The sequence below is a fragment of the Spiroplasma endosymbiont of Monopis laevigella genome, from assembly GCF_964019975.1.
In the GTDB taxonomy this organism is placed as follows: domain Bacteria; phylum Bacillota_I; class Bacilli_A; order Mycoplasmatales; family VBWQ01; genus Spiroplasma_E; species Spiroplasma_E ixodetis_A.
This window is the reverse complement of the sequence record NZ_OZ026473.1, coordinates 865,071-922,741: the sequence shown is the minus strand read 5'-3', so window position 1 is coordinate 922,741 and position 57,671 is coordinate 865,071. Positions and strand designations below refer to the sequence as shown.

Sequence of the window (57,671 nt, the reverse complement as noted above, 5' to 3'; positions counted from 1 at the left end):
ATTGTTTGTAAATCAACAGTATATGGTTTTAAATAAGTAATGATAATATTAGCATTTAAAGCAATTGCTAATACTTCTGCAACTTGTGCCTCAGTTTTAATATTTACCAATAAACGATTTTCATTAACATCTACTGAAAATTTTTTATCTATTAATAACTTCATTAATTTATTATTATCATTATTAGAACTTATTTCATATAATGAATCAGTTTTATTAACCAATCCTGTATAAACAACTTTACTATAATTTAAAACAGTAACTTCATCAGCTAAATTTTGTAATTCAGATAAAATATGTGATGAAATAAAAACAGTTTTACCTTGCTCACGAAGTTTTCTTAAATCATTAAACAATTCTGTTCTCGCTGTTGGATCAAGATTAGCGGCTGGTTCATCTAAAATTAAGACATCTGGATTATTTAATAGTGATTGTGCTAATAACACCTTTTTCTTCATACCCGAAGAATAAGCATTAGGGTTACGTTTTTTAAACTTTCATAAATCTAATTCCTTTAAAATCATTTCTGTCTTTTCCTTAGCAACTTTATATTTCAAACCGCTAATTTGTCCCATTGAAATTAAATAATCATAAGTAGTAATTCGTTTAGGAAATCTTGCAGCTTCTGGAATATAACCAACTTGTTTTTTTGCTTCAACTGTTCATGAACGCTTACCATGAATAATTAAATCACCGTGTGTTTCAACCATAGCGCTAATTAAACATTTAATAGTAGTGGTTTTGCCTGATCCATTTGGACCAATAAAACCATGAATAGTACCTTTTTTAACTTTAATAATAGCATTATCAACAGCTTTAAATTTTTTAAACTGTTTAGTAAAATCACGAATTAAAATTGCATATTGAGCATCTTCAGGATTAACTATTACATTACGGTTATAATGATTACGTCAGTTTTTAAAATATGATTTAATAAAATTTAGAAATTTATGTTTTTCTTTTGATTTAGCATTAACATCATCTTCAACTAAAGAACTATTAATAACTGGTTTTAATAGTTCTTGTTTTTTCATACTCATTCTCCTAACTACTTAAATATAATAATTACTATATGATTAATATGCTTAATACTGATATATTATATATTAATTTATAATTCAAAAATAAAAAAATTAATAATATTAAAGATATTGACATTGAATAACAATTACTAAAAACCTATCACTAATTAAAATATCTGATTAATGATAGGTTTTTATTATAACTTTTTATATCCTTAATAAATCAATTGATTTATATCTTTATTATAATTTCAATTTGATTTAAATAATAAAAAAAATAAACAAAACTGTTTATTTCATAATTTCACATATAATGGTGGGACTAAATGGACTTGAACCATCGACCTCACGCTTATCAAGCGTGCGCTCTAACCAGCTGAGCTATAGTCCCAAAAAGAGCAACAGAGATATTATATATTTGTTCAAGCACGATTGCAATATATAATAACAATATTTTATTTAATTTTTATTTAATATTCTTATAATAAAAATTTATATTTTTAAAAGTAAAAAAAATTTTTTGTATAATTTATTCATACAAGGTTTTTTATTAAGAGGGGATTGAGAATGACAAAGATTAAAATACATATCTTAAAAATTGAAAAATGAAATCAAAATTTAGGAAAAGAAGCAACACTAAATGATGATGATATAAAAGATATAAATGAGAATGAGAATATAGAAAAAATTAATGATGATATTATTGCAAAATCACCTACGTTTTCATAATCATATTTTTATTGTATATTTATTAAAATTTTTTAATAAAAAATACTAAATATGAATTAAGTAAAATGATATAATTTATATATAATTTACTTGTTAAATTATATAAGTTTGAGAGGTAAAAAAATGAATGGCAATAAAAATGAAATGAAAATAAAACTCAAAGAAATTTATTTATTAAAATATAAAACAAATCAAAGTGATGACATAAAATATAAAGCATTTGAAACATTAGAATTAGCAACACTATTTCATCTAAGTTTTAAAGAAATAGTAACAAAATTTGGATACCCTAATCGCGAAATTATTCACTATGAAATTATTGTAATACCATTTAATTTAGATGCAAGTAGAATATTGAATCAAATTAATAAATCAAAATAATATTAAGAAAATATTCAAATATTTTCTTAATATTATTCATTTATATAATTAATTAAAACTTTGCTTATACAATCAATAATTGTAAAAACAATATAAATTTGTTATCATTTTTACATAAAATAATATAGTTTTTAACTTATTATTTTTATTATCTAAAAATGTTTTTTTTATATTTAAAGAGGTATCAAAATGAAAAAAGTTAAAATATTACATTTAACAACTATAATATTATTTGCAATCACGGTTTTAATTATAATTACTGGTCTATACTTAATTTAATTTAGTAACTTTTATTTTAAATTCAATAATAATGAACAATGCCATTCAAATTTTAAAGATGGATATACAATGTTAAAACATTTTGGTTTAAGTTATACTATTAGCACTTAAGCAAGTTCTTTCTGTAATTTAAGTCATTTTCCTGATAATTACTATCTTTGAATTCAATTACAAATTGGAGTTATTTTTTGTATAATTATCACTCCAATCTTACTATATACAGTATTTCTATTCATAGTAATTATTTTTGTTTTTAAAATAAGAGAAAAAAATAATAATTTTTGAGATGCAATCGAAAATTGTGAAATAATTAATAATTACTATGTTCATTAATTTTTATTAATATACTTTATCTTATTAATATTTTAAAAATGAAACTTAATTTTGCTAAGGTTTGTTTTAACTAAATATTCTATAAACATTATAATATTTTTATTATAATGTTTTTTATTTTTTTAATAATTTTATTTTATTCTTTTAAAAAATAACTTCCCTTGATAATTTTGATTAGTTTTATCATTATAATTTTTGCTTCCAATATATAAATTATTATCTACAGGTAATAAACTCACTACAACACCATAATCTTTATTTCAACCAAATACTTCAGTAAAAGTAATACCACCATCAGATGACTTATATAATCCACCTTTAAAAAATTTATTATCAATAACTTGAACTCTACTTCCAACATATAAATTATTATTAACAACAGCTAAACTTCAAATCTCACCATAATTTTTGGATGGGTTACACTTTATTGGACACTAATTACATAGACAAGTGAACAAATTAGTTAAAAGAAAGGAATTATAATTATGGTCACTATTAACTCATATTCAGATGAATTTAAAAAACAAATAGTAGCTTTATATCAAAGTGGCAAATCAGTATCTTGCCTTGTTAAAGAATACAATGTTACAAGAGCAGCTACTTACAATTGAATTAAGCAATTTACTAATTCAGGTAGTTTTAAAACTAAAGATAATCTTTCAGATTTAGAAAAACAATTAATTCAAGCAAATAAAGAATTAAAACAGTTACGAATGGAAATTGATATTTTAAAGCAAGCAGCACTAATAATAGGCAGAAAGTAGAGATTATTGCAAATAATAAATCTAAATATAAAATTCGCACAATGTGTCATTTTTTAAAACTCTCTAAATCAACATATTATTTTAATTTAAAGAAAAAAAATAAAATTCAAAATAATATTTATGAACAAGCTGTTATTAGTGCTTTTAAAGAAAATAAAGAAGTTTATGGTACTAGAAGATTAAAAGTCATACTAGCAAACCAAGAAATTTATTTATCACGCAGAAAAATTAAAGAAATTATGAATAAGCATAATTTAATATCAAAATACACTAAATTATCATTCAAAAATTATCATAATAAAGTCAATGATAGTCAAATAACCAATCTTGTTAATAGAAACTTTAATAATAGAATTAAAAATGAAGTTATTGTTAGTGATTTAACTTATGTTCAAGTTAATGGTAAATGAAACTATATTTGCCTATTAATCGACCTATTTAACCGCGAAATTATTGGACATAGTGTTGGAGTTAAAAAAGATGCATCATTAGTATATCAAGCATTTATGCAATCAAATCACTGTTTAAAAGATATTGAAATATTTCATACTGATCGCGGTAATGAATTCAATAATAAAACTATTGATAAACTTTTATTAGCTTTCAACATAACTCGATCTTTAAGCAAAAAAGGATGTCCTTATGACAATGCTGTTGCTGAAGCAACTTTTAAAACTTTCAAAATTGAATTTATTAATGATAAAAATTTTACATCATTAATCCAATTAAAATTAGAATTATTTGATTACATCAATTGATATAACAACATAAGAATTCACAGTACTCTAAACTACCTAACTCCAGTTAGTTATCAAAAACAAATGTCTACCAAAAAATAGTCCTAAAAAGGGTTGCCATTCCAAACTTACCATAACAATCAGAAGTTCTTGTTCCAACATATACATTATTGCACATAACTACTAAACTATAAACTTCTCCTATTATTTCTGATATTTGTGTCAAAATATTTTGTTCAGGAGAATATCTAAAAAGTCCATTAGCAAAAGTTGCTACATAAACAGTTCCATCATTAGTAACAACTAAACTAGAAATATAACCATTAATACCAGTAATTGGTGTTATTATTTTATCTTTTGTATTACTTGCATTATCTTTAATTTTATATACACCATTACTAGTTCCGACATATAAATCATTTTTTATATTTAATAAAGTTGATATTGCACCATAAGATTCAGGTCAATTAAAAATATTTAATTTTTCTTGATATACCCCCTCATTTTGAACTAATATTTCAGAAATTGCTATAATACCCCCGATTAATCCACCAGCCAAAACTGTCCCACCAACCATTCCTACAATAAATTTTCTTTTTCTTCTAATTTCTTTTGGCATAAATTAAAATCTCTCCTTAATTTTATTAAATTTTTGTAAATTAATTTTACATTATTCTTAAAACAAATTATTGATATGCTTATTTTACACATATATAGTGTTTATAATAAAAACACCTCCAATTTATCTAAAGAAATACAAATTAAAAAAAGAAAGTTATTTAAATAAAAAAATAAATTATAAGCAAAAATAATATATAAAATTCTAGTAATACTATAAAAATAATAAAAAAAGAGTCTCAGACTCTTTTTTTATTATATTAACGTTTTGAAAATTGTGGTGCTTTTCTGGCTGCTTTTAAACCATATTTTTTACGTTCTTTCTTACGTGCATCACGAGTTAATAATCCAAATTGTCTTAATAATGTTCGATAATCTTCTGACACCTTAACTAAAACATTAGATAAAGCTAAACGTGCTGCACCAGCTTGACCAGTTCTTCCGCCACCTTCAACTTTGATATTAATTTCAAAGTTTTCTAACGTATTAGTTACTTTTAAAGGTAATAACATATCTTGAACTAAGATTTCTTGTTCTAAATATTTTAAAGGCTCAAAACCATTAATTAATATTTTTGATTGACCAGTATTTTTTAAATGAACACGGGCAGTTGACGTTTTACGTCCGCCTGAACTTGAATAAGTTACGGGTTTATTAGATGTTGTCATAAAAGTCTACTCCTCTTGGCCTAATATTAAAACTTCGGGGTTTTGGGCTTGATGTTGATGTTGATCATGGTTATAAACATGAAGATGTGTAAATTGCTTACGACCTAAGGTAGTATTTGGTAGCATACCTTTAATCGCTATCTCTACTAATTCAGAAGCATCTTTAGCAATCATACTTTGTGCATTACGTACACGTAATCCACCAGGATATTGTGAATGGTTATAATACTTCTTATCTTGTAATTTATTACCTGTTAATTTAATTTTGTTTGCATTAATAATAATGATATAATCTCCACAATCTAAATGTGGTGTAAATGAAGGTTTATTTTTACCACGCAATATCATTGCAACTTTAGTTGCAAGACGTCCTAAAATTAAACCACTGGCATCAATAACATATCACTTTTTTTCAATGTTACTGAAATTCATTGTTGTTTGACGCATTTTTTTCTCCTTACAGTGTAATTTTACCGGGACTACATTGCTTAAAGCATTAATAATTATATAGAAACTTATTTAAAAAAACAAGTATTATCAAAGATTTAATAATTATTTTTACACAAAATTATCGATTACAAAATAAATAATTAAAAGTTATAACTAACTCTTATAAAAATATTTATTTTTTAAAAATAATTACATTAAACATTTTTTTATTATATATTATTTTTTTCAATTATAAACTTAAATTAAAAAATATATACCAAAATATATCATTATTTAAACAATAAATTAAAAACTAAAAATAAATTAAAAGGAGAATAAATAACTATGAAAAATTTAATAAAACTAATGACAACATGTTCTTTATTAATGACAAACATAATCTCAACATTAAGTAATGCAAATCATAATACAAGTAATTTTCAAAATAATTTTTATACTTTAGGAGACAGTTTATCAGATGTAGGGGCATTGGTTGGTGCAGGAAGTCAATTTTTTCAAAATATTCCCCTCCCAGAGGAACTTATGAAATCTCATGATGTACAATTAAAACCTCCTTATTATCAAAATCGATCTTGATGTAATGGCCCTGTTGCAACCGAATTAATTAGTAAAAAATTAAAACAAAAAGTTACAGCTGGATGAGACTTTATAGCATTAAATGGTCAACATTTTTCACAAATAGGTACTAACTACGCTGTTGGTGGAACATTTATAGAAAAAGTTTATGGTCTTGAAGGTTTATTTTTAAATAAATTGGATGGGTTACACTTTATTGGACACTAATTACATAGACAAGTGAACAAATTAGTTAAAAGAAAGGAATTATAATTATGGTCACTATTAACTCATATTCAGATGAATTTAAAAAACAAATAGTAGCTTTATATCAAAGTGGCAAATCAGTATCTTGCCTTGTTAAAGAATACAATGTTACAAGAGCAGCTACTTACAATTGAATTAAGCAATTTACTAATTCAGGTAGTTTTAAAACTAAAGATAATCTTTCAGATTTAGAAAAACAATTAATTCAAGCAAATAAAGAATTAAAACAGTTACGAATGGAAATTGATATTTTAAAGCAAGCAGCACTAATAATAGGCAGAAAGTAGAGATTATTGCAAATAATAAATCTAAATATAAAATTCGCACAATGTGTCATTTTTTAAAACTCTCTAAATCAACATATTATTTTAATTTAAAGAAAAAAAATAAAATTCAAAATAATATTTATGAACAAGCTGTTATTAGTGCTTTTAAAGAAAATAAAGAAGTTTATGGTACTAGAAGATTAAAAGTCATACTAGCAAACCAAGAAATTTATTTATCACGCAGAAAAATTAAAGAAATTATGAATAAGCATAATTTAATATCAAAATACACTAAATTATCATTCAAAAATTATCATAATAAAGTCAATGATAGTCAAATAACCAATCTTGTTAATAGCAACTTTAATAATAGAATTAAAAATGAAGTTATTGTTAGTGATTTAACTTATGTTCAAGTTAATGGTAAATGAAACTATATTTGCCTATTAATCGACCTATTTAACCGCGAAATTATTGGACATAGTGTTGGAGTTAAAAAAGATGCATCATTAGTATATCAAGCATTTATGCAATCAAATCACTGTTTAAAAGATATTGAAATATTTCATACTGATCGCGGTAATGAATTCAATAATAAAACTATTGATAAACTTTTATTAGCTTTCAACATAACTCGATCTTTAAGCAAAAAAGGATGTCCTTATGACAATGCTGTTGCTGAAGCAACTTTTAAAACTTTCAAAATTGAATTTATTAATGATAAAAATTTTACATCATTAATCCAATTAAAATTAGAATTATTTGATTACATCAATTGATATAACAACATAAGAATTCACAGTACTCTAAACTACCTAACTCCAATTAGTTATCAAAAACAAATGTCTACCAAAAAATAGTCCTAAAAAGGGTTGCCATTCCAATACTTCTAATGTAAAAGATATGAATTTTATGTTCTATGATGCAAAAAAATTTAATCAAGATCTTTCGGTTTGAAAAGTAGAAAAAGTAATAGAATATATTGATTTTTTCTGGAATTCAGGAGTAACTGATATCAAAAAAATGCCAAAATTCAATAACTAACTTTTTAAGTTAAATCCTAAATTTTATTATATAAATTTAAATTATTTTTTAAAAAAAATAATAACTAAAATTTAATGATATTTAATTGTAAAAATAATATTTGACAAATAACATTACTTATCCTATAATTAACAAGCATTCACGAAAGCAGCAAATAAGTATTATTAAGTTGCAAATAGTTTACCCTCAAAGATTATTCTTTTTATTAGTAGAATTTTCTATTAATCTTAATAGTAACCAGTGCTGTTCTGGCGAATTGTAAACTATCTTAATGAGAACTTATTAAAGTCTCTTTGTGTTTGTATACATTCCAAGGAGGTTTTTATTATGTCAAGATATACTGGTCCAGTTTTTAGAAAATCAAGAAGATTAAACTTCTCAATTCTTGAATCTGGTAAAGAATTTGCAAAAGGAAAAAAGCGAACATTTGCTCCTGGACAACACGGTCAAAAAAGAATTAAACTTTCTAACTATGGATTACAATTACAAGAAAAACAAAAAATTCGTTTCACTTATGGTTTAAATGCTCGTCAAATGAAAAATTTATTTGATGAATCAAAAAAAACTCATGGTGTTACTGGTACTAACTTGTTGGTATTCTTAGAATCAAGATTAGATAATATTGTTTTTCGTTTAGGTTTATCTTTAACAAGAAAAGGTGCTCGTCAATTAGTAAATCATGGTCATGTTTTAGTTAATGCTAAAAAAGTTAATATTCCTTCATATCGTGTTAAAATAGGAGATAAAATTACTATTACTGAAAAAGCACAAAAAAATGCAAAAATTATTGAAGCATTAAGCGCTAATGCTTCAACATTACCATTTATTGAATTCAATAAAAAAACATTTATTGGTACATATGTACGTCATCCACTACGTGACGAACTAAATACTGATATTAATGAAGCATTAGTTGTTGAATCATATGGACGTGCTTAAAATTAATAATTAATTTAAAATCTGTTATCAATTGATAACAGATTTATTTTTTAGATGGTAAATGTCAATAAAAGCATTTATCATTTTTTTGTTTTTGAAAAAATAAAATATAAATTAATTATCTATCAATCAATTTCCTTAAACAAAACTAACAATTAATTTTTCTCCTACTACTATGTCAATTAAATTAAATGATATAATGTTAATTAGAGATGAGGAAAGGAAAAATAAAAATGATTAAAAATGAAATTTCTGAAAAAATAGTTAGTATTACTTTTGTAATAGCTGTTATGATAACAGCTATTGGTTGATTAGGAATTAATAAAAATAAAAAGAAATATTTAATTTTATGAATAGCTATAATTCCTTTAATTTTTAGTAGCGTATTTTCATTTTTTACTAAAAATTATTATGACAATATTTTACTAATATCAGTACTAACGATATCTTATTTAATTTATATAGGTTTTTTAATCGTTAGTACTTATCGATTTATTAAGATAAAAGACAAAAAAGAAATTAATAATAAACAAGTAGAAAATACTATTGATTTAATAAAAAATAAAATATTGTAAAAGTTACCCTTTGGGGTAACTTTTAAATGTTCTCTATAAATAATGATCTTAATATAAGTTCATATTATATAGCATTAAGAAAACTATTTGAACCACTACTATTATTAGGAATATGTTCTTGATTTGCTGCATCGATAAAATTTTGTTGTCTTATTGGACCATTTTCTAAAATTTGATTAATTCTTGTTTGCAAATCAGGATTATTAGGTTCTTTATATTTATTAGCGTTTTTCCAAATGCCAGAATTATTTTCTTCAATTCTATTTCTTATTTCTAATATACTTTTCTCTATATTTCTTAATTTCATAATTTTTCTACTTTCATCTTCATCTTTAATAGCCGTTGATGCTGCAGAAATTAGCTTAGTAATATCACTATAAGTCGACATATAAAAAAGAGTACCAGCAATAATATAACCTGCATTTTTTTCTGCATTATAAATTTTCTCTTCAACTTTTAAATAATTAATGATAATATTAATATTTTCGTTGATACTTTCTTCTTTTGCATTTGGACCATTTTCTAAAATTTGATTAATTCTTGTTTGCAAATCAGGATTATTAGGTTCTTTATATTTATTAGCGTTTTTTCATCTTGAATTTAGTGCTTCAATTTCTTCTTTTCTAGTAACTAATTCTTTATATATTTCTTCTAATTTTTTAAACTTTTCTAATTCATCAACATTATTAAGAGCATTTACTATTTCTTTTTCTTTTAATAGTTGGATATTAATTCGATGTTGAAGTGACATATAAAAAGGAGTATAGGAAACAGAATATCCTGCTTTACTTTCTGCATTATAAATTTTCTCTTCAACTTCTATATAGTCATTAATATTATTAATTAATTTACCTATATTTATTCTGAAATTATCAATCATATTTTTCTTATATTCTTTAGGTGTGTTTTCTAATGTTTTTCTTAATAAATCATCTAACATATTCTTTATCTTCCTTTGCTTATTAAAATTAACTTAATAAAAATCCTAATATAGAAAATATCTATATTAGGAAATAACATTTATTAAATTACTAAGTAATAATATCATATTTTTTTTAAAACACAAAGAAAAAATACTACTCCAGTTATAAATAAAATTAAATGCCTCAACTATTTTTTTATAAAAATATTGAAATAGAAAAAAATATTTTTTTATTTTTTTTAAAACGGATTATAAATATTTTTTAAATTTTGAATAATATGTTCTCTCACTATTACATCTTTAATTGAATTAGTAAAAGCAGAAATTTTAGGCTTTAAAAGATTATAACGACCCATATTTTGTGGAAGTGTAGTATCTATTATTGGCATATCTTTTAAATTATCATCGAATATTTGTACTACTTCCGAATATAAATTAAGTATATTAGCATAAGCATTAAAAACTGATACCATATAATTAACATCTAAAAAATTATCAACTCCATGTTGTTGCAAGAGATCTATAATTATTTTTTTATTAGCAATGATATCACCTGTTGATTCCATCTCTTTTAGAGCATTAGCAATTTTATCAGTTTCATCTACTCTTAATATACCTATCATTTTTAACTTTTCAACAGTACTGTAACATTCCTCATAAGTTGTATTATTTTTTAATTCATTTATACTTTGTTTTAACGTTTCACTATTTTGATATAAATCAATAACATTGTTAATGTCTGCTACATTAACATTTAAAAAAGGAAGATTATTATCAATACTAGTAAATATTTTATGAGTAACAGAAGTTGTCGGTATTTCATTTTTAATAACACCATAACTTAATGATTTATTACCGAAAACACTAGTACCCATCATAATAATTACGATACTACCTAAAATACTCATTCTAATAAAATTAATTAAAATTCCAGCTGTAGCATTTATTGCTTTGTGTTCAATTTTATTTTTATTAAAAAGTACAAAATATAAAATAATATAGTGGATGGGTTACACTTTATTGGACACTAATTACATAGACAAGTGAACAAATTAGTTAAAAGAAAGGAATTATAATTATGGTCACTATTAACTCATATTCAGATGAATTTAAAAAACAAATAGTAGCTTTATATCAAAGTGGCAAATCAGTATCTTGCCTTGTTAAAGAATACAATGTTACAAGAGCAGCTACTTACAATTGAATTAAGCAATTTACTAATTCAGGTAGTTTTAAAACTAAAGATAATCTTTCAGATTTAGAAAAACAATTAATTCAAGCAAATAAAGAATTAAAACAGTTACGAATGGAAATTGATATTTTAAAGCAAGCAGCACTAATAATAGGCAGAAAGTAGAGATTATTGCAAATAATAAATCTAAATATAAAATTCGCACAATGTGTCATTTTTTAAAACTCTCTAAATCAACATATTATTTTAATTTAAAGAAAAAAAATAAAATTCAAAATAATATTTATGAACAAGCTGTTATTAGTGCTTTTAAAGAAAATAAAGAAGTTTATGGTACTAGAAGATTAAAAGTCATACTAGCAAACCAAGAAATTTATTTATCACGCAGAAAAATTAAAGAAATTATGAATAAGCATAATTTAATATCAAAATACACTAAATTATCATTCAAAAATTATCATAATAAAGTCAATGATAGTCAAATAACCAATCTTGTTAATAGAAACTTTAATAATAGAATTAAAAATGAAGTTATTGTTAGTGATTTAACTTATGTTCAAGTTAATGGTAAATGAAACTATATTTGCCTATTAATCGACCTATTTAACCGCGAAATTATTGGACATAGTGTTGGAGTTAAAAAAGATGCATCATTAGTATATCAAGCATTTATGCAATCAAATCACTGTTTAAAAGATATTGAAATATTTCATACTGATCGCGGTAATGAATTCAATAATAAAACTATTGATAAACTTTTATTAGCTTTCAACATAACTCGATCTTTAAGCAAAAAAGGATGTCCTTATGACAATGCTGTTGCTGAAGCAACTTTTAAAACTTTCAAAATTGAATTTATTAATGATAAAAATTTTACATCATTAATCCAATTAAAATTAGAATTATTTGATTACATCAATTGATATAACAACATAAGAATTCACAGTACTCTAAACTACCTAACTCCAATTAGTTATCAAAAACAAATGTCTACCAAAAAATAGTCCTAAAAAGGGTTGCCATTCCATAGATTATTCAAAATAAAATATTAATGCCAATAATTCAAACAATAGCATATATCAAAAATCCAATATTATCAGTTAATAAATTCTTAAATGAAGCAAAACTACCACTAAGGTCACTAAACCATGGTGATACCATATTTTTAAAAGAATTTATTAACATTGGTTTAAATGCCAACATTAAACCAATACTAAGTAAATTACCAGCACTAATAAATATTAATGCTCTTCCCCCAATAAAAAAACCAGTAACAATACCAAAAATAATAATATCCCATAATAATGGAGAAACATTAATAAATATCATATTTAAATACCCTTCCTTATTTATGAACAACTATAAAATGATGACGCTTACCTTTTTTTATAACTGTTACTTGATTATTAATTGCGTTTTTTTTACTAATAAGAAAATTTATATTGGTAATTCTTTCACCATTAACAACAATTGAACCTTGCATAATTAGTTCTCTTGCTATTCTTTTTGAATTACAAATTTGATTATTAACTAAAAAATCAATTATTTGTTCATTATGATTAAGATTAAAATGTGGTACATCTTTTAAAACCTGTAAAATCTCAGATGATTTCATTTGATGAATCCGATCGTGGAAAAAAGCATTAGTAATATTAATAGCACTAAAATATCCATTTAATTTATGAATAAATACTGTTAATAAAGCTGCTAAAATCTTTTGTCCATAATGTTGCTTAACATCACTATTATGAATTACTAAAATTTTTGCTATTTGTTCTTCACTAAATAAAGTTAAAGAATTAAAAAAAGTAGGCAAATCTTTATCTTCTTGATTAAATAAAAATTGATATAACTCATAAGGTGAAGTTTTTTCACTATTTAAAAATATAGCACCTTTTTCGCTTTTACCAAATTTTTCACCATTAGATTTAGTTAATAAATTAATAGTAATACCAGCAGCATGATGTTCATAACCTTTTTGTTTTCTAATTAAATCTAAACCGGCAGTAATATTTCCTCATTGATCACTACCACCAGATTGAATATAACATTGCTCTTTTTCATATAAATGATAAAAATCATACGCTTGTAATACCATATAAGAAAATTCAGTATAAGAAATTCCAGAATTTAAACGATTAGCAATCATTTCTTTGCCTAACATTTGATTAACATTAAAATGCTTACCAATATCACGCAAAAAAGTTGTAATTGTTAGTGGACCTAATCATGTTTGATTATTAATAATTTTAATTGGCTTAATTTTATTGTTTAATGTTCCCAATGGTAATTTTAAAAATGTAATTCAAGTTTCTACATAACTATCACAATAATTTAACAATTGTTTAAAAGAAAGATTATTTAAATCACTTTTCATAGTAACTCACTTTTGATCAAAATTACAAATTTCATATAAAGTTTTTAATAATGATGCTGATAATCCTAATTCTTCTCAAGGTAAGGGCAATGTTTTTAAAATACTACTTAAAGTCTGTTGATATTGATTATTTGGATTAATACTTTTAATAATCATTTCTAATGTTTCATATTCTTTATCATTTAATAAATTACATGTTTTAATTAATTCTAATGATGTTAAATTATCAATATTTTCATAACTTAATAATGTCACTAACTGCTCTTTTATTTTTCTAACATTAGTTTGTAACACATTTTCATCTAATAAATTACGTTCTTTATTTTTACCACTTGGATCACCGATCATTGCCGTTGTACCACCAATAACAGCAATTGGTTGAAAACCAAATATAGCAAAACGATGCAATAAAATAATTTGTAGTAAATTACCTAAATGTAATGAATCATTACTTGGATCAAAACCACAATATATTCCTTTTCCTAATTTTCCTGCATTAATTACTTTATCTATGCTACTAATATCTTTTAAGATATTACGTCATTTTAATTCGTCAATAATATTGGATTTTATTATATTATTCATAGCATCTCCTATTTATTTTCATCTAAAATATCATCAACTAACAAATCAATAGTTGTAATAACTGTATCGTTATTATTACTTGCATTATTGTAATTAATAGATGTAGTTTCTTTAAATATTTTATCGCGAAATTCTAGATAGCGCGATGGTAAACTATCATATATTTGTTGTTGTTCTCTATTTTTTTTAATTTGTGCAATTCTAGTATTATCAAGATTACTAGAATTATTATACGCTACTTCTTTTTCACGAAAAATATTTTCTTTAGTTTTTTTATCAACATATTGCTCAATAGTGCTAGAACTGCTATCGGATTTTTTAATATTAATTGGAATCGTAGTTATTTTTTGATGATTAAGACCAAATATAGGTGAAATAATACTACTTAATTGATAAGGTTCTTTTTTAGCGTTATCAACATTAGTAGTAACATTTTCAATTTCAACTTCTGTATTTTCTATTGTCATAATAACTCCTTAATGATAATCAATAATTAAATTATAACATTTTAATGATTAATTATTCCTAATATAAGGTGAATAAATTTCATAATCTTCATTAAGATAAAATAATTACTAGTGAATATCAATTAATTTTATAAAAAGTACTAATAACTTTTCTCAAATTTATTTTTAATAAAAAATAAAATAATAAAAAAGTAGTACTTGTTTATAAAGTACTACTAAAAGTGTATTAAATTGATTTTATTCAACACTAAATGTGTCATATAAATTTGAAGTATCAATATTATCAAACCCTACAGCAAAAAACTCACTAATAGATGAATCCAACCCATTAATTATTTTTAAGATTGCAACTAAAGATACGTTTCTTGTTCCTCTTTCAGCATCAGAAATATAATTACGATGTAGGCCGCTTGCTTCTCCAAGTTTCTCTTGTGAAAATTTTCTACCTTTTTGATTACGTAAAGTTTTCATTCGTTTTCCAAAAGCATTCAATAAATCTTGACGACCTTTGCTTAAAATTTCTTTCTTTTTCATTGTATGGCCTCCTCTTATACTTTTATTATTAACTTACAATGTTTCTTGATACTTTTTCTTAATTTCGCGAATTAAATGATTAACCCCAGACTTAGTAATGACAAAACCAGTTTCTTGATAGTAAAGTTCACCCAATTCTGAAAGTGATGCTTCAGGATTTTTTAATCTTAAATTTGAAATAATTTGAGCTTTTAATGACAACGCTTTGAAAAGTTTTTTATCTTTTAAAACAGAAATCATTATAACTTGCTGGTCTCCAGCATTTAAAATTTTTTGTTGATTAGAAATATCAATATTATTAAAACGATTAATATTATTAAATAATTCTCGTGAAATGCGTTTATCTTCAAAAGCGAAAACTGCTTGTGGACAATCAATTATTTTTAAAAAGTCAGAAATTACATTAGATTTTTTTAGATAAAGCACCGTTTTATTACGACGTTTTATTGTTTTAAAGTTTAATTTAAAAGTTTGTAATAAAATATTTTTAATTTTTTTAGCCAACATATCATTATGAAATTGTAATTCCAAATGGTAGTTAGGTGTTGAAGGAGAATTGATACTGCCAACTACAAGGAAGATTCCTGCGATATACGCTCTTATACAATGCTCTTTTATTATATGCTGGTGCATAGCTTCTTTCTCAATAAAAAGATATTTATCTTGAAGCATTAAATCATTAATAATAAAATCAATTTTATTATTAATACGAATATTATACACCTTTGGACGCTCAAATTTATTTAAAACATCCACCATAACTATCAATTTTACGTCTTTATATTGATTTTTTAAAAATTTATATATTAACCTAGTGGTTTTGTTATGAAAACTATGAATAATAATCTCATTATTTATTTTATCTGAATTTGTAATCTTACCATTAATAAGCGAATATGCTGATAGCAAAGATTTCTGACAACAATTTTTAAAACTTTTTTGACAGATTTCATCTTTTACACTTGTTGTAAATGATATCATTACTATCACCTCAATTGTACACTTTATTCATTAAAATTATCAATAAAATTTATTAAATATTGTGCTGCAATCGCTCCATCGTTAACAGCAGTTACTATTTGTCTTAAATTTTTAGCAATTACATCACCAGCTGCATATAATCCCGGGATTTTAGTTTGACACTTATCATTAACTATAATATAACCATTGCTATCGCAAATATCTAAATCTTTAACAAATTTTGTAACAGGATCAGAACCAATATAAGGAAATAAGGCATCAGTAGTAATTTCACTAATTTCCTTAGTCTTAATATTTTGAATTTCTAATTTACCTACTTTTTTCTTATCCTCAGTACCTAATACTTTTAATACAACATGATCAGTTATTAAATTAATATTTTCATTATTTTTAACTTTATTAACGGTTTTATCATCAGCACGAAATTGATCACGACGATGAATAAGATTAACTTTATTAGTAAATCTTGTTAAATATAAAGATTCTTCACAAGCAGCATAACCACCGCCAACTACACTAATAATTTTATTCTTAAATAAAGCACCATCACAAACAGCACAATAAGAAACACCACGATTAGCATATTCCTCTTCACCAGGAACACCAATTTTACGTTCTAATGAACCAGTAGCTATAATTACTCCTTTAGCAATAAGAACATCACCACTACTTAAAAGGACTGTTTTAATTTTATGATTTTCACTATCTGTAATTTTAATAACTTCATCAGTAACAAGTTCAACTTGTAGTTTCTCAACTTGCTTTTGCATTTTTTCTGATAATTCAGGCCCTAAAATATAATAATAACCTGGATAATTTTCAATTTCAGAAGTTTTAATCATTTTTCCACCAACAATATATTTTTCAATAATCACAGTTTTAAGATTTGCTCTTTGTGCATAAATAGCAGCTGTCATTCCTGCTGGACCACCACCAATAACTACTAAATCATAATCATATTTATTTTCTTTATTAGTATGATTTTTCATATAATCATTCTCCTTTACGAAATCTTGATGGTGCAATAATTTGTGCAAATATTACTAAAATAACACCTAAAATAATTCACATTCCAGAAACTATCATTGAAGTTGAAACATTGGCTATTTTCATAATGTCTCTATTATCACGAAGTGGTTCTAAAATCATTCTAATAATACCATAAAAGACAAAGTATAAACTACCTGATACTCCTGCATATGTTACTCGATAATTATTAGGATTATACATAGTATTTAAAGATTTAGAATGTGGTTGCATATTATATTTAATCTTTAAATATCATTTTTTTATCTTTGATTTAACTTTTGAATGTTTTTTAACATCTTTTCAAGGTATTTTTTCAACACTTTTAACACTATTCTTATTGGGTGTAAAATCAAAATATGCTTGTTTTCAACTTTCATATTTAAATTTACGATATCCATGAATTTTTTTAATAACTGTTCAAGGTTTTAAAAAATCTTTTACAACAATTGGATTAGTCTTTAAAGGCGAAATAAATTGCGAAGAATCTAATTTTCATGGTTTTTTACTAAATATTTGTCCTGTTTTTGGTACAAAAAACGTTAAAAAGAATCAACCAAATAATGAAGATAATGACTCATATAAAAATAAAGGTTGACGATAAACAGCAACAGGATGTGGTTTATCACTATTAAAACCATAATGTAAATGATTATTTATTCATGTTGGTAATCAACTGAAAGGATGACCAACATCAGTTCCTAGTAATTCTTGATTAAAAAAATTACCTCATCTACCAATTGCTTGACCTAATAAAATATTTGGAACAATACAATCAATAAAAACTCACATTGAAATTTGTAACTGCTTTGAAGTACGATAAAAAATAAAGAATCCTACTATCATTCCAACTGTAACACCTCCTTCAATTGCCATACCACCTCTTCAAACGGCAACTACATCAAGTGCATTTTCAATTGTGCTAGTATTATTAAGAACATATCATGCTCTTGCTCCTATTAATCCTGCTAATGCAATAACTAATGTTCCTCATTCTAAAGTTTTAGTTGGAATATTACGACGATATAATTTTATTCATGAAGCAATGACAGCAGTTAAAAACCCTACTGCCATTAATACCGAATAAATATGAATTCCCGTTCCCGGAATATCGGTAATTAAACTATTGTATCCATCATCATTAATCATATTTTTTTCCTTTTTGATAATTTAATAATTAAATTATTTCTTTTTTGTTAAATTTCTAATTATTTGTTTTTGAAAACTAGCAGTAGCGTCTTGACCTTCATCTTTTAATTTTAAACTAATAACTGCTGCTTCAATTAAATCAGCTAAATTTCTTCCTGGACTAACAGGAATAATTATTTTAGGCACTTTAATTTCAAAAAAAACATCAAAGTTATTATGATCACCAAGTCGATCAACTTTAGTTCAACCATCATTTTCAATTCTAATTAAATTAATAATTAAATTTACTTGACTCTCATGCATTATAACATGATATCCATACATTTTGGTAATATCTAGGATACCTATTCCTCTAATTTCAATTAAATTTTTAATAATCGGATTAACTTTTCCTACAATTTTATTATTGACTTTTAAAATATCAATACTATCATCACCAACAAATAAGTGCCCATTACGTAATAAATCTAATGTTGTTTCTGATTTACCAATACCACTTTCACCTGTAATTAGGACACCATAACCAAAAATATTTACTAAAATACCATGTAAACGTTTAGATTCAGATAAACGTTCAACAATATACGTAGAAACTGTTGCTGCAAATTCAGAAGTAAAAAATAATACTTCAATAATTGGAACTGTTGAATTAATTGATTTAGCACAGTCACATAATTCTTTTTTAAATTTAAAATTAGGTGTTACAAAAATAGCAGGAATATGATCTTCTAAAATATTACTAAAATGGTTCTTAAATTCTGTTTTTGGTAAAGAGGAAATATATTCGCTTTCTTTACTGCTTAATAAAATTATACGACGACTACGTGAGATTTGTTTAGTTTTAAATCCTGTTAACTCTAAACCACCACGATTAGTACCAATATTAGTAATAATTCTTTTTTCAATTGGAATTTTGGGATTAATATATAAAATTGTTAAATTAAATTTTGTTACTATTTCGCCAACACTAAGGTTTTCCATACTTAATTTCCTGCCTTTTATAATTAAAATTTTTGATTAATTTTAAACATAATATAATTATATATAATATATCAACAGAAAGTTTATTATTAACAAAAATATACATAAGTTTCTAAAAACATTAAAAAAACTATTGAATAATATAATAAAAAATTACTAAAAATTTCATTATCAAATAAAAATTATTATGATATAATTATTTAAAAATTGTTAAAAATTAAAATATTGAGGCTTTTTAATAATCTGTGTATCTTTGTTTTACAAAGTTACTAATTTAGATTAATTCTGTCTTCAAATTTTATCATAAAATGAGCAATTGCTGTATTTCAATTTTGAATAGGCAATGTTCATTTTTTTGTTATATTTTCAATTGCCAAGTAAAATATTTTGAAAACTGCCATATCATTAGGAAAAACTTTTTTATTTCTGATGATTTTTCGTAATTGACTATTAACAGATTCAATAGCATTTGTAGTATAAATCACTCTTTTGATTTCTACTGGATAACTAATAAAAACCATTAAATTATCTCAATTTTTATATCAAGATTTAGTAATTTGAGGATATTGTTTATTTCATTTACTTTCAAACGATTCTAAAGCTTGCATTGCTTGTTCTTCACTACATGCACTATAAATTGGTTTTAAATCTGCAACTAGACCTTTTCGATGTTTGTATGAAACATATTTTAAACTATTTCTAATTTGATGAACAATGCATAATTGATGTTCTGTTTTAGGATAAACTGATTGTATTGCTTCTGACATGCCTGTTAAATTATCACTACAAGCAATAAGAATATCATTTAAGCCACGATTTTTCATTTCTGTGAAATTAGATAATCAAAACTTAGAACCTTCATTTTCACTAATTCATAATCCTAAAACATCTTTTTTGCCTTCTAAATCAACTCCTAATGCTATATAAACTGATTTGTTAATAATCCGTTTATCTTGTCGTACTTTAACTACTATACAATCAAAATAAACAATAGGATAAATACTTTCTAATGGTCGATTTTGTCATGCTTTAACATCATCAATAACATCATCAGTAATTTGACTAATAACACTTTCACTAATATCAGCACCATGATATAACTCTTGTAATTGCATTCTAATGTCAGATAATGTCATTCCTTTTGCATACAAGGAAAGAACTTGTTGATCAAAACCATCAAATCTTCTTTGCCTTTTAGGAACTATTACAGGAGTAAAATTACTATTGCGATCTCTTGGTACATCAATTTCAATTTTACCTTGTTGAGTTATTAATTTTTTTGAACTTGTACCATTACGAGCATTTTCAGTAGTACTATGTTGATTTTTTTCATATCCTAAATAATTTTGCATTTCAGAATTCAACATTTTTTCAACTAATCTTTTTGTTAATTCTTTATATAAACCGCCAGGTTTAAAAACTGTTGTTAAATCTTCAGTATTTTCTAGTAATAAATCTACTGCTTTTGATATTGGATCATTATTATTAAAGTTATCTTTTTTAGCCATCTGTAACTCACTCTTTCTAGTCATTTAATTATATTTACTAGAATTAATTAAACATAGTTATTTTTGTAAGTTACACAGATTACTAAACATTTCCAATCTAAATTTTAATTTTCAAGAAGTATTTTTATAAAGGTTATATTTTCATTTATATTTCATAATTGTCGTTAAACATGTTAATCATCATTTATGATAGAATTTAATATATGAGATTTTAGAGTTGTGAGGTTTTAGTATGGAAGTGTCAGCAGAGAATTATAGAAACATTAATTCTCATAATCGTTGAGGAATTATTGTTAGTTCGGGGTTAATGGCAATAACTTTGATTATAAGTTGAGTATTATGACTTATACTTTATCGTACTAATGCTAATGAGATTTTAGTAATTTTAACTGAAGTAATTAATAGTAAAGGCATTACATTTACTCTTACTTTTCAGATTTTAACAATTTTTACTTTAATTTTTTCGGTTATTACTCTAGTGTTTATTACAATTCCATTTATTTTTTTAAATAAATATGGAGTAATAACTTTAGTATGAGCATTAATAGTAGTAGTAATTTCGCTTGTCTTACTTATTGGTTCAGGATTATTAATAAGTTATGGTTATAAAAAAATTTATAGTTATGTTATGGACAAAAAAATTATTAATGTTTTATTTTTTATTTTGCCTTGAGGCTTTGCATTAATTTGTAGTTTCTTTTTAGTACTTTTTTCTTTATGATTAATAATGGCTAATCTAAGAAATAAATCAAAAAAAGCATTATCATTGACAAATAATAATGCTTTATCAGCAACAGAAATATCCGCGAGTGTTGAACAAAATTCTCTTTTTGGTGAACAAACTATTGGACCATCATTTACAGATCGATTTTTTAATGAACACGATAAATCAACACAAGGTATAAATATAGTTATTAATAATACTGGTGGAGGTGCACTTCCACAATCAAAATTACTTGATTATCAAGTAACTAGTAATCCGAATCCTGTTCAAACTAATAACAGTAGTAATGTTGTTAATAGCGAAGTAACTTGAACACCACAACAAATTGAAGAAGTATGAAATAAAGGAGAAATTATTGATGATTATAATCCACATTTATATCGAAAAGACTATGCAGGTGCGCTAATGTTTAGGAATAACTTTATTAGTAATGTTAAACTTGATGATGATCCTAAAAGTTATAATTGAACTATTATACATCAACGACCTTTATTTCATGGAGGCACTTCTGATATTAGTAATTTACAACCAATGAATAATACTAATGCTATTACTAAAGGTAATAATTATCCACGTTGAAAAACAGCTATTGCTTTTAATGGAAAACAAAATTTTTTAAAACAAAAATCATGAAAAGATAAAAAATAGAGTATTAATCATTAATTTAATTGAAGATTATATTGAGCATATTATAAATATAATTGGTATTTTGCTTAGTTGTTAATAATTTAAATTTAATTACACTATTATCTTTTAAAATTTATTTGTTTATGGGAAAATGTATATAATAATTAAAAGATAGGAGCAATTAATCATGCAAGTTATTGTCCATGGAAAAAATATTAATATTACTTATGAAATTAAAAATGCTGTTGATAAAAATTTTAATTATTTACAAGAAAAGTATTCTAAATATATTAAAAAAGATATGATTGCTAAAGTTGGTATTGAAAGAAATAGTAATCATACATATAATATTTCCGTTCATATTCAGTTATTAAATAATAATTTTTTACAGTGTTTAGTAGAAAATCACGATCTTTATGTTGGCATTAATAAAACATTGGTTCCGTTGGAAAAACAATTAAGTCGTTTAAAAACTGTTGCTGATAAAACTGTTGCTGAAAGCGTTGGTCAATTTATAACTAAAGAAATTCTTGATGATAATAGTGAAGTTATTATTGACGTAACAGAAAATAAAGATTAAAGAAAACGTTTATGAAAGTATACAATTATTAGCATTAGTTTTTTTATTTAAATATGATGCATCATATTTTTCATTTTCTGCATCTTGTGCTTTTTTTTGTAAATTTTCTTCTGGTGTTATTTTTAAATTTCGCTTATAAATATTTGTATCCATTTTGTTTATTATTAAAATGGCATATTCAAGACTTTTTTTATTTCTTTAATTAATTGTATATTTAAATTATCTTGATAGTTTTTTGTTGAAATATGTTTCTTTTTTTTGTTATCTTTAATTCTAAAATGTTTGATATAGTTATAGTAATAAAAAATATAATAGAGATTTTTAAAAGTATTAATAATTTTTTTTGTATATTTTTCAATAAAAAAATCACTAATATCACTATTAGTTGCGTTATCTTTTATACAAATTTTATAAAAAATTATAGTTAAAGTAGTTGTATTATTAAATACTTCACTTACTTCTTTTTCAATTTCTTTTGTTAATTTTTTATTTATTGTTATTAGTGGAATTTTAATTTTATGATATACATCACAAAATTCTTTTATTAATGTTTCTAAATCCATATTTTTTGTTTTATTAAATTCATTAGCAATTTTTTCATTAGTCAAAAATGTAATAAATTTTTGATCTAGAAACCCATTGACTGTTGTATAAAAATATATTATTTTTTCTATTAAAGTTTTGAATATATATTCACAAAAAACTTTAGCATATTCAGTGGGATCTGGTAAATAATTAGTAGATATTTTTAACATATTTATTGTTCCTTTCAAAATTATTAAATTTTATGTATATAAAATTTCAATATTTATTATAGTTAACACTTTTGAATGTTAACAATTCAATATTATTTTATATAATATAAAATTACAATGGTTAATAAGTAGTTGAACGTTAAATTTAGTTATTAAGAAGTTAATATATTTTCATTATCATTAAATTAATTTTTATTTTAAAAAATGATAATCTTTTTATATAAAATAGGAGGTAATTTATTGAAATATGTAATTATTATTATGAAAATTGTATTTGCAATTTTTGCAAAAAATAAGATTACGATTAAAAACGCAAAAATGCCTAAAATTTATATAGTAAATTTTTGAAGTATAGTTTAATTATTAATTATACTTTTGGTTAGATAGTATTTTATATATTTTAAATTTTATTATTTTCTATTATATAATCTTTAAGTATAAAAATAAGACAGTTAAGAATAAGTAATTATTTAATTATTATTGTATTAATATTAATTTTTAAAATTATAGATAGTATTTTATATTTAATAATTAGGTAGTTTAGTTTTTCTTAATTATGTTTTTATATAGAAAAAACCATTATCAATATATAATATCTTTATCTTTAAGATTATTATTGTCTTGATATATTATATTAGGTATAATGTAAGAGACTATAAAAATTATAAGAGATTTTATTTTATATAAATTTAATTTATTATTAATATAATAGGGGTGATTATTTGGAAAAAGATAAAGATATTATGAACATTATTAAAAAAGCATTATCAGAAAGTATTTTATCTATACCAGGTGTTGCCAATATTTATGAAAAAGATAATAATTATGGAATTAAAGTTAACAAGTCTGATTTAGGTTGAATTATTGATATTAATATAGTTTGTTTTTTTAATAATAATATTTGAAATATTATGAATCAAACTCAGAAAAATTTAAAATATATTGTTGAAAAGATTATTAAATATCAAGACTATATAGTACTTAACATTTTTGTTCATGATTTAATTGAAGAATAAAAGAAAATATAAGGTGAAATTAAATGAAAAAAATTAATATTAAAACCTTAAAAGTTATGCTTATTAGCGGTGCTAATAATCTTTATAATCATCATTTTGAAGTTGATAAATTAAATGTTTTCCCCGTACCTGATGGTGATACTGGAACAAATATGAATTTAACAATGATGAATGGTATAAAAGAATTAAATGGCAAAGAATATGATAGTTTAAAAACATTTGCTACTACTTTTTCTCGTGGTTTAATGATGGGTGCGCGTGGTAATTCTGGAGTTATTTTATCTCAAATTTTTCGTGGTTTTTTTCAAACTATAAAAACAAAAGATTTAAAAAATGATTTCATTAGTAATGAGGATTTATTAAAATCTTGAAAAAGTGCACAAGATTATGCATATCGTGCAGTTATGAAACCAGTAGAAGGTACTATTCTTACTATTATTAAAGATGGTGCTAGTTATATTAATGAATTAGAAATAACAGGCAAAGATTCGCTTTATATTTTTGAAAAATTACTAGAAGGAATGAATGAATCGTTAAAAAGAACACCTGATTTATTGCCAATTTTAAAAAAAGTAGGACTTGTTGATTCGGGTGGTGCTGGTTTAGTTTATATTGTTGAAGGTATGGTGTATGGTTTAAAGCATGGTAAAGCTATTTCACCAAAGAAAAAATTAGAACAACAAGATACAGCAAAATTAGAAATGGTTTTAAATCAAGAAAACTTTGGTTATTGTTCAGAAGTTATTGTAAAACTAAATAAAGTTAGTAAGTTAGATTTTAATTTAAGCAAAACACGAACTGATTTAGAAACAATGGATGGTCAATCAATAGTTTTAGTAGATGATGAAGATTTAATTAAAGTTCATGTTCATACTTTAAAACCGGGTCAAATTTTAAATTATTTTCAGAAATTTGGTGAAATTTTAAAAGTAAAAATTGAAAATATGACGGAACAGGCAAAAGCACATACACAAACTATTAAACCAATTCGTAAATTAAATAATAAATTTGCTTTAATTGCTGCTGTTCCCGGTAGAGGAATTGAAACCTTTTTTAGAGATGAATTAAAGGTTAATAATATTATTATGTATTCAAAAAGAATTAATCCATCAACAGATGACTTTTTAAAGGCAATTGAAATTGTCGATGCAAAAAATGTTTTTATTTTACCAAATGATAGTAATTTATTTTTAGCAGCAGAACAAGCAAGAAAATTAGAAAAAAAATCAAAAGTTTTTGTATTACCTGCTAAAAATATTGCTCAAGGTATGCGTGCTGCTTTAAATTTTAATCCTGAATTAAGTGCAAAAGAAAATAATAAAAATATGTGAAGTGAAATTAAATATGCTGCTTTTGGTTATATAACAGTTGCTGATCGTGATGTTGAAATAGATGGTATTAAAATTGGAAAAAAACACTTTTTTTCTGCTGTTAGTTTTCGTAATAAAGATGGTAAAGAAAAAATTATTGCTTCAAATAAAAATTTATTTAATGTAATTAAAGTATTGTTTACTAAATTAATTTGAGATGGTGCAGAAATAATTACTATTTTTAAAGGTAAAGGTTATTCAAAAGATCAAATTAATTTTATGAAAAAAATTTTAGATGAAGATTATGATATTGAATATGAAATTGTTGATGGTGATCAAGAAGTTTATAACTTTCTTTTCGTGGTGGAATAATACTATGTTATAATATTGTAGACTCTATTCAAATAGTTAGAAAGGAGAAGATTATGACTAATTTATTATTATCCTCAGTTAATCCAAATGATCCAAAGACTTGATCAACTAGTTTAATTGTTTTAGCAAGCTTAGTGGCTATTGTTGGTATAATTTTGTTTGTTGTTACTATGATTTGATTTTTCACTTGAATTAAGTATTCTTGATTCCATCGTGAAAATAGTGCTAATTTAACTGGTGGCGAGTTATCTCAAAAATATTTAAAAACATACGGTATTAATGCAAAAAGAATAAAATTTAAGGGATTTGGTAATATTAATAGTATTACTGTTGAATCTAGGTTTTTTTATTTAAGGCCATATTTATTTAATAATGGTAATTTTACTTTAAGATTATTACCATGAACTTATCACCGTCGTTCTATTTATACTTTAGCAATGGCAATGGAAAGTACTTGGGCAGTAAGTAGTTCAAATAGTAGTCGTTTTAATACTTTTTGATGAGATTTTTCTCGTAAAATAACATTATTTTTTGTTTTAATTCCTTTTGCACTTGCTATTCTATTTGCTCTTTCACCTGCTAATTCTTGAATTACTTTATCAGCAGCGAGCGTCAATATACTTTCAATTGTTTTATCAATTTTAGGTAGTATTTTATTAATTCTTTTTTCTTCAATGCAAATGATTTTTTATGCTAAATCAAGAAAAGAAATTTGTCAAAATCTTGTTGGTATTTTAAATGAAAAAGAAATACGTGCTATTAGTTGAATTTTCCAAATTAAGTTTATTTATTACTTGATTCGTATGATTTATGAAATATTACAACTTATTTTACGTATTGTGATGTATACACAGCAAAATGAGAAATAATAAAAATTTGTACCTATAATTTAGGTACAAATTTTAAATTTAAAATTATATTAAGTTTTATTGATAAAACATTATTTTCAAAACTTTTATAAAATATTCTATTTTAGTAAGTTTTAAAGTTTTGTTTTTTTAATTTTACATTTAATTACTAAACCAATATTTTTCATTTTCATTTATTATTGTATATTTAAAATTTTATTTTGATAGTTTTAAATTTTAAATATACAATAAAATACACTTATTAATTTAATATATATATATATATATATTCATTAGTAATTTTTTGTATATGTATTGCAAAAATATAAAAAAAGGTTTTAAATGTTAACTATGAGAGAGAAAAAAAAGAATATTTTAAGTTAAGGAGAATACTGAATGCAAAGTAAGTCTGCTATTAATATATATTCAAAAATTAATAAATTAAAAATAGTTTTATTACTTGCTAAAATTTTTATCAGAAATGGTATTGGAGTATTTTATATTAAAAAGTTTGTTGTAACGAGTATTATCCAAGATAAAAAAATATGTTCTTACTTAATCAATCAAATTTTGAAAGAATGGAATTCTAAAAAAGAATATATTATTTCACTAGAAAAATATTTAAAACAACTTTCAGTTCAACAATTTATTAACAAAATAATTACTTGCTGTTAATAAATTTGAGTTAAAAATTAAATATAATAATACATATCCATGTTTATGAAATTACTAATTCTGAATTGTCATGTGGCCAGAGTGTTGCCCATATTGTATATCAATGTTAAATTAAATAAAGATATTAGGAACTGAAAGGAAGAAAACATATCATGGCTATTAATTTAAAAGGCAGAAATTTTATTTGTTTATTAGATTTTACTTCAGAAGAAATTTATTACTTATTAGAATTAGCTGCTACTTTAAAAATTGCAAAACAAAAAGGAATAGAAAAACAGCCGTTAAAAGGCTATAGTGTTGCTTTATCATATCGAAAAGATTCATTACGAACAAGAAGCGCGTTTGAAGTTGCTGCTTGTGATTTAGGAATGCATTCAACATATTTTGATCCAACTAGTAGTAAATTAGGAATTAAAGAATCAATTGTTGATACCGCTAAATTTCTTGGTAGAATTTATAATGGTATTCAATTTCGTGGATATAAACAAACTGATGTTGAAGAATTAGCTGAAAATGCCGGTGTTCCAATATGAAATGGCTTAACTGATTTATATCATCCAACACAAATGCTAGCCGATATTATGACAATTCAAGAGTGTAAAAAAAATAAAGATGTTAAAGGTATTAAATTTGTTTATTTTGGAGATGCTCGTTTTAATATGGCTAATAGTTATATGATTATTAGTGCAAAATTAGGAATGAATTTAGTAATCTGTGCTAATAAAAATTTATGACCATATCCTCAACTATTAAAACAATGTCAAGAAATTACTCAAGAAACGGGTGGCTCTATTATTTTAACAGAAGATTATAAAACAGCAAGTAAAGATGCTGACGTAGTTGCTACTGATGTTTGAACATCTGTATCTGAAGATAAAGTTTTATTAAAACAACGAATTAAAGAATTAATGCCATATCAAGTTAATAATGAAAAAATGAAAATTGCAAAATCAGATGTTATATTTTTACATTCTTTACCAAGTTTTCATGATGGTAATACACAAATTACTCAAGATATTGTTAAACAATATGGTGGAACAGGTGAATTAGAAGTTACTGATGAAGTATTTCGATCTTCTGCATCAAAGGTATTTCAACAATCAGAAAATTGTTTACATACTATTAAAGCTGTAATGTTAGCAACTTTGAAAGGATAGTATATGAGATTATATTAAAAATGAAAAGAAGTTTTAATTATTTTATTATTTAATAAACTTATTTCCATTAATTAGTTTTTATTATTTTTATTTTAGAATATTAAATATATTAATTAATTGTTTATTAAAATATTAATGTTAGTTTTTATGTTAAGATATTAGTAATTAATTTTATTAACTCAAATTAAAAAATAGGAGTAAATTATGATAAGACAAGAAAGAATATCAGAAGATAGTAGACAACAATTAATATATAATTATCAAGGATTAAATATATGAAAAAAAGTGAGTATTATTGGTAGTGGGTTTTTGCTTAGTACAATACCAGGAATTGGTATAACATATTTATGTAATGAAAAAATTGTTAAAGCACTTGGTAGTAATGAAAATTTATTTTCATTACCAATTCGAATGCTAATGGGTGCTGTTACTAGTTCATTATTAGTATTATTTACTATGGGACCATTTGTACACAAAAAATTATTTCCTGAATGATATGAGAAGAGAGCAGAAGCAAGGTATATAAATAAAACTATTAGTGAAATTGAAAATTTAAGAAATGATTTTGTAAATATAAATAATAACTGAAATGAAAATAGTACAGTTAGCTTAATAGAAATATTAACAAAATTGAATAATAAAAAAGAAGAATTACAAAATAAAGAAAAACCATTAATGTTTCAATGAGAATTGGAAAGAATGGTAGATAACTTAATTATTGATGTTAATAATCAATTAATTAGATTTGATCCTATTTCAATTAGAGCAATTAATGATATGTTGGATAATTGAGATAATAATTCAGAATTGAATGATAGTAGTCAATCTTTAATTTATTATTAAAAATGTTATTCTTTTCTTAATTTAAAAGAATAACATTAGTTAATTTATTTAAAAGTTTTTATATGTTATATACTACTTTTTGTGCTAGTTTATTTTTTACTATTTGTGAGTTTTCAGAATTAAGAAACTCATATTTTTTTTCATCTTTTATTTCTTCAGGACTTTGTTCTTTAGTGTTTGTACTAGTATCAATAATAAAAGAACTTAAATTTTGTTGTGATTGGGTTGGTGTGCTATCATAGTAAATATAAGAAAGTAGCGTGAACGTGTCTGCTTGTTGATCTTCAAATTCTAAAAGACTTGTAGTATCACTTTTTTGATTATTTATTATGAAAAGACTTGTATATATATTTTCGATTTGTTCAGTTAATTTAATTTTTATTAAAACATTATTGTTATTTTTTAATGATACTGTGTGGATGGGTTACACTTTATTGGACACTAATTACATAGACAAGTGAACAAATTAGTTAAAAGAAAGGAATTATAATTATGGTCACTATTAACTCATATTCAGATGAATTTAAAAAACAAATAGTAGCTTTATATCAAAGTGGCAAATCAGTATCTTGCCTTGTTAAAGAATACAATGTTACAAGAGCAGCTACTTACAATTGAATTAAGCAATTTACTAATTCAGGTAGTTTTAAAACTAAAGATAATCTTTCAGATTTAGAAAAACAATTAATTCAAGCAAATAAAGAATTAAAACAGTTACGAATGGAAATTGATATTTTAAAGCAAGCAGCACTAATAATAGGCAGAAAGTAGAGATTATTGCAAATAATAAATCTAAATATAAAATTCGCACAATGTGTCATTTTTTAAAACTCTCTAAATCAACATATTATTTTAATTTAAAGAAAAAAAATAAAATTCAAAATAATATTTATGAACAAGCTGTTATTAGTGCTTTTAAAGAAAATAAAGAAGTTTATGGTACTAGAAGATTAAAAGTCATACTAGCAAACCAAGAAATTTATTTATCACGCAGAAAAATTAAAGAAATTATGAATAAGCATAATTTAATATCAAAATACACTAAATTATCATTCAAAAATTATCATAATAAAGTCAATGATAGTCAAATAACCAATCTTGTTAATAGAAACTTTAATAATAGAATTAAAAATGAAGTTATTGTTAGTGATTTAACTTATGTTCAAGTTAATGGTAAATGAAACTATATTTGCCTATTAATCGACCTATTTAACCGCGAAATTATTGGACATAGTGTTGGAGTTAAAAAAGATGCATCATTAGTATATCAAGCATTTATGCAATCAAATAACTGTTTAAAAGATATTGAAATATTTCATACTGATCGCGGTAATGAATTCAATAATAAAACTATTGATAAACTTTTATTAGCTTTCAACATAACTCGATCTTTAAGCAAAAAAGGATGTCCTTATGACAATGCTGTTGCTGAAGCAACTTTTAAAACTTTCAAAATTGAATTTATTAATGATAAAAATTTTACATCATTAATCCAATTAAAATTAGAATTATTTGATTACATCAATTGATATAACAACATAAGAATTCACAGTACTCTAAAATACCTAACTCCAGTTAGTTATCAAAAACAAATGTCTACCAAAAAATAGTCCTAAAAAGGGTTGCCATTCCAGTGCTTATTAAGTCTGTTCCTTTTAATAGTGCTTGTTCTTGATTAAGTTGCAAACCATTTAATAATGGTATTGATTTTCCATATTTTTCTTTAGTTTTTGTTATTCGTTGCTCATAGATTTTCTTATATTTTTTCAAAAATATTATTGTTTCATTTTTTGTTTTAAAATAATATTTATTAGAATTATTTTCAAGATTATGTTGTGAGAGATAGTAAGAAGTTAAGTCTATATCTTGTGCATATATTGTAATTTCAATAAAATTAAGAGGCTTTTTAATAATCTGTGTATCTTTGTTTTACAAAGTTACTAATTTAGATTAATTCTGTCTTCAAATTTTATCATAAAATGAGCAATTGCTGTATTTCAATTTTGAATAGGCAATGTTCATTTTTTTGTTATATTTTCAATTGCCAAGTAAAATATTTTGAAAACTGCCATATCATTAGGAAAAACTTTTTTATTTCTGATGATTTTTCGTAATTGACTATTAACAGATTCAATAGCATTTGTAGTATAAATCACTCTTTTGATTTCTACTGGATAACTAATAAAAACCATTAAATTATCTCAATTTTTATATCAAGATTTAGTAATTTGAGGATATTGTTTATTTCATTTACTTTCAAACGATTCTAAAGCTTGCATTGCTTGTTCTTCACTACATGCACTATAAATTGGTTTTAAATCTGCAACTAGACCTTTTCGATGTTTGTATGAAACATATTTTAAACTATTTCTAATTTGATGAACAATGCATAATTGATGTTCTGTTTTAGGATAAACTGATTGTATTGCTTCTGACATGCCTGTTAAATTATCACTACAAGCAATAAGAATATCATTTAAGCCACGATTTTTCATTTCTGTGAAATTAGATAATCAAAACTTAGAACCTTCATTTTCACTAATTCATAATCCTAAAACATCTTTTTTGCCTTCTAAATCAACTCCTAATGCTATATAAACTGATTTGTTAATAATCCGTTTATCTTGTCGTACTTTAACTACTATACAATCAAAATAAACAATAGGATAAATACTTTCTAATGGTCGATTTTGTCATGCTTTAACATCATCAATAACATCATCAGTAATTTGACTAATAACACTTTCACTAATATCAGCACCATGATATAACTCTTGCAACTGCATTCTAATGTCAGATAATGTCATTCCTTTTGCATACAAGGAAAGAACTTGTTGATCAAAACCATCAAATCTTCTTTGCCTTTTAGGAACTATTACAGGAGTAAAATTACTATTGCGATCTCTTGGTACATCAATTTCAATTTTACCTTGTTGAGTTATTAATTTTTTTGAACTTGTACCATTACGAGCATTTTCAGTAGTACTATGTTGATTTTTTTCATATCCTAAATAATTTTGCATTTCAGAATTCAACATTTTTTCAACTAATCTTTTTGTTAATTCTTTATATAAACCGCCAGATTTAAAAACTGTTGTTAAATCTTCAGTATTTTCTAGTAATAAATCTACTGCTTTTGATATTGGATCATTATTATTAAAGTTATCTTTTTTAGCCATCTGTAACTCACTCTTTCTAGTCATTTAATTATATTTACTAGAATTAATTAAACATAGTTATTTTTGTAAGTTACACAGATTACTAAACATTTCCTTTTGTTCCTAAAAAATATCCGAAAATTCTACTAGCTTATTTAAAATATCTATTTTCCCTTGAAAGTGACTATTACTTTTTGCTATTAAAGAAATATTTTTATTATCTTGATTAATTAGTACATCTAAATCATTATTAGAAAACTTAGTACCATTCATAATATTAATTGCTTCTAAAATTAAATCTTTATCAACTATTCCGTTTTTTTCAAAACTTTTACTATAAGGCAATGCTTTTTTAGTTATTATTTGACTAATATCATTACTTAGTCAAAGCAAATTAACCTCTTTAACTAAAAAAGGTAAATCTGTTGTATCTGGCATATAACGAATAATAGCCTTTGTCATTCCATCTAACATATCAACATCAATATTATCAGTATTCATTTTTTCTTTTCCTAATTCACTTTTCAAACTAAATGAATTAGGAATTATAGTATAAGTTTCTTTAATACTATTATTTATTTTGCTTAGATTCGTACTTAATACATTTCCAAAAGTTCCTACAGTTGTTCCAAATGTTAAAAAACTTAATGTTGCTAATAATAACTTCATAAATTAAAACCCCTTTATATTGATAATGTAATTCTACATGATTTCTATGTTTACTTCTTTCTAATTATTTTTACCATTAATAGTATTCATTATTACAAATAATACTTAAGTTATTATTATATTTAATTTAAAAAATGATTAATAAAGCATATACATTGCCGTAATCAAGAAAAAAATAAAAAAAACTTTATTAGTTATTGCAAATTATACTTTTCTTCAATATAATAATTAAGGTTTAGTAAATGCCCGGTTAGCTCAGCGGCAGAGCATTCGACTGTTAATCGAAGTGTCATAGGTTCAAATCCTATACTGGGCGCCATTATTCTAAACTCTTGTTTTCTACGGCTCGTTGGTGAATTGGTAAACACATAGGATTTTCATTCCTACATTACGGGTTCGATCCCCGTACGAGTCACCATTAATTAATATTTAGACTGCAAGTATTATAATTACTTGTTTTTTATTCCCCTAGATGTCTCGTTAGCTCAATTGGCAGAGCATCAGACTCTTAATCTGAGGGTTGTAGGTTCGAGGCCTATACGGGACACCAAAATGCGGAATTGGCGAAACTGGCAGACGCACCAGATTTAGGCTCTGGCGCCGAAAGGCATGAGGGTTCAAGTCCCTTGTTCCGCACCATACATTATTTTGTTAACCTTTATGTTTTTCATTAAAGGTTTTTTTCTTTTTTAACATTTTTATATAATAAAAAATTAAAATATAATATTTTATTTTAATTTAAGAAATTTTATTCTATGGAAATATATAGTATTTTATTATTTTATCTTTATAATATTAATAAAATAATAGAAAAAAAGAAAGCAGGAAATGATTGATGGTAAAAATAATTTTTACTGATGTAGATGGTACTTTATTTGATAGTGGCAGTGCCTTAAGTGAAATTAATCTTAATGCTTGTTTAAAAGCTCAAAAAAATAATATTAAAGTTGTAATTAATACAGGTAGATATGGTGAAAATGCTATTCGTGTTGGTAAAATGATTAATGCTGAAAAATATGATGGTTATATTATTGGTAATGATGGTGCTGAAATTTGATCATATACTAAACAAAAATGAATTTATTTACAACAATTAAATTCAGAAATAACAATTAAACTTTATGAATGATTAACCAAATATAATAAACAAATGATTTTACATTTTAATAGTATTGATACTTTGTATGTTAACCATGCGGCTAATAGTTGAAGTACATGAGTTGAAAATCTGCAAATTAAAATTATTAAGTTAACTAATAGTACTGATATTAAAATGCCAATCTCAAAAGTAATGGTTATTTTAGAAAAATATTGAAAGGCTAATGAAATTACAAAATTCATTAATAGTTTTGAAACTAACTTTCCAGATTTAACAATTGTTCAATATCATACAAATGTTTTTTCAATTGGTAATAAAAACATTAATAAAGGTTCGGCACTACAATGATTATGTAATCATTTAAATATTGACACTAAAGATGCATTAACGATTGGTGATGAATTTAATGATTTACCAATGTTTGAAGTATCTGGTCATCCAATAGTAATGGAAAATGCTAATATTGCTTTAAAACCATATGGTAAAACTATTGCTCCAAATAATGATGAGCATGGAGTTGGATACATTATTAATAATTATGTTTTTAAAAAATAAAAACTTAATATTTTTAAAAATATACTCTTATAGTTTATTAACACACTAATAATTAAAATACATTATAATAATAATATAAGAAAAGTGAAAGGAGAAGGAAAATATGGCAGCAAAAAAACCTACTGTTTTTAATATTTTTATGAAAACTACATTGCCAAAGGTTAAAGCAGAACACCCAGAATTAAAACACACTGAGGCTTTTGGAAAAGCAGCAGCATTATGAGCTAATGCTGAAGAAAATCCCAAAAACAAATAGATAGACAGATAATTGCTTAAAAGAGTCAGATTTAAAATCTGACTCTTTTAAATATAAAAAAATATTGAAATTTTAAAAAAACACTAAAATTGCTATACAAATCAACAATGATAAAGTATAATCAAAATACTTACCTAGTAGGGTTATAGAGAAAGGTAACTTTTTTTATATTTTTGATAAACTTCATTTATTTTGACTTGTAGATGGTTTATCAATATCTTCTAAATTAATTGTTTCTCAATCATTATTTTCTCTTTCTTTTACTAATAGAGAAAGTTTGTTCTTATAATCATCAATTATCAGTTGATTAATTCTAATCAACTTTTCATCAGGCTTTGGTTCAACATTATTTTTTTTCTTCTATAATACCTATCATTTTTTGTAAAATAGATATCTTTTGATCAAGCTCTGCTTTTTTTTCTTGATTTTGTCTAGCCATTTAAATTCCCCCTTTTAAAAAATTAAAGTACTTTTTTATTTATTATTAATTTATATATTATCTAATATTTATATTTTCTTCATTTAAAAATTAATGAATTTCCAACAACAGTTATATCAGAAAGAGCCATTGCAATTGCAGCCAACGGTGGAATAATAAATCCGGCAGCAGCTAATGGAATAATGATAATATTATAACTAAATGCTCAAATAAAATTCATTCAAATATTATTTTTAGTTTTTTTAGTTAAAACAATAGCCTTATAAACAATACTAATATCATTATCAAGAATAGTAATATCACCAATTTTTTTAGCAATATCACTACCAGAGCCCATTGCAATTGCTAAATCAGATTGTTCTAAGGCAATAACATCATTAATACCATCACCAACAAACGCTACTTTTTTACCTTTTGCTTGTAAATCAGCAACAATTTGTGATTTACCTTGTGGTGTAACATTAGCAAAGGATGTTTCTATCCCAACACGATTAGCAATAGCAAGTGTTTGTGATTCATTATCACCACTAATTAAAATAACCTCAATTCCTTGTTTTTTAACTTTTTCAATTGTTAATAATGCATTTGTTTGTAATTCATCTTCTAAAATAAAAATATTAGTAACAACTTTATTAATTGCCAATGCCAATACTTTCTGGCTAGGAGTAACTGTTTCAAAGTCAAATGTTTTTAGAAATGGACTAAATGGCATTTTTGCTTTTTGTAAATTTTCAAGTGATGAAATTTGTAATTCTTCAGTTTGATATTTTGCTTTAATACCAAAACCAATTTGTTCTTTAACCTCGGTAATTGTCAATGATTGTCCAACATTATTAGTATTAGAATATAAAGAAAACGCTAAAGCCAAAGGATGTGTTGAATGCTTTTCCATAGCAATTGCCTTATTAACATGTTTTTCTTGACCATAAATTTTAGTAATAACCAAATTACCAGTAGTTAATGTTCCTGTTTTATCAAAACAAATGGTATCAATCTTAGTAATTTTTTCAAAAGCACTAGCCTTATTATAAATGATTCCTATTTTTGCTGCTTTATTAATTCCAACAGCAACTGCTAATGGTGTTGCAATTCCTAATGCACAAGGACAAGCAATTATTAAAGTTGCAATTGCAATTTCTAATGATTCTTGCACACCATTACCTACTGCAAAATAACGAATAAGAAAAACTAAAATGGCAATTAAAATAACAGTTGGTGTAAATCACCCAGAGATTTTATCAGCCAATTTTTGTAATTTTGGTTTCTGATATTGTGCATCTTCAACTGCCTTAATAATACTTGCTAATACTGTGTCTTTACCAATTTTAGTTGCTTTCATCCTAAAACTATCACCAACATTATTAGTTCCACCAATTAAATTTTGGTTAACTTGTTTCGTAATAACTTGCAATTCACCAGTTAACATTGATTCATTAATAAATGCTTCTTCACTAATTAATTGACCATCAGTAGGAATATTTTCACCTTTTCGAATAATTAAAATATCATTTAATTGTACATCTTCAATATTAATAAAAGTTTCTGTTTTGGTATTATAATCATATTTTAAGATTGATTTTGGCTTTAATGACATTAAACTTTCTAAGCCACTAGTAGCCCTTTTCTGTGCAACATCACTAATTAAATCACCAAGTAAAACAATCATAATAATTGAAGCACTAACTTCAAAATATAAGTGTTTGTTTTTATTAATTATCATTAAATAAATAGAAAAAATAAATGCCGTTGTTGTTCCTAGTGCTACTAAAGTATGCATACCAGGTCATTTTTGTTTAATTAATTCTCGATAAATACCAATATAAAATTTACGACCAAAATAAAATTGAATTGGAATTGCTAGTGCAAATTGAACATAAGGATTACGTAAACTATCAAAAAATGAAGTATTAGGTATCATAATTAATAATAATGGTAGTAACAATATTCAACCAATAATAAGTTCAATTAAATCACGTAATTTAACATTATGTTGATGATTATGATGTTGTTCTGACATATGAGATTGATGTTGTTCACTACTATGACTATGACTACTATGATGACTATGACTACTATGATCATCTGTAATATCTTTCATATCAACTTGGTGACTCGTTTTTATATCTTTAATCTCAGTTTCAAACTTACAAATTTCATATCCTAAATGATGCATTGCTTTTTTAATTTTTTTTTCATTTCAAAACTTAGGATCATAACTAAATTGTGCTTTTTTAGTAGCAAAATTGATACTAACAGTAATACCATCTTCTTTAGTAAAATGTCTTTCGATAACACTAGCACAAGAGGTACATGAAACATCTGACAGTACTGCTCTACTAATAACAAAATTATCATTTATATCACTTGTATTATTCATATTAACTTCATCTCCTCAAATTTTAATATTTTAATCTTTTTTATTATTTTTTAACACACAATATATACAAAAATAAATTATACACATTTTAATGTTAAAAAATATTAAAAACACTAAATCCCCAATCATGTTATTGGGGATTTATTACCTTAAAAAGTAATATATTTATATTATAACATAGACTACCTTAAATCTAAAATTTCATTATAAACTGGCCATTTTCTTTGATTCTATTTTTACTTCAATTTGTGAATCTATATTATTTATAGCGGTTTTTTTATCTGCAAACTTATCATTGTCAACTTCAATTTGTCTTCTTTGTTTTTCATCAAATTTTTTTGCTGCATCTATGCCAAAAATAATAGCACCACCAACAGCAGCAATACCAGCACCAACAGGAATAAAAACAGGTGTTATTACAGCATTGGCAATCCCACCAATAGCAGCAGCACTAGTAGCAGCAGTTATAATATCAGTTTCTAATTGTTCTTCAGAACGGTTACTAACAGCACTGACACCACCCGCAACAGTAGCAGCAACTAAACCGCTCATTTGAGCAATAGGATTAATATACAAAGCACCAACAGCAGCACCAGTAGCAACACCTTTAGTCACTTTTATAATTTTTGCGGTTGTTCGATGTTTTGTTTTAAATTCTTTTCATTTTTTATAGGCATTTCTTTTAATCTTCCTTTCAAATAAAAACTCATTTATTTTTATCAAAATAATGAGTTAAAAACTTATATTAAGTTTAATTATTATTATATTCTATTCTATACTGAATATTGATATTTTTAATAAATATATACATATTAAACAACTTTTATATTTTTTTATAGCAACAAATATTATACTATTAAGTTTCTACTTCAACTTCATTAGTATTAACATCATCTGCTAATTTACTAATTACTAAATCAATTCCTTGTTTACTAATACTAGAAAATAAAATAATAGGAGTATTAGTGCTAAGTTTTAAAGTTGATAATATTAATTTTTTATTTTTTACTAATTGACTATTTTTCACTTTATCAACTTTAGTAGCAATTAAATGAATTTTTAAATGATAATGTTGTAAATATTCCAACATATCAATATCATCTTTACTGGGTGCATGTCTTAAATCTAATAATAAAAAAACTGCTTTTAAATTTTTTCGTGACTGAAAATATTCATCCATCATTGTCGCAAATTGGATTTTTTTTTCATTTGATACTTTAGCAAAACCATAGCCAGGAACATCAACAAAGCGACAAATATTATTATTAATTGTAAAAAAATTTAGCATTTGTGTTTTACCAGGTGTTTGTGAAACTCTAGCTAACTTACCATTATTACAAATTGTATTTAAAAATGTTGATTTACCAACATTACTGCGACCAACAAAACAAAATTCAGGAATTTCATCCTGCGGCCATTGTTCTTCTTTAATAGCACTAGTTAAAAATTGTGCTTGCTTAATTCGTTCCATTTTTTACCTCTTATTCAAAAATATATTATAGTTAATAGTTAATATTTAAACTAATTATTATTTATTATTTTAATTTTTATTAATATTAATAAAATTAGTAAAATGAATATTATCTAATGGCCATATACCAAAACCAAAAAATAATGCAGCCAAAATGATACCACCAACAATAATACAAATAGCAAGTCATTTTATAATTTTAAATAATAACATAAAACTAATAATAGCAATAGCTATTATAATAATACCAACTATTACAAATGTATTCATGTTTACCTCCTATTATTTTAATTATTAAAGTAACACGTAACATTAATTAATAATAACATAAAATAAATTCGAATATTTTATAGTAATCATCTTTTTCTTAAAATTATATAAATTAAAAAAAGTTATCTTTTTAAAGAGAAACATGTTAAAATGTCAAAGGATAAAGGAGAGTGATATCATGACTGACAGCGATTCCGTTTATAATAAGAAAAATAATACTAATTTAAAAATTAGTAATTTTAAAAGTGTACTTTTAAATAAAGATTCAGTTAAATATTCTCCTGGTATTTTTACTAAAAAAATATTTTTTTAGCGTGTTAATAAATTTCTAAATCCTTATTTAAAAGTCTTAAAATAAGAAAAATAAGGAGGTAAAGAAATTATGAAGATTTTTTTAAACAAAATTTATTTTAAATTACAATTTAGTTTTAAAAAACCATTAGTTTACACAAATGGTGATTATATTAAACAAATTGCACATTTTAACCAAAAACAATTACTAAAAAATTTAGATTTACATAATTTTGGTCTTAAAACAGACCAAATTGAAATAAGAAGAAAAAAATATGGTATTAATACTTTAAAAAATACAAAATTTAATTGAATTTTAGAATTTTTAAAAGCATATTTTGGACCATTCAATATAATTTTAGCAATTATTACTATCTATAATTTATTCTCATATTTTACAACAAATGATACTTCAATTTATTCATTGGTTGCCGCTATTATTGTTGGAACTATGATTTTATTAAGTGGAACCCTAATTTACATTCAATCAATACGAGCTTTTTTTATTACTAAACATTTAACAATTTTGGTCAAAAATACAACTACTGTTATTCGTAATATAAACATTAATCAAATTACTAAAGAAAACTCAATTAAAATAATTAAACAAGCACAAGAAATAAATGTTAATGAATTATTACCAGGTGATTTAATTTATTTATCAGCGGGTGATTTAATTCCTGCTGATTTAAAAATTTTATTAAGCAATGATTTATTTATTAATCAATCATCATTAACAGGAGAATCACTACCTGCTGAAAAACACGCTATTAACGATCCTACATATCAAAACTTATTTGATTTACAAAATATTTGTTTTATGGGAACAAGTGTTGTCTCTGGAAGTGCAATTGCTATTGTTATAGCAACAGCTACTAACACCTACTTCGCTACTATTGCTGATACAATAAATAAACAACGTCCATTAAGCAGTTTTTCCAAAGGAATTAAACGCGTTACTTTAATGTTAATTTGCTTTATGCTAGTAATGGTACCCATTGTGTTAATTATCAATGGTCTTTTAAAAAACAATTGACCTGCAGCATTTATTTTTTCAATTTCGGTTGCTGTTGGTTTGACTCCTGAAATGCTACCAATGATTGTTACCTCTAATCTAGCGCGAGGTGCTAGTAAAATGAGTAAACAAAAAGTAGTTGTTAAACAACTAGCTGCTATTCAAAATTTAGGTGCAATTGATATTTTATGTACTGATAAAACAGGAACTTTAACTAATGATAATATTGAAGTAGTCAACCATATAACATTGGATAATAAAACAAATAATGACTTAATTAAGTTTATTTATTTAAATAGTTATTTTCAAACAGGAATAAAAAATCCAATGGATAATTCAATACTTGAATTTGGAAAAAAAAACAAATTAAAAAATATAAGTAATTATTATCAAAAAATTGATGAAATTCCTTTTGATTTTAATCGTCGTAAATTAACAGTTGTTTTAGAAGATAAATTAAATAATAAAAAATTAATTTGTAAAGGTGCAATTGAAGAAGTTATTAATACATGTAATCGTATAGTTTATCAAGATAAAGTAATACCATTAAATTCTGATTTAATGAAAATGGTTAATAAAAAAATAACAAAATTAAATGAACAAGGATTACGTGTCTTAGGTGTCTCATATGAAGATACAAATCTTACTAATAATAAATATAATGAAACAAACGAAAAAAATTTAATTTTTCTTGGTTTTGTAACTTTTCTTGATACACCAAAACCTACAGCAACAAAAATGATCAAATTGCTAAAAACACATGGTGTTGATCTTAAAATATTAACTGGTGATAATGAATTAGTAACAAGAGCAATTTGTAATCGTGTTAATCTAGAAATTAAAGGATTAATTTCTGGTGAACAATTAACTGGCCTAACTGAATATGAATTAAAAAGAATTGTTGAAAATAATAATATTTTTGTTAAACTAAACCCATTACAAAAGGCAAAGATTATTCAAACTTTCAAAAGTAATGATCACGTCGTTGGTTTCATGGGTGATGGTATTAATGATGCTTTAGTATTAAGAAATGCTGATGTTGGAATTTCTGTTGATAATGCTACTGATATTGCAAAAGAAGCATCAGATATCATTTTATTAGAAAAATCATTATTAGTTTTAGAAAAAGGTATTATTGAAGGTCGTCGCATTTTTGGTAATATTTTAAAATATATTAAAATCACGATTGCTTCTAACTTTGGTAATGTCTTTAGTGTGCTAGTAGCATCAGCATGATTTGCTTTTGCACCAATGTCACCAGTACAATTATTATTTCAAAATTTATTATATGATATTTCACAATTTACAATTGCCTTTGATCGTGTTGATCCATCATTTTTATTAAAACCACAACGCTGAAATCCAAAAGGAATGTTACCATTTGCTTTTATTAATGGACCTATAAGTAGCATTTTTGATATCTCTACTTTTGCAATTTTAGGATTTGGATTTGGTGTCTTTGGTAATCCTTCTGCAGAAAATATTAATATGTTCAACTCAGGATGATTTATTGAAGGTTTATTAACACAAACATTAATAGTACAAATGTTTAGAACTGAAAAAATTCCTTTTATTCAAAGTCGTGGTACTTGACCGGTGAATATAATGGCAATTGTTATTTGTACCATTGGATTAGGTTTACCTTATACTTACATTGGTCATCAAATGAATATGATAGGACCACCGCCAGTCTATATTCCAATTGTTTTAGGAATAATCATGACTTATTGTGTGCTAAGTCAATTAATAAAAATGGGATACATTAAAGTATTTAAAAAATGATTATAACGGCTAATTAATATTAAAGTTTGCAATTTTAAATAGCAATTATCTATATTTACTATAGAAATAAATCTTATGATATAATTTTTTCAAACTTAATATAAGTTTTTAACCTATTTATTTTAGTTTTAAAATAAATAGGTTTTTTAATTTGATAGGAGAAAAAAATGTCTAATTTAAAAGAAATATCTAAATTAAATACAACTATAAAAATTAATAAAAATGAAAAATTAATTAAAGCCGCTAAACATGATGATTTAGAATTGACCCAAACTTTACTAAAAAATAATGCTGATGTTAATTATGTAGATGAACATTATAATAGTCCATTAACAATAGCTGCTGAACATGGTAATTTAAAAATTGTTCAAATTTTATTAAAAAATAACGTTAATATTAACCATATAAATGATTTTGGTGATGATGCTTTAAGAATGGCTGCTAAAAAGGGACACACAGAAGTAGTTAACGCTTTATTAGCAACAAATAGTAAGATTATTAATCACAAAAATTGAATTGGTGATAGCGCTCTAATATCAGCAGCACAAAATGGGCATGTAAATACAATTAAAACTTTATTAAAAAGTGGTGCTTATATTAATGATACAAATATATTTGGTGATACTGCTCTAATATGAGCTACTGAAAACGGACACACAGAAACAGTTAAAGTTTTAATAACAAAAGATAATGACATTAATAATCATGTAAACAACCTTGGTGACTCTGCTTTAATAATAGCCGCCAGAAAAGGTTATTTGGAAATAGTTGATACTTTAATTAAAATAAACTCTGATGTAATTCTACATAGAACTAAATTTAATAATACTGCTTTAATAATAGCGGCTAAAAATGGACACTTAGATATAGTAAAAATTTTAATAAAGAATGATATTAATATTAATCGCGAAAATAATGTTGGTGAAAATGCCTTAATATGAGCTGCCAGAAACGGACACACAGAAGTAATTAACGCTTTATTAACAAAAAATAGTGATATTATTAATCATAAAACAAAATATGGTAATAATGCTCTAATATGAGCAGCCAAAGAAGGACACCTAGATGTAGTTAACACTTTAATAAAAAGTGGAATTGACCTTAATCATATTAATTATTTTGGTGATAATGCTCTAATATGAGCAGCCAAAGAAGGACACCTAGATGTAGTTAACACTTTAATAAAAATGATATAGATATTACTCATTTAGATGCTAATGGTGATAGTGCTTTAACATGAGCTACTAGAAATGGACATTTAGAAATACAAAATATAATTAATGAATCAAATTATTGAAAAGAACAAATAAATTCTATAGATTTACAAAATCATAATTTACAGAACAAATGTGATAAATCAAATTCTTTAAAAATATAATTTTTAAAAAAAGAAATAAAAAAAATTAAAAGATAATAATATTTTTTTGGATTTTTTCATGATAAAATCTTAAATAACATAAAGTAAATCTAAAAGAAAAAAGGACATAACTATGAATAAAAAAACAATATACTATAGTTTATTAATAATTCCTATTTCTTTATTTGTATTATTACTTACTTTATTTTTAACAAATATTTGAAAACCCTCAATTGTTGCTATTATTTTTATTACTATTTTGTTAATAATAGTAGCAATTTTTACATGATATCTTATAAAAAATAGTTATTCACAATTTGATGAAGAACATATCCATAATTTTGAAGATAATTTTAAACAACGATTTTGAAAACTAGGAATAATTGGTTTTATTGCTGATTTTTGTGACACAATTGGTATTGGTTCATTTGCAGTAAGTATTATTTTATTAAAATTAACAAAACAAGTACGTAATGATAAAAAAATTTTAGGAATTATGAATGTTGGTCATAGTATTCCTACTTGCTTAGAAGCAATTATTTTTATTGCTTTAATTCAAGTAGCATGACCAACACTAGTTTCATTAATTTCTGCTGCAACATTAGGTGCCTATTTAGGCGCCATTATCGCAAATAAAATTAAACTTAGTTGATCACAACTATTTATTGGTATTCTATTATTTATTGTTTCAATTATCATGCTTTTAGGTCAAAAACAAATTGGAATTATGCCAACAGCGGGTAATAATAATAGTCTTGATATTTGATGAAAATATTTGGTTGGTATTAGTATATTCTTTATCCTTGGTGCTTTCATGGCATTAGGCATTGGTATTTATGCTCCAGCAATGTCAACTACTTATTTATTAGGTCTTAACGCTGAATGTGCTTTTCCAATTATGATGGGATCTGCAGCTTTTTTAATGCCAGTTGCTGGCACACGTTTTATTAAAGATAAAAACTATGAAATTAAACCAGCAATTACTTTCACACTATGTGGATCAATTGGTGTTATTTGTGCTTACTTAAGTGTATTCTTATTATTACAAAATGGTCTTGGCTTAAATAAAGAACAATTTATTAATATCCTACTATGATTAATTATCGTAATAATTTGATATACATCTTCTTCACTAATAATTACATCAGTAAAAAATTTACGTAATTATAAAAAACAAAAATCACATCAGAAATTAATTATTGACTCTTAAACATCATAAAAGGTTGTTAATTAACAACCTTTTATTATTACTACTTAAATTTTATTATTGCTAAAATCATCAATTCCTTTTTTAATAATATTAAATACTTGCTTTGATAATACATCAGTAGATAATTTAATAAATTCACTTGGCTCAATTAGCTTATGAAAAATAAGATGAATATCTTTTTTGCCTTTATATTTTCGATCAAAAATTTGATAAGAATTAATAATAGTAACAGGAATAATTGGTACATAAGATTGATATGCCATATTAAAAGCACCTGCTTTAAATTCTTGCATTTCTTGTTGATGACTTCTTGTTCCTTCTGGAAAAATCATCATTGTACGCGGAATTCTAATTAATTCCTTTGCTTCTTGAAAAGCCGTAACGGCTGTTCGTGGATTATTACGATCAATAAATAAAACATCAATTAAAAAAATAAATCTTCGTGCCAAATGGCTTTTTTTTAATTCTTCTTTTGCAATAAAACCTAAAGGTGCATATAAACTATAATCATTTACCGATAATACTAATAATGGATCAAAATTTGATTGATGATTGGCAACCATTACACAACCTTTTCTTTTTGGTCAATTCTCAATGTTATGAACGGTTAATTTAATATTATATAATCATTTAATATAACGCACACGTTTTTTCAATCAAATATATCGTTTTGCTTCAGAAACTAAACTTGGGTCTTTTAATACCTTTCTTGTCATTGAACCTGATTTACTATAAGTTTGTAATAAATAAGGTCATGTTAAAATTGCTTTTCAAATGTTCATTATTATTTTTTTTCCTTTCTTTGATACACATTCGCCACAAATTCTGCAAATTCTGTTGTTTTGATTAATTTAAAATCAGAAAAATTACTAATAGGAAATAAAAGATCACCATTATATAAATTTTTAATGACTGAAACATATAAATAATCAGCATAATCTCATGCCTGCTTATAAATTTCAGCACCACCAATAATACAAATATCTGTTTTTTTATTACCTTGATATTGTTTTAAATATGAAATAATATCATTTGTGAAAGTAATATTATTATCATTTAGAAATTGTTGATAACGTTCTTGATGATTAGTAACAACTATATTGTAACGATTTTTTAATGGTTTGCCAATACTTTCAAAAGTTTTTGAACCCATTAATACATTTTTATTTAAAGTAATGCTCTGAAAATATTGCATTTCTTCTTTAATTTTTCAGGGCAATTTATTATTAAAACCAATTACCTTTTCTTTGGTCATTGCTCAAACTAAAATTACCATTATACTGCAACCTGACCTCTAATCAACGGATATGGATCATATTGTTCTAATTTAAAATCTTCAAATTTAAAATTAAATAAATTAGTAATATTTTTATTAATAACTAAAATTGGTAATGATTTTGGTTTTCTACTTAATTGTTCATTAATTTGTGAAAAATGATTACTATAAATATGAGCATCACCTAAAGTGTGAATAAATTCTCCTAACTGATAGCCACATATTTGTGCTAACATTATTGTTAATAATGCATAAGAAGCAATATTAAAGGGAACTCCTAAAAAAATATCTGCACTACGTTGATATAATTGACAAGATAATTTTTTATCATCAGAAACGTAAAATTGAATTAAAGTATGACATGGTGGTAGTGCCATATTTTTAATTTCTGCAGGATTTCATGCTGATAAAATGTGTCTTCGTGAAAAAGGATTGTTTTTTAAATTTTCTATTAACTCCTGCAACTGATCAACACCATTAAAATTACGTCATTGTCTACCATAAATAGGTCCTAAATCACCAAATTCAAGAGCGAATTGATGATCAGTTTTAATTTTTTCAACAAATTCTTCTAAAGTTTCATTTTGATATTTTTTACTTTCCATAAATTTCTTATAAGGTCACTCATTTCAAATTCTAATATTATTTTTAACTAAATATTCAATATTAGTATCACCAGCAATAAATCATAATAACTCATGAACAATAGAAGCAAAATGAACTTTTTTTGTAGTTAATATAGGAAAACCTTTTTGTAAATCAAAACGCATTTGATAACCAAAAGTAGAAACAGTACCAGTGCCTGTTCTATCAGCTTTTTTATATCCTTTTTCTAAAACATATTGACATAAATCTAAATATTGTTTCATAATCATTACCTCTTTCATAAATCAAATTAAATCAATTATATTTTAACAAAAAATATTTTTTTATCTAAGTTTTAATTTTATTATTTATTTTATATACATATTCAAAAATTTGTAAAATACACTTAATAAATATTTAATTTTTATTATGTCTATGTATAATTAAAATAAAATATCAACATCATATTTCATGTTATTTGAAAGGAAAATTAAATTGAGTCAAAATCAAGTATTTAGTTGAATAGGTGTTATTTCTGGTTCTAGCTTACTTATTTCTTTTATATTACTTTTAATGTTTTTACTAATAAAATTTTTATTAAATTATAAACAAAAAAACAAAGTTAAAAGAATACTTTCTTCAAATGATTTTAGTCAAATCATAGAAACGAAAAAAGAATTAAAAATAAAATTAAGAAAATATTTTAAAGAAATATTTATTAGAGATGTTGATATAAATTTATTTAAAAAATTCCTAAAATCAGAAAGTGGAGTTAATAAAAAACCAACAAAAATTGCCTGAAATTTTTTTATAATTTTGACAAGTTCAATATTAGTAAATAAATCCGAAGGAAGAGTTTCTGAAGCAATCAAAAGTATTAAAAATACTTTTGATGAAAGTAAACAAATATTATTAACTTCTGATAAAAATAACTTAGTAACAGATGTAATTTTAAAAATTATGAATTTAAAAATCAGACCAATCTTAATTGCTAGTAGATCACTAACAAAAATAGATACTAATGGTAATTTTATCATTAATGATGAAAATTTAAGCAAAGAAGAAATCGAAAATTTTTTAAAACAAATTGATAAAGTTAGAAAAGATTTAATAGAAAACAAATACTTATATTTTATTTCAATACTTTCACTTTCAACTGCAACTAATGAACAAATCAAAAAATTATTAAACTACACAGATCAGTATAAAATACATAAAAAAGAAACATTATAAAAATAATTTTTTTAAAAAAATTCTTATATTATGTTGCTTTTTAATAGATTTTTTAAATTATATATGTATATAATTAAAATGGAATATTATTATTAATATCATAATAATTTTCAATAAATATTAATAAGAAACTAAAATAAAATTAATAACTAACACAAAACAAGTAACTATTTAATTAAAAAATTATAATACTAAATTTTTTTATTTTTTTTAAACTAATACCCCAAATTATAAATATAAAAGTTATATATTTTTTTCTCGTATTATGTTTAACATTTTATGGATAAAACTAAGGAAAAGCAGATTGACTACAACTAAAATATTTAATTGAATAGCTTATATTTCAAGTATTGCTTTACTTATTTCTTTTATATTACTTTTAATGTTTTTACTAATAAAATTTTTATTAAATTATAAACAAAAAAACAAAGTTAAAAGAATACTTTCTTCAAATGATTTTAGTCAAATCATAGAAACGAAAAAAGAATTAAAAATAAAATTAAGAAAATATTTTAAAGAAATATTTATTAGAGATGTTGATATAAATTTATTTAAAAAATTCCTAAAATCAGAAAGTGGAGTTAATAAAAAACCAACAAAAATTGCCTGAAATTTTTTTATAATTTTGACAAGTTCAATATTAGTAAATAAATCCGAAGGAAGAGTTTCTGAAGCAATCAAAAGTATTAAAAATACTTTTGATGAAAGTAAACAAATATTATTAACTTCTGATAAAAATAACTTAGTAACAGATGTAATTTTAAAAATTATGAATTTAAAAATCAGACCAATCTTAATTGCTAGTAGATCACTAACAAAAATAGATACTAATGGTAATTTTATCATTAATGATGAAAATTTAAGCAAAGAAGAAATCGAAAATTTTTTAAAACAAATTGATAAAGTTAGAAAAGATTTAATAGAAAACAAATACTTATATTTTATTTCAATACTTTCACTTTCAACTGCAACTAATGAACAAATCAAAAAATTATTAAACTACACAGATTAAAATATTAAATGTTTAAATAAAATATAAGTAAAAAACAAATTTAAATTTTTAAAACAATATCTTTAAAATTACCTATTAAGACTTATGTTTTATAATCAAAAAAATTATAAAACATAATTTTTAATAATGTTAAAAAAGGAGTTAAACAGTGAGAAAAATTTTTATTTCATATCATCATCTAAGAGAACAAGAAGAAAAAGACCAATTAGCAGAGTTAATTAAAAAGTATGCTAATTATTTAAATATAAAAGACATGTCTGTAGAAATAGGGGATATTGATACCACATGATCAAATAATGAAATCGCTAAAACTATTAGACAAAATCATTTAAAAGATACAACTATTACTATTCTTATTCTAGGAATACATACAAAATGTAGACAACATATTGACTGAGAAATTGAAGCTTCATTAAATAAATATGGAAGTTTAAATAGAAGAAAGAAGATAAATAGTTTTATAATACTTTTAACTGCTGATTTTATTAAAAAAGCAAAAATAAATTGTAATTTTAATAACACTTGTGATTATTCTTCTTTAATCACCCAAGAAAATGCTGGTCAAAGAATATATGAAACCGTAATAAATAAACATGCAATTATTGCTACTTATGATGAAATCTTTTCAGATATAATAATTCTTAAAAATTTACTTGATAAAGTTCAATCTAATCATAAAAAAGAAGAAATGTTTTATCAAAATGTTATCAGCCCTAGTTTTTTAAAACCAACTGTTTTAAAAGATAATACTAAAGATACTGTTTTTAATGAAAAAAAAGAAATAGATAATGCAATATTATCTTCAAATAAAGATAATGGTTTTAAAGAAGAAGATAGTGATATTGAAATACTTTCTGAATCAGACGAAGAAATAGAAAATGCAAAATTATCTTCAAATAAAGATAATGGTGTTAACAAAGAAAATGATGATAATGATAGTGTAGTACCTTCTAAATCAGAGGAAAAAATAAATAATGAAAAATTAACTTCAAGTCAAGATAGTGGTTTTAACGAAGATGATGATAGTAATATTGTAGTACCTTTTAAATTAGAGGAAAAAATAGATAATGTAATATTAACTTCAATTCAAGATAGTGAAATTAATAATCAATTACTACAAGAAACTACAACCAACTTTACTAAAGATGATAATAAAAGTAATCTTTTAAGAAAATTATCTTTAAAACATAATAGTAAAGATAGTGGAATTGGTAGTGAACTACAAAAAATAAGTATAATGAAAGATGAAAATTTTAAAAGAATACATCTCCATAAAAAAGGTAATTCAGAAGAATGTGAAGCAAAAGAAAAAGAAGAAAAAACAATGCAAGAGTTTACTAAAAAAACAAAAAAATTTATAAATTCTGGTAAAACTAATTATACACAAGAATGTCCAGAAATATATTTATCCTATCTTTAAAACATACAACTAGTAAAATTAAACATTAGAAAATAAAATATAAATATTTAAAAAGGGAAATGTTTAGTAATCTGTGTAACTTACAAAAATAACTATGTTTAATTAATTCTAGTAAATATAATTAAATGACTAGAAAGAGTGAGTTACAGATGGCTAAAAAAGATAACTTTAATAATAATGATCCAATATCAAAAGCAGTAGATTTATTACTAGAAAATACTGAAGATTTAACAACAGTTTTTAAACCTGGCGGTTTATATAAAGAATTAACAAAAAGATTAGTTGAAAAAATGTTGAATTCTGAAATGCAAAATTATTTAGGATATGAAAAAAATCAACATAGTACTACTGAAAATGCTCGTAATTGTACAAGTTCAAAAAAATTAATAACTCAACAAGGTAAAATTGAAATTGATGTACCAAGAGATCGCAATAGTAATTTTACTCCTGTAATAGTTCCTAAAAGGCAAAGAAGATTTGATGGTTTTGATCAACAAGTTCTTTCCTTGTATGCAAAAGGAATGACATTATCTGACATTAGAATGCAGTTGCAAGAGTTATATCATGGTGCTGATATTAGTGAAAGTGTTATTAGTCAAATTACTGATGATGTTATTGATGATGTTAAAGCATGACAAAATCGACCATTAGAAAGTATTTATCCTATTGTTTATTTTGATTGTATAGTAGTTAAAGTACGACAAGATAAACGGATTATTAACAAATCAGTTTATATAGCATTAGGAGTTGATTTAGAAGGCAAAAAAGATGTTTTAGGATTATGAATTAGTGAAAATGAAGGTTCTAAGTTTTGATTATCTAATTTCACAGAAATGAAAAATCGTGGCTTAAATGATATTCTTATTGCTTGTAGTGATAATTTAACAGGCATGTCAGAAGCAATACAATCAGTTTATCCTAAAACAGAACATCAATTATGCATTGTTCATCAAATTAGAAATAGTTTAAAATATGTTTCATACAAACATCGAAAAGGTCTAGTTGCAGATTTAAAACCAATTTATAGTGCATGTAGTGAAGAACAAGCAATGCAAGCTTTAGAATCGTTTGAAAGTAAATGAAATAAACAATATCCTCAAATTACTAAATCTTGATATAAAAATTGAGATAATTTAATGGTTTTTATTAGTTATCCAGTAGAAATCAAAAGAGTGATTTATACTACAAATGCTATTGAATCTGTTAATAGTCAATTACGAAAAATCATCAGAAATAAAAAAGTTTTTCCTAATGATATGGCAGTTTTCAAAATATTTTACTTGGCAATTGAAAATATAACAAAAAAATGAACATTGCCTATTCAAAATTGAAATACAGCAATTGCTCATTTTATGATAAAATTTGAAGACAGAATTAATCTAAATTAGTAACTTTGTAAAACAAAGATACACAGATTATTAAAAAGCCTCTTAAAAAGTGAGAATAAAATTTTCACTTTTTATTTTTATTTTAATTTAGTATTCTTCTTCAAGTGAAGAATTACCCATACCTATTAACTTCTCAGTTGGCATTAAACCAGTACCGGCCGGTATCAAGTTTCCTAAAATAACATTTTCCTTTAAACCACGTAAATTATCTTGTTTTGACTTAATAACAGCATTAGTTAATACTCTTGTTGTATCTTGGAAAGAAGCAGCAGCCAAGAATGATTCTGATTCTAATGGTGCTTTTTTAATCCCTAAAATAATTGGATGACCAAAAGCGGGTTTTTTACCAGCAACAATAATTTTGGCATTAACATTCTTAAATTCTTTGATATCAACAATCGCTCCAGGCAATAATGGTGAATCATTACCTTCAACTACAAAAATACGATTCAACATTTGTTTTACAATAATTTCAATATACTTATCAGAAATTTCAATTCCTTGTAAACGATAAACACGTTGTACTTCTTTTAAAATATATTGTTGAACTTCAATGATTCCTGCTACTTCTAGTAATTGTGTAATATTAATTGCACCTTCAGTTAGTTTTTGGCCAATCTTAACATTATCACCAATTTTAATTCTTACCTGCGCATTATATTGAGTTTTATATTCTTTATAGTCAAGTTTTGACTTTACAGTAATTGTATAAATTCCTTGCTCTTCACGAATATCTGTTACTTTACCATCAAACTCACTAATAATAGCAACAGCACCTTTGGGATTAGTAATATCTAATAATTCTTTAATTCTTGGTAATCCTTGGGTAATATCACTACCACCAGCAACTCCTCCAGTATGGAAAGTTCTCATCGTTAGTTGAGTTCCTGGTTCACCAATTGATTGCGCTGCAATAATTCCAACTGCTTCACCAATAGCAACAATAGAACCTGTTGTTAAATTAATACCATAACATTTTTGACAAACACCATAACTTGCTTCACAAGTTAAAACTGAACGAATATTTATTTTTGTAATTTTTGCCTCTAATATTGTTTCTACTAATTTTTCAGTAATTAATTCATTATTTGCAACAATTACATTATTGTTACTATCAACAACATCACCTTGAACAAAACGTCCAAATAAACGGTCACGTAAGGGCACAATAATATTATTACGTTTTTGGTCAACAACGTCACTAATTATAAAGCCATTACCGGTATTACAATCTTCTTCAGTAACAATAATATCTTGTGAAACGTCAACTAGTCTTCTTGTTAAATAACCTGAGTCAGAAGTTTTAAGCGCCATATCTGCCATTCCTTTACGAGCACCATGGGTAGAAATAAAGAACTCTGAAACATTTAATCCTTCACGGAATGAAGATTTAATTGGTAATTCAATAACTTCTCCTTTTGGATTATTCATTAAACCACGCATCCCTACTAATTGAGTAAAGTTACTAATATTAGTTCTAGCACCTGAATCTCACATCATAAAGATTGGATTTTCAATATCTTTTCTTAAAACTGTTTCTAGTTCAACTTGAATATTATTTTTAATACCACTTCATTTATTAATAATATGGTAATGACGCTCACGATTAGTTAACATACCTTGTTTATAAAACTTGTTAATTGTTTTAACATATTCATCTGCTTCTTTAAATAATCTTGTTTTACCTGAATAAGATACAACATCGCCTGCAGAAATTGTTGTTCCTGAAATTGTTGAAAATTTAAAACCAAGATTTTTCATTTTATCTAACATTTGTGCAGTTAATTGAGTTCCAAAAGTTTTAAAATATTTATGAATAATATCTGCTAAAGCTTTTTTCTTAAATGGTTCAACAATAACTCTTTTTTTAATAAATTCACGAAAATCAACATCAGTTGTAACTAAATCTTCATTATGGGTTTCAGTTAAATTAATAATATTTGGGCGATTAATAAATGGCATTCTTTCTGAAAACATTTGATTAAAAATAATCTTACCAATAGTAGTAATTAAAAATTTGTTTTGATCGGTAGCAGCAAATTTACTTGCACCTAAACTAGCAACACGAATTCCAATAATAGCATGTAATGAAACTTGTTTTGTATCATAAGCTTTAATTGCTTCATTAACATCTTTAAAAATTGAACCTTGACCTAATTCATCTAATTTTTCAATAGTTAAATAATAATTACCAAGAACCATATCTTGAGTTGGCGTAACAATTGGTTTACCATCTTTAGGACTTAAAATATTTTTTGAACCTAACATTAAACTTCTTGCTTCAGCTACTGCTTCTTGGGTAATTGGCACGTGAACAGCCATTTGGTCACCATCAAAGTCAGCATTAAAAGCAGGAGTTACTAGTGGATGTAAACGAATAGCTTTCCCTTTAACTAGAATTGGTTCAAATGCTTGAATTCCTAAACGGTGTAAAGTTGGGGCACGGTTTAATAAAACAGGACGATCTTTAATTACTTCTTCTAAAACATCTCAAATTCGTTCATCTTGGATTTCAATTAATTTTTCAGCAATTTTAATATTTAAAGCTAATTCTTGATGAACTAATCTTTGCACAACAAAAGGTTTGAACAAAATAATTGCCATATCACGAGGAATACCACATTGATACATTTTTAATTCCGGACCAACAGCAATAACACTTCGACCTGAATAATCAACACGCTTACCTAATAAGTTTTGACGGAAACGTCCTTGTTTTCCTTTTAATGTTGAAGTTAAAGATTTTAATGGACGTTTATCTCTTCCTGTTACTGGACGTGCTTTACGTTCATTATCAAATAAAGCATCAACTGATTCTTGCAACATTCTTTTTTCATTATTAATAATTAAGATTGGTGCTCCCATTTGTTTTACTTTTTTTAAGCGTTCATTACGAATAATAATTCTTCGATATAAATCATTAATTTCTGATGTTGTAAAACGACCACCATCTAACTGAATAATTGGACGAATATCAGGTGGAATCACCGGAATAGCGTGTAATACCATTCATTCTGGTTTATTTCCTGATTTAGCAAATGAATCAATAACATCTAAACGACGTTCTAGTTTTCTACGATCAGTTTGTGATTTCTTGTTTGTCAATTGTTTTTTAATGGCAAGAAATTCTTTTTCTAAATTAATATTTTTTAATAAATACTCAATAGCTGAAGCACCAATTCCAAATTTTGTTCCAGTATGTTTAGTAATAAATTGAGCACATTCATCCATTGAAAATGGACGTGAAGTATCTGCTAAAGTATCAGTTAACATTTGAGCACGAGTATAAGCAAAAGAAGAAGGTTCTAATTGTTCTAAAATTTGTGCAAATACTTTACGTAAACGATTACGAGTATCAGTTGAAGATTTAGCATTACCTAAATCCATAATCATTTTTTGTTTTAAACCTTTAGCGGTCCCTGGGTCTAAAACAATATAAGAAACAAAATATGCTACTTCTTCTAAGTCTTTAGCTTTCATATCTAATGCTAACGCAATTCTTGAAGGAGAAGCCTTTAACATTCAAATATGAGTTACTGGCTCTTCTAACTCAATGTGTCCTAAACGTTCACGTCGAACAATTGCTTCAGTAATTTCTACTAAACAACGTTCACAAACTTTACCTTTATTTTTTATTTTCTTATATTTACCACAAGTACATTCATAATTTTTAGTTGGTCCAAATATTCGTGCATCAAATAATCCATCTTTTTCAGGTTTTAATGACTTATAATTAATTGTTTCTGGCTTTGTAATTTCTCCATGTGATCATGAGCGAATTTGATCGGGAGAAGCAAGAGAAATTTTAAGGGCAGTATAATGTTTTGAATTTTTTTGCATTTGCATATATTTATTACTCCTTTTCTAATCCTCAAGATAACTTTCGACTTCTTCATCGTAAGTTACCACTTTTTGTTCTTGACCTTTTTCGTCAATTAACACAATATTTATTCCTAAACCTTGTAGTTCTTTTGTTAAAACATTAAATGATTCAGGGATACCTGGCGTTGGAATCTGTTTATTACGTAGAATCGCTTCATAAGTTTTAATTCTACCTTTAATATCATCAGATTTAATAGTTAGGATTTCTTGTAAAGTATGAGCAGCACCATAAGCTTCTAATGCTCAAACTTCCATTTCTCCAAATCTTTGTCCACCATTTTGTGCCTTACCACCTAATGGTTGTTGAGTAATTAATGAATATGGACCCACATTACGAGCATGTAATTTATCATCTACCATATGTGATAGTTTTAGCATATACATAACACCAACAGAAATTTTCTTGGCAAACTTTTCACCAGTTAAACCATCATATAATGTTAATTTATCAAAATCATTATATTTTGCTTCTTTCATAATATCTAACAAGTCTTGATTTTTTGCACCATCAAAAACAGGGGTTGCTACTTTAATTCCTAAAGTTTTAGCAGCCATTCCTAAGTGTAATTCAAGAATTTGTCCAATATTCATCCGCGATGGTACTCCTAATGGATTTAACATAATATCAACCGGTGTTCCATCTTCTAGGAAAGGCATATCTTCAATTGGT

At 24.4% G+C, this 57,671-nt stretch carries 57 protein-coding genes and 5 tRNA genes (2 of these 62 cut by a window edge); 32 read left to right on the top strand and 30 right to left on the bottom strand.

Annotation, left to right across the window (positions count from 1 at the left end):
* A protein-coding gene (locus AACK94_RS04980) for an ABC transporter ATP-binding protein (protein WP_338975358.1) crosses the window boundary here: on the bottom strand, positions 1–1,034 show its 5' portion. The gene continues 55 nt to the left of window position 1, outside the view; the window shows 1,034 of its 1,089 coding nt (coding positions 1–1,034); the start codon lies at positions 1,032–1,034; its stop codon lies off the left edge, out of view.
* A gap of 302 nt (positions 1,035–1,336) precedes the next feature.
* Positions 1,337–1,413, bottom strand: a tRNA-Ile gene (locus tag AACK94_RS04975).
* 176 nt (positions 1,414–1,589) lie between these two features.
* Here AACK94_RS04975 and AACK94_RS04970 point away from each other — a divergent pair.
* From AACK94_RS04970 to AACK94_RS04960, 3 genes are all read left to right on the top strand, one after another.
* Positions 1,590–1,751, top strand: a complete 162-nt coding sequence (locus tag AACK94_RS04970; protein WP_252319474.1) for a hypothetical protein — start codon at positions 1,590–1,592, stop codon at positions 1,749–1,751.
* 123 nt (positions 1,752–1,874) lie between these two features.
* Positions 1,875–2,132, top strand: coding sequence for a hypothetical protein (locus tag AACK94_RS04965; protein WP_281748997.1), 258 nt, complete (start codon positions 1,875–1,877; stop codon positions 2,130–2,132).
* A 1,097-nt stretch (positions 2,133–3,229) separates the two neighbouring features.
* A protein-coding gene (locus AACK94_RS04960; RefSeq protein ID WP_338975221.1) for an IS3 family transposase occupies positions 3,230–4,347 on the top strand; the annotation gives its coding sequence in 2 pieces (ribosomal slippage) (positions 3,230–3,500 and positions 3,500–4,347; 1,119 coding nt in all).
* Here the strand turns inward: AACK94_RS04960 and AACK94_RS04955 are convergent.
* The 3 genes from AACK94_RS04955 to rplM form a co-directional block, all read right to left on the bottom strand.
* Complete coding sequence (locus tag AACK94_RS04955) at positions 4,334–4,864, bottom strand: hypothetical protein (RefSeq protein ID WP_338975357.1); 531 nt, start codon at positions 4,862–4,864, stop codon at positions 4,334–4,336. The genes AACK94_RS04960 and AACK94_RS04955 overlap by 14 nt on opposite strands.
* Before the next feature lie 259 nt (positions 4,865–5,123).
* Positions 5,124–5,531 (bottom strand): 30S ribosomal protein S9, encoded by a 408-nt coding sequence (gene rpsI / locus AACK94_RS04950; protein WP_281748548.1) that lies wholly within the window; start codon positions 5,529–5,531, stop codon positions 5,124–5,126.
* Positions 5,532–5,537: 6 nt separating this feature from the next.
* Positions 5,538–5,978 carry a 50S ribosomal protein L13 gene (gene rplM, locus AACK94_RS04945; protein ID WP_252319876.1) on the bottom strand — a complete coding sequence of 147 codons (441 nt, stop codon included), beginning with the start codon at positions 5,976–5,978 and terminating at the stop codon, positions 5,538–5,540.
* A 327-nt stretch (positions 5,979–6,305) separates the two neighbouring features.
* Here rplM and AACK94_RS04940 point away from each other — a divergent pair, with 327 nt between their 5' ends.
* The 5 genes from AACK94_RS04940 (at position 6,306) to AACK94_RS04920 (ending at position 9,627) form a co-directional block, all read left to right on the top strand.
* A complete protein-coding gene (locus AACK94_RS04940; RefSeq protein WP_338975356.1) occupies positions 6,306–6,764 on the top strand; it encodes a hypothetical protein in 459 nt (152 codons plus the stop codon).
* 47 nt (positions 6,765–6,811) lie between these two features.
* Positions 6,812–7,929, top strand: a protein-coding gene (locus tag AACK94_RS04935; RefSeq protein ID WP_338975355.1) for an IS3 family transposase whose coding sequence is annotated in 2 segments (ribosomal slippage) — positions 6,812–7,082 and positions 7,082–7,929 — 1,119 coding nt in all. Because the reading frame shifts where the segments join, the coding sequence is not laid out codon by codon here.
* Between the two features lie 43 nt (positions 7,930–7,972).
* On the top strand, positions 7,973–8,113 hold the full coding sequence (locus tag AACK94_RS04930) for a BspA family leucine-rich repeat surface protein (RefSeq protein WP_338975354.1): 141 nt from the start codon (positions 7,973–7,975) through the stop codon (positions 8,111–8,113).
* 327 nt (positions 8,114–8,440) lie between these two features.
* Entirely contained in the window at positions 8,441–9,052 is a 612-nt protein-coding gene (gene rpsD, locus AACK94_RS04925; RefSeq protein WP_338975353.1) for a 30S ribosomal protein S4, read from the top strand.
* A 233-nt stretch (positions 9,053–9,285) separates the two neighbouring features.
* Positions 9,286–9,627, top strand: a complete 342-nt coding sequence (locus AACK94_RS04920; RefSeq protein WP_338974598.1) for a hypothetical protein — start codon at positions 9,286–9,288, stop codon at positions 9,625–9,627.
* Positions 9,628–9,691: 64 nt separating this feature from the next.
* On the opposite strand, the gene AACK94_RS04915 is transcribed toward AACK94_RS04920, so the two are convergent.
* Positions 9,692–10,567, bottom strand: a complete 876-nt coding sequence (locus tag AACK94_RS04915) for a hypothetical protein (RefSeq protein WP_338975352.1) — start codon at positions 10,565–10,567, stop codon at positions 9,692–9,694.
* Positions 10,568–10,788: 221 nt separating this feature from the next.
* The gene (locus AACK94_RS04910) at positions 10,789–11,457 is read right to left on the bottom strand and encodes a hypothetical protein (protein ID WP_338975351.1); all 669 of its coding nucleotides are present in this window, start codon (positions 11,455–11,457) and stop codon (positions 10,789–10,791) included.
* Between the two features lie 170 nt (positions 11,458–11,627).
* On the opposite strand from AACK94_RS04910, the gene AACK94_RS04905 reads away from it, so the two are divergent.
* Positions 11,628–12,745, top strand: a protein-coding gene (locus AACK94_RS04905; protein WP_338975281.1) for an IS3 family transposase whose coding sequence is annotated in 2 segments (ribosomal slippage) — positions 11,628–11,898 and positions 11,898–12,745 — 1,119 coding nt in all. Because the reading frame shifts where the segments join, the coding sequence is not laid out codon by codon here.
* On the opposite strand, the gene AACK94_RS04900 is transcribed toward AACK94_RS04905, so the two are convergent.
* The 9 genes from AACK94_RS04900 to AACK94_RS04860 form a co-directional block, all read right to left on the bottom strand.
* A complete protein-coding gene (locus tag AACK94_RS04900) occupies positions 12,732–13,070 on the bottom strand; it encodes a hypothetical protein (RefSeq protein ID WP_338975350.1) in 339 nt (112 codons plus the stop codon). The genes AACK94_RS04905 and AACK94_RS04900 overlap by 14 nt on opposite strands.
* Positions 13,071–13,086: 16 nt before the next feature.
* The gene (gene tyrS / locus AACK94_RS04895; RefSeq protein ID WP_338975349.1) at positions 13,087–14,703 is read right to left on the bottom strand and encodes a tyrosine--tRNA ligase; all 1,617 of its coding nucleotides are present in this window, start codon (positions 14,701–14,703) and stop codon (positions 13,087–13,089) included.
* Positions 14,704–14,711: 8 nt separating this feature from the next.
* On the bottom strand, positions 14,712–15,170 hold the full coding sequence (locus AACK94_RS04890; protein ID WP_338975348.1) for a hypothetical protein: 459 nt from the start codon (positions 15,168–15,170) through the stop codon (positions 14,712–14,714).
* Positions 15,171–15,407: 237 nt separating this feature from the next.
* Positions 15,408–15,704: a helix-turn-helix domain-containing protein gene (locus AACK94_RS04885; RefSeq protein WP_252319896.1), complete on the bottom strand. Its 297-nt coding sequence runs from the start codon at positions 15,702–15,704 to the stop codon at positions 15,408–15,410.
* 33 nt (positions 15,705–15,737) lie between these two features.
* On the bottom strand, positions 15,738–16,685 hold the full coding sequence (gene whiA, locus AACK94_RS04880; RefSeq protein WP_281749091.1) for a DNA-binding protein WhiA: 948 nt from the start codon (positions 16,683–16,685) through the stop codon (positions 15,738–15,740).
* 23 nt (positions 16,686–16,708) lie between these two features.
* The gene (gene trxB / locus AACK94_RS04875) at positions 16,709–17,674 is read right to left on the bottom strand and encodes a thioredoxin-disulfide reductase (protein ID WP_338975347.1); all 966 of its coding nucleotides are present in this window, start codon (positions 17,672–17,674) and stop codon (positions 16,709–16,711) included.
* Positions 17,658–18,860, bottom strand: coding sequence for a prolipoprotein diacylglyceryl transferase (locus AACK94_RS04870; protein WP_338975346.1), 1,203 nt, complete (start codon positions 18,858–18,860; stop codon positions 17,658–17,660). The genes trxB and AACK94_RS04870 overlap by 17 nt, the downstream gene beginning before the upstream one ends.
* Positions 18,861–18,893: 33 nt before the next feature.
* Positions 18,894–19,841 (bottom strand): HPr(Ser) kinase/phosphatase, encoded by a 948-nt coding sequence (hprK, locus tag AACK94_RS04865; RefSeq protein ID WP_338975345.1) that lies wholly within the window; start codon positions 19,839–19,841, stop codon positions 18,894–18,896.
* Positions 19,842–20,110: 269 nt separating this feature from the next.
* Positions 20,111–21,349, bottom strand: a complete 1,239-nt coding sequence (locus AACK94_RS04860) for an IS256 family transposase (RefSeq protein ID WP_281749630.1) — start codon at positions 21,347–21,349, stop codon at positions 20,111–20,113.
* Between the two features lie 232 nt (positions 21,350–21,581).
* Between AACK94_RS04860 and AACK94_RS04855 the strand changes: the two genes are divergently transcribed.
* Complete coding sequence (locus tag AACK94_RS04855; protein WP_338975344.1) at positions 21,582–22,721, top strand: hypothetical protein; 1,140 nt, start codon at positions 21,582–21,584, stop codon at positions 22,719–22,721.
* A 166-nt stretch (positions 22,722–22,887) separates the two neighbouring features.
* Positions 22,888–23,280 (top strand): ribosome hibernation-promoting factor, HPF/YfiA family, encoded by a 393-nt coding sequence (gene hpf, locus AACK94_RS04850; RefSeq protein WP_338975343.1) that lies wholly within the window; start codon positions 22,888–22,890, stop codon positions 23,278–23,280.
* A gap of 9 nt (positions 23,281–23,289) precedes the next feature.
* Here hpf and AACK94_RS04845 read toward each other — a convergent pair whose 3' ends face one another.
* Positions 23,290–23,433: a hypothetical protein gene (locus AACK94_RS04845; RefSeq protein WP_338975342.1), complete on the bottom strand. Its 144-nt coding sequence runs from the start codon at positions 23,431–23,433 to the stop codon at positions 23,290–23,292.
* A gap of 11 nt (positions 23,434–23,444) precedes the next feature.
* Complete coding sequence (locus tag AACK94_RS04840) at positions 23,445–24,035, bottom strand: hypothetical protein (RefSeq protein WP_338975341.1); 591 nt, start codon at positions 24,033–24,035, stop codon at positions 23,445–23,447.
* 722 nt (positions 24,036–24,757) lie between these two features.
* Here AACK94_RS04840 and AACK94_RS04835 point away from each other — a divergent pair.
* The 7 genes from AACK94_RS04835 (at position 24,758) to AACK94_RS04805 (ending at position 31,866) form a co-directional block, all read left to right on the top strand.
* A complete protein-coding gene (locus AACK94_RS04835) occupies positions 24,758–25,051 on the top strand; it encodes a hypothetical protein (protein ID WP_338975340.1) in 294 nt (97 codons plus the stop codon).
* Positions 25,052–25,074: 23 nt separating this feature from the next.
* Positions 25,075–26,733 carry a DAK2 domain-containing protein gene (locus AACK94_RS04830; protein ID WP_338975339.1) on the top strand — a complete coding sequence of 553 codons (1,659 nt, stop codon included), beginning with the start codon at positions 25,075–25,077 and terminating at the stop codon, positions 26,731–26,733.
* Between the two features lie 53 nt (positions 26,734–26,786).
* Entirely contained in the window at positions 26,787–27,602 is an 816-nt protein-coding gene (locus tag AACK94_RS04825) for a hypothetical protein (RefSeq protein WP_338975338.1), read from the top strand.
* Positions 27,603–27,977: 375 nt separating this feature from the next.
* Positions 27,978–28,256: a hypothetical protein gene (locus AACK94_RS04820; protein WP_281748602.1), complete on the top strand. Its 279-nt coding sequence runs from the start codon at positions 27,978–27,980 to the stop codon at positions 28,254–28,256.
* Between the two features lie 152 nt (positions 28,257–28,408).
* Positions 28,409–29,413 (top strand): ornithine carbamoyltransferase, encoded by a 1,005-nt coding sequence (gene argF / locus AACK94_RS04815; RefSeq protein WP_338975337.1) that lies wholly within the window; start codon positions 28,409–28,411, stop codon positions 29,411–29,413.
* Positions 29,414–29,617: 204 nt separating this feature from the next.
* Positions 29,618–30,256, top strand: coding sequence for a hypothetical protein (locus tag AACK94_RS04810; RefSeq protein WP_338975336.1), 639 nt, complete (start codon positions 29,618–29,620; stop codon positions 30,254–30,256).
* 492 nt (positions 30,257–30,748) lie between these two features.
* Positions 30,749–31,866 (top strand): IS3 family transposase gene (locus AACK94_RS04805; RefSeq protein ID WP_338975335.1). Its coding sequence is split into 2 segments (ribosomal slippage): positions 30,749–31,019 and positions 31,019–31,866, totalling 1,119 coding nucleotides; the frame shifts between segments, so codons are not numbered across the junction.
* A gap of 330 nt (positions 31,867–32,196) precedes the next feature.
* On the opposite strand, the gene AACK94_RS04800 is transcribed toward AACK94_RS04805, so the two are convergent.
* Complete coding sequence (locus tag AACK94_RS04800; protein ID WP_338976348.1) at positions 32,197–33,435, bottom strand: IS256 family transposase; 1,239 nt, start codon at positions 33,433–33,435, stop codon at positions 32,197–32,199.
* A gap of 102 nt (positions 33,436–33,537) precedes the next feature.
* Positions 33,538–34,083, bottom strand: coding sequence for a hypothetical protein (locus AACK94_RS04795; protein ID WP_338975334.1), 546 nt, complete (start codon positions 34,081–34,083; stop codon positions 33,538–33,540).
* Between the two features lie 244 nt (positions 34,084–34,327).
* On the opposite strand from AACK94_RS04795, the gene AACK94_RS04790 reads away from it, so the two are divergent.
* From AACK94_RS04790 to AACK94_RS04765, 6 genes are all read left to right on the top strand, one after another.
* Positions 34,328–34,402 (top strand) — tRNA-Asn (locus tag AACK94_RS04790).
* A 24-nt stretch (positions 34,403–34,426) separates the two neighbouring features.
* Positions 34,427–34,501 (top strand) — tRNA-Glu (locus AACK94_RS04785).
* Positions 34,502–34,557: 56 nt separating this feature from the next.
* Positions 34,558–34,633, top strand: a tRNA-Lys gene (locus AACK94_RS04780).
* A gap of 4 nt (positions 34,634–34,637) precedes the next feature.
* Positions 34,638–34,722 (top strand) — tRNA-Leu (locus AACK94_RS04775).
* Between the two features lie 196 nt (positions 34,723–34,918).
* The gene (locus tag AACK94_RS04770; RefSeq protein WP_338975333.1) at positions 34,919–35,737 is read left to right on the top strand and encodes a Cof-type HAD-IIB family hydrolase; all 819 of its coding nucleotides are present in this window, start codon (positions 34,919–34,921) and stop codon (positions 35,735–35,737) included.
* Positions 35,738–35,840: 103 nt separating this feature from the next.
* Entirely contained in the window at positions 35,841–35,993 is a 153-nt protein-coding gene (locus AACK94_RS04765; protein ID WP_281749279.1) for a hypothetical protein, read from the top strand.
* A 165-nt stretch (positions 35,994–36,158) separates the two neighbouring features.
* Here the strand turns inward: AACK94_RS04765 and AACK94_RS04760 are convergent, their stop codons facing one another.
* From AACK94_RS04760 to AACK94_RS04740, 5 genes are all read right to left on the bottom strand, one after another.
* The gene (locus AACK94_RS04760; protein WP_174480153.1) at positions 36,159–36,314 is read right to left on the bottom strand and encodes a hypothetical protein; all 156 of its coding nucleotides are present in this window, start codon (positions 36,312–36,314) and stop codon (positions 36,159–36,161) included.
* Positions 36,315–36,493: 179 nt separating this feature from the next.
* Complete coding sequence (locus tag AACK94_RS04755) at positions 36,494–38,809, bottom strand: cation-translocating P-type ATPase (protein WP_338975332.1); 2,316 nt, start codon at positions 38,807–38,809, stop codon at positions 36,494–36,496.
* A 204-nt stretch (positions 38,810–39,013) separates the two neighbouring features.
* Entirely contained in the window at positions 39,014–39,424 is a 411-nt protein-coding gene (locus tag AACK94_RS04750) for a hypothetical protein (protein ID WP_338975331.1), read from the bottom strand.
* Between the two features lie 241 nt (positions 39,425–39,665).
* Positions 39,666–40,280, bottom strand: a complete 615-nt coding sequence (gene yihA, locus AACK94_RS04745; protein WP_286640905.1) for a ribosome biogenesis GTP-binding protein YihA/YsxC — start codon at positions 40,278–40,280, stop codon at positions 39,666–39,668.
* A 69-nt stretch (positions 40,281–40,349) separates the two neighbouring features.
* On the bottom strand, positions 40,350–40,550 hold the full coding sequence (locus AACK94_RS04740) for a hypothetical protein (protein WP_252320689.1): 201 nt from the start codon (positions 40,548–40,550) through the stop codon (positions 40,350–40,352).
* Between the two features lie 178 nt (positions 40,551–40,728).
* On the opposite strand from AACK94_RS04740, the gene AACK94_RS04735 reads away from it, so the two are divergent.
* The 4 genes from AACK94_RS04735 (at position 40,729) to AACK94_RS04720 (ending at position 46,205) form a co-directional block, all read left to right on the top strand.
* Entirely contained in the window at positions 40,729–40,863 is a 135-nt protein-coding gene (locus AACK94_RS04735) for a hypothetical protein (RefSeq protein WP_338960140.1), read from the top strand.
* Positions 40,864–40,932: 69 nt separating this feature from the next.
* Positions 40,933–43,644, top strand: coding sequence for a magnesium-translocating P-type ATPase (gene mgtA, locus AACK94_RS04730; RefSeq protein ID WP_338975330.1), 2,712 nt, complete (start codon positions 40,933–40,935; stop codon positions 43,642–43,644).
* A gap of 161 nt (positions 43,645–43,805) precedes the next feature.
* The gene (locus tag AACK94_RS04725) at positions 43,806–44,834 is read left to right on the top strand and encodes an ankyrin repeat domain-containing protein (protein ID WP_338975329.1); all 1,029 of its coding nucleotides are present in this window, start codon (positions 43,806–43,808) and stop codon (positions 44,832–44,834) included.
* 294 nt (positions 44,835–45,128) lie between these two features.
* Positions 45,129–46,205, top strand: a complete 1,077-nt coding sequence (locus AACK94_RS04720; RefSeq protein WP_338975328.1) for a sulfite exporter TauE/SafE family protein — start codon at positions 45,129–45,131, stop codon at positions 46,203–46,205.
* A 44-nt stretch (positions 46,206–46,249) separates the two neighbouring features.
* Here the strand turns inward: AACK94_RS04720 and AACK94_RS04715 are convergent, their stop codons facing one another.
* From AACK94_RS04715 to thyA, 3 genes are read right to left on the bottom strand one after another with little or no spacing between them, the layout of a single operon-like run.
* Positions 46,250–46,987 (bottom strand): lysophospholipid acyltransferase family protein, encoded by a 738-nt coding sequence (locus AACK94_RS04715; protein WP_338975327.1) that lies wholly within the window; start codon positions 46,985–46,987, stop codon positions 46,250–46,252.
* Between the two features lie 2 nt (positions 46,988–46,989).
* Positions 46,990–47,481, bottom strand: coding sequence for a dihydrofolate reductase (locus AACK94_RS04710; protein ID WP_338975326.1), 492 nt, complete (start codon positions 47,479–47,481; stop codon positions 46,990–46,992).
* Positions 47,481–48,350 (bottom strand): thymidylate synthase, encoded by an 870-nt coding sequence (gene thyA, locus AACK94_RS04705; RefSeq protein ID WP_338975325.1) that lies wholly within the window; start codon positions 48,348–48,350, stop codon positions 47,481–47,483. Before thyA ends, AACK94_RS04710 begins: the two co-directional genes overlap by 1 nt.
* 211 nt (positions 48,351–48,561) lie before the next feature.
* On the opposite strand from thyA, the gene AACK94_RS04700 reads away from it, so the two are divergent.
* The 4 genes from AACK94_RS04700 to AACK94_RS04685 all read left to right on the top strand — a co-directional run bounded on the left by AACK94_RS04700 (position 48,562) and on the right by AACK94_RS04685 (position 53,119).
* On the top strand, positions 48,562–49,299 hold the full coding sequence (locus AACK94_RS04700) for a hypothetical protein (RefSeq protein ID WP_338975324.1): 738 nt from the start codon (positions 48,562–48,564) through the stop codon (positions 49,297–49,299).
* A 304-nt stretch (positions 49,300–49,603) separates the two neighbouring features.
* Positions 49,604–50,311 (top strand): hypothetical protein, encoded by a 708-nt coding sequence (locus tag AACK94_RS04695; RefSeq protein WP_338975323.1) that lies wholly within the window; start codon positions 49,604–49,606, stop codon positions 50,309–50,311.
* A gap of 148 nt (positions 50,312–50,459) precedes the next feature.
* Positions 50,460–51,731, top strand: coding sequence for a TIR domain-containing protein (locus AACK94_RS04690; protein ID WP_338975322.1), 1,272 nt, complete (start codon positions 50,460–50,462; stop codon positions 51,729–51,731).
* A gap of 149 nt (positions 51,732–51,880) precedes the next feature.
* Complete coding sequence (locus tag AACK94_RS04685) at positions 51,881–53,119, top strand: IS256 family transposase (protein ID WP_338976347.1); 1,239 nt, start codon at positions 51,881–51,883, stop codon at positions 53,117–53,119.
* 87 nt (positions 53,120–53,206) lie between these two features.
* Here AACK94_RS04685 and rpoC read toward each other — a convergent pair whose 3' ends face one another.
* Positions 53,207–56,959 (bottom strand): DNA-directed RNA polymerase subunit beta', encoded by a 3,753-nt coding sequence (rpoC, locus tag AACK94_RS04680; protein ID WP_338976345.1) that lies wholly within the window; start codon positions 56,957–56,959, stop codon positions 53,207–53,209.
* 24 nt (positions 56,960–56,983) lie between these two features.
* Positions 56,984–57,671, bottom strand: partial view of a DNA-directed RNA polymerase subunit beta gene (locus tag AACK94_RS04675; protein WP_338975321.1) — the final stretch only. 3,023 nt of this gene lie beyond the right edge of the window; the window shows 688 of its 3,711 coding nt (coding positions 3,024–3,711); its start codon lies beyond the right edge, outside the window — the gene reads right to left on this strand; the stop codon is at positions 56,984–56,986.